At 64.7% G+C, this 57,671-nt stretch carries 49 protein-coding genes and 1 pseudogene (2 of these 50 cut by a window edge); 20 read left to right on the top strand and 30 right to left on the bottom strand.

Annotation, left to right across the window (positions count from 1 at the left end):
* Positions 1-165 carry the 5' portion of a hypothetical protein gene (locus tag DPM35_RS24900; RefSeq protein ID WP_112129867.1) on the bottom strand. The gene continues 699 nt to the left of window position 1, outside the view, so 165 of the gene's 864 nt are visible here — the first part of the coding sequence; its start codon is at positions 163-165; its stop codon lies beyond the left edge, outside the window.
* A 140-nt stretch (positions 166-305) separates the two neighbouring features.
* Here DPM35_RS24900 and DPM35_RS24895 point away from each other — a divergent pair, with 140 nt between their 5' ends.
* The 6 genes from DPM35_RS24895 to DPM35_RS24870 are packed head-to-tail and all read left to right on the top strand — an operon-like array spanning position 306 to position 6,265.
* On the top strand, positions 306-932 hold the full coding sequence (locus tag DPM35_RS24895) for a DUF4129 domain-containing protein (RefSeq protein ID WP_112129866.1): 627 nt from the start codon (positions 306-308) through the stop codon (positions 930-932).
* Positions 929-2,143, top strand: a complete 1,215-nt coding sequence (locus tag DPM35_RS24890; protein ID WP_112129865.1) for a DUF4350 domain-containing protein — start codon at positions 929-931, stop codon at positions 2,141-2,143. The genes DPM35_RS24895 and DPM35_RS24890 overlap by 4 nt, the downstream gene beginning before the upstream one ends.
* The gene (locus tag DPM35_RS24885; protein ID WP_112129864.1) at positions 2,130-3,086 is read left to right on the top strand and encodes an AAA family ATPase; all 957 of its coding nucleotides are present in this window, start codon (positions 2,130-2,132) and stop codon (positions 3,084-3,086) included. Before DPM35_RS24890 ends, DPM35_RS24885 begins: the two co-directional genes overlap by 14 nt.
* The gene (locus DPM35_RS24880) at positions 3,083-4,387 is read left to right on the top strand and encodes a DUF58 domain-containing protein (protein WP_112129863.1); all 1,305 of its coding nucleotides are present in this window, start codon (positions 3,083-3,085) and stop codon (positions 4,385-4,387) included. Before DPM35_RS24885 ends, DPM35_RS24880 begins: the two co-directional genes overlap by 4 nt.
* Complete coding sequence (locus DPM35_RS24875) at positions 4,384-5,400, top strand: stage II sporulation protein M (RefSeq protein WP_112129862.1); 1,017 nt, start codon at positions 4,384-4,386, stop codon at positions 5,398-5,400. The genes DPM35_RS24880 and DPM35_RS24875 overlap by 4 nt, the downstream gene beginning before the upstream one ends.
* Positions 5,387-6,265, top strand: coding sequence for an RDD family protein (locus tag DPM35_RS24870; RefSeq protein ID WP_112129861.1), 879 nt, complete (start codon positions 5,387-5,389; stop codon positions 6,263-6,265). The genes DPM35_RS24875 and DPM35_RS24870 overlap by 14 nt, the downstream gene beginning before the upstream one ends.
* A gap of 265 nt (positions 6,266-6,530) precedes the next feature.
* Here the strand turns inward: DPM35_RS24870 and DPM35_RS24860 are convergent, their stop codons facing one another.
* Positions 6,531-7,217 (bottom strand): D-lyxose/D-mannose family sugar isomerase, encoded by a 687-nt coding sequence (locus DPM35_RS24860; RefSeq protein ID WP_112129860.1) that lies wholly within the window; start codon positions 7,215-7,217, stop codon positions 6,531-6,533.
* Between the two features lie 209 nt (positions 7,218-7,426).
* Here DPM35_RS24860 and DPM35_RS24855 point away from each other — a divergent pair, with 209 nt between their 5' ends.
* A complete protein-coding gene (locus DPM35_RS24855; protein ID WP_112130022.1) occupies positions 7,427-8,485 on the top strand; it encodes a D-TA family PLP-dependent enzyme in 1,059 nt (352 codons plus the stop codon).
* 222 nt (positions 8,486-8,707) lie between these two features.
* Here the strand turns inward: DPM35_RS24855 and DPM35_RS24850 are convergent, their stop codons facing one another.
* The 8 genes from DPM35_RS24850 to hutI form a co-directional block, all read right to left on the bottom strand.
* Positions 8,708-9,466 carry a heme ABC transporter permease gene (locus DPM35_RS24850; RefSeq protein ID WP_112129859.1) on the bottom strand — a complete coding sequence of 253 codons (759 nt, stop codon included), beginning with the start codon at positions 9,464-9,466 and terminating at the stop codon, positions 8,708-8,710.
* A gap of 77 nt (positions 9,467-9,543) precedes the next feature.
* Complete coding sequence (locus DPM35_RS24845) at positions 9,544-11,313, bottom strand: glucan ABC transporter ATP-binding protein/ permease (RefSeq protein ID WP_112129858.1); 1,770 nt, start codon at positions 11,311-11,313, stop codon at positions 9,544-9,546.
* A 375-nt stretch (positions 11,314-11,688) separates the two neighbouring features.
* Entirely contained in the window at positions 11,689-20,268 is an 8,580-nt protein-coding gene (locus tag DPM35_RS24840; protein WP_112129857.1) for a glycoside hydrolase family 94 protein, read from the bottom strand.
* Positions 20,269-20,538: 270 nt separating this feature from the next.
* A complete protein-coding gene (locus DPM35_RS24835) occupies positions 20,539-21,126 on the bottom strand; it encodes a HutD/Ves family protein (RefSeq protein WP_112129856.1) in 588 nt (195 codons plus the stop codon).
* Positions 21,127-21,241: 115 nt separating this feature from the next.
* A complete protein-coding gene (gene hutU / locus DPM35_RS24830) occupies positions 21,242-22,915 on the bottom strand; it encodes a urocanate hydratase (protein WP_181592127.1) in 1,674 nt (557 codons plus the stop codon).
* A gap of 25 nt (positions 22,916-22,940) precedes the next feature.
* Positions 22,941-23,759, bottom strand: a complete 819-nt coding sequence (gene hutG, locus DPM35_RS24825; protein ID WP_112129854.1) for an N-formylglutamate deformylase — start codon at positions 23,757-23,759, stop codon at positions 22,941-22,943.
* Positions 23,759-25,300 carry a histidine ammonia-lyase gene (gene hutH / locus DPM35_RS24820; RefSeq protein ID WP_112129853.1) on the bottom strand — a complete coding sequence of 514 codons (1,542 nt, stop codon included), beginning with the start codon at positions 25,298-25,300 and terminating at the stop codon, positions 23,759-23,761. The genes hutG and hutH overlap by 1 nt, the downstream gene beginning before the upstream one ends.
* Positions 25,297-26,526 carry an imidazolonepropionase gene (hutI, locus tag DPM35_RS24815; protein ID WP_181592140.1) on the bottom strand — a complete coding sequence of 410 codons (1,230 nt, stop codon included), beginning with the start codon at positions 26,524-26,526 and terminating at the stop codon, positions 25,297-25,299. The genes hutH and hutI overlap by 4 nt, the downstream gene beginning before the upstream one ends.
* A 97-nt stretch (positions 26,527-26,623) precedes the next feature.
* Here hutI and DPM35_RS24810 point away from each other — a divergent pair, with 97 nt between their 5' ends.
* Together DPM35_RS24810 and hutC (DPM35_RS24805) are read left to right on the top strand one after the other, a co-directional pair.
* Positions 26,624-27,979 carry a formimidoylglutamate deiminase gene (locus tag DPM35_RS24810; protein WP_112130021.1) on the top strand — a complete coding sequence of 452 codons (1,356 nt, stop codon included), beginning with the start codon at positions 26,624-26,626 and terminating at the stop codon, positions 27,977-27,979.
* A gap of 8 nt (positions 27,980-27,987) precedes the next feature.
* Positions 27,988-28,734 carry a histidine utilization transcriptional repressor HutC gene (gene hutC / locus DPM35_RS24805; RefSeq protein WP_112129851.1) on the top strand — a complete coding sequence of 249 codons (747 nt, stop codon included), beginning with the start codon at positions 27,988-27,990 and terminating at the stop codon, positions 28,732-28,734.
* A gap of 137 nt (positions 28,735-28,871) precedes the next feature.
* Here the strand turns inward: hutC (DPM35_RS24805) and DPM35_RS24800 are convergent, their stop codons facing one another.
* Positions 28,872-29,216, bottom strand: coding sequence for a RidA family protein (locus DPM35_RS24800; protein WP_112129850.1), 345 nt, complete (start codon positions 29,214-29,216; stop codon positions 28,872-28,874).
* A gap of 223 nt (positions 29,217-29,439) precedes the next feature.
* On the opposite strand from DPM35_RS24800, the gene aztA reads away from it, so the two are divergent.
* From aztA to DPM35_RS24775, 5 genes are all read left to right on the top strand, one after another.
* Positions 29,440-30,258, top strand: coding sequence for a zinc ABC transporter ATP-binding protein AztA (aztA, locus tag DPM35_RS24795; protein WP_112129849.1), 819 nt, complete (start codon positions 29,440-29,442; stop codon positions 30,256-30,258).
* Positions 30,258-31,133, top strand: coding sequence for a zinc ABC transporter permease AztB (gene aztB / locus DPM35_RS24790; RefSeq protein WP_112129848.1), 876 nt, complete (start codon positions 30,258-30,260; stop codon positions 31,131-31,133). The genes aztA and aztB overlap by 1 nt, the downstream gene beginning before the upstream one ends.
* A gap of 29 nt (positions 31,134-31,162) precedes the next feature.
* Complete coding sequence (gene aztC / locus DPM35_RS24785; protein ID WP_112129847.1) at positions 31,163-32,101, top strand: zinc ABC transporter substrate-binding protein AztC; 939 nt, start codon at positions 31,163-31,165, stop codon at positions 32,099-32,101.
* Positions 32,102-32,202: 101 nt separating this feature from the next.
* Positions 32,203-33,402 (top strand): zinc metallochaperone GTPase ZigA, encoded by a 1,200-nt coding sequence (zigA, locus tag DPM35_RS24780; protein WP_112129846.1) that lies wholly within the window; start codon positions 32,203-32,205, stop codon positions 33,400-33,402.
* A 129-nt stretch (positions 33,403-33,531) separates the two neighbouring features.
* Positions 33,532-33,870 carry a protein tyrosine phosphatase family protein gene (locus DPM35_RS24775; protein ID WP_112130020.1) on the top strand — a complete coding sequence of 113 codons (339 nt, stop codon included), beginning with the start codon at positions 33,532-33,534 and terminating at the stop codon, positions 33,868-33,870.
* A 64-nt stretch (positions 33,871-33,934) separates the two neighbouring features.
* On the opposite strand, the gene DPM35_RS24770 is transcribed toward DPM35_RS24775, so the two are convergent.
* Positions 33,935-34,402 carry an Lrp/AsnC family transcriptional regulator gene (locus DPM35_RS24770; protein ID WP_042646286.1) on the bottom strand — a complete coding sequence of 156 codons (468 nt, stop codon included), beginning with the start codon at positions 34,400-34,402 and terminating at the stop codon, positions 33,935-33,937.
* Positions 34,403-34,539: 137 nt separating this feature from the next.
* On the opposite strand from DPM35_RS24770, the gene hppD reads away from it, so the two are divergent.
* Positions 34,540-35,655, top strand: a complete 1,116-nt coding sequence (hppD, locus tag DPM35_RS24765) for a 4-hydroxyphenylpyruvate dioxygenase (protein WP_112130019.1) — start codon at positions 34,540-34,542, stop codon at positions 35,653-35,655.
* Positions 35,656-35,676: 21 nt separating this feature from the next.
* Here hppD and DPM35_RS24760 read toward each other — a convergent pair whose 3' ends face one another.
* The 6 genes from DPM35_RS24760 to hmgA form a co-directional block, all read right to left on the bottom strand.
* Positions 35,677-35,997, bottom strand: a complete 321-nt coding sequence (locus DPM35_RS24760; RefSeq protein ID WP_112129845.1) for a BrnA antitoxin family protein — start codon at positions 35,995-35,997, stop codon at positions 35,677-35,679.
* Entirely contained in the window at positions 35,984-36,241 is a 258-nt protein-coding gene (locus DPM35_RS24755) for a BrnT family toxin (protein ID WP_112129844.1), read from the bottom strand. The genes DPM35_RS24760 and DPM35_RS24755 overlap by 14 nt, the downstream gene beginning before the upstream one ends.
* A 75-nt stretch (positions 36,242-36,316) precedes the next feature.
* Entirely contained in the window at positions 36,317-36,853 is a 537-nt protein-coding gene (locus tag DPM35_RS24750) for a DinB family protein (RefSeq protein ID WP_112129843.1), read from the bottom strand.
* 28 nt (positions 36,854-36,881) lie between these two features.
* Positions 36,882-37,895, bottom strand: coding sequence for a fumarylacetoacetate hydrolase family protein (locus tag DPM35_RS24745; protein WP_112129842.1), 1,014 nt, complete (start codon positions 37,893-37,895; stop codon positions 36,882-36,884).
* Positions 37,892-38,791: an MBL fold metallo-hydrolase gene (locus tag DPM35_RS24740; protein WP_112129841.1), complete on the bottom strand. Its 900-nt coding sequence runs from the start codon at positions 38,789-38,791 to the stop codon at positions 37,892-37,894. The genes DPM35_RS24745 and DPM35_RS24740 overlap by 4 nt, the downstream gene beginning before the upstream one ends.
* On the bottom strand, positions 38,788-40,101 hold the full coding sequence (gene hmgA, locus DPM35_RS24735; protein WP_112129840.1) for a homogentisate 1,2-dioxygenase: 1,314 nt from the start codon (positions 40,099-40,101) through the stop codon (positions 38,788-38,790). The genes DPM35_RS24740 and hmgA overlap by 4 nt, the downstream gene beginning before the upstream one ends.
* 129 nt (positions 40,102-40,230) lie before the next feature.
* Here hmgA and DPM35_RS24730 point away from each other — a divergent pair, with 129 nt between their 5' ends.
* Positions 40,231-40,677 carry a MarR family winged helix-turn-helix transcriptional regulator gene (locus tag DPM35_RS24730; RefSeq protein ID WP_112130018.1) on the top strand — a complete coding sequence of 149 codons (447 nt, stop codon included), beginning with the start codon at positions 40,231-40,233 and terminating at the stop codon, positions 40,675-40,677.
* Positions 40,678-40,881: 204 nt separating this feature from the next.
* On the opposite strand, the gene tdh is transcribed toward DPM35_RS24730, so the two are convergent.
* The gene (gene tdh, locus DPM35_RS24720; protein WP_112129838.1) at positions 40,882-41,916 is read right to left on the bottom strand and encodes an L-threonine 3-dehydrogenase; all 1,035 of its coding nucleotides are present in this window, start codon (positions 41,914-41,916) and stop codon (positions 40,882-40,884) included.
* A 52-nt stretch (positions 41,917-41,968) separates the two neighbouring features.
* Positions 41,969-43,156 (bottom strand): glycine C-acetyltransferase, encoded by a 1,188-nt coding sequence (locus DPM35_RS24715; RefSeq protein WP_112129837.1) that lies wholly within the window; start codon positions 43,154-43,156, stop codon positions 41,969-41,971.
* 301 nt (positions 43,157-43,457) lie between these two features.
* Between DPM35_RS24715 and DPM35_RS24710 the strand changes: the two genes are divergently transcribed.
* Entirely contained in the window at positions 43,458-45,527 is a 2,070-nt protein-coding gene (locus DPM35_RS24710) for a putative bifunctional diguanylate cyclase/phosphodiesterase (protein WP_112129836.1), read from the top strand.
* A gap of 71 nt (positions 45,528-45,598) precedes the next feature.
* Entirely contained in the window at positions 45,599-46,333 is a 735-nt protein-coding gene (locus DPM35_RS24705; protein ID WP_112130017.1) for a polysaccharide deacetylase family protein, read from the top strand.
* On the opposite strand, the gene DPM35_RS24700 is transcribed toward DPM35_RS24705, so the two are convergent.
* A complete protein-coding gene (locus tag DPM35_RS24700; protein WP_112129835.1) occupies positions 46,324-46,761 on the bottom strand; it encodes a MarR family winged helix-turn-helix transcriptional regulator in 438 nt (145 codons plus the stop codon). The genes DPM35_RS24705 and DPM35_RS24700 overlap by 10 nt on opposite strands.
* Positions 46,762-46,903: 142 nt before the next feature.
* Here DPM35_RS24700 and DPM35_RS24695 point away from each other — a divergent pair, with 142 nt between their 5' ends.
* Entirely contained in the window at positions 46,904-47,311 is a 408-nt protein-coding gene (locus DPM35_RS24695; protein WP_112129834.1) for a hypothetical protein, read from the top strand.
* Between the two features lie 114 nt (positions 47,312-47,425).
* On the opposite strand, the gene DPM35_RS24690 is transcribed toward DPM35_RS24695, so the two are convergent.
* From DPM35_RS24690 to DPM35_RS24655, 8 genes and pseudogenes are all read right to left on the bottom strand, one after another.
* Entirely contained in the window at positions 47,426-48,208 is a 783-nt protein-coding gene (locus DPM35_RS24690) for an ABC transporter ATP-binding protein (RefSeq protein WP_112129833.1), read from the bottom strand.
* 13 nt (positions 48,209-48,221) lie between these two features.
* Positions 48,222-49,016: an ABC transporter permease gene (locus DPM35_RS24685; protein WP_181592139.1), complete on the bottom strand. Its 795-nt coding sequence runs from the start codon at positions 49,014-49,016 to the stop codon at positions 48,222-48,224.
* 80 nt (positions 49,017-49,096) lie between these two features.
* The gene (locus tag DPM35_RS24680; RefSeq protein ID WP_112130015.1) at positions 49,097-50,098 is read right to left on the bottom strand and encodes an ABC transporter substrate-binding protein; all 1,002 of its coding nucleotides are present in this window, start codon (positions 50,096-50,098) and stop codon (positions 49,097-49,099) included.
* A 256-nt stretch (positions 50,099-50,354) separates the two neighbouring features.
* Positions 50,355-51,086: a histidine utilization transcriptional repressor HutC gene (gene hutC / locus DPM35_RS24675; RefSeq protein ID WP_112129832.1), complete on the bottom strand. Its 732-nt coding sequence runs from the start codon at positions 51,084-51,086 to the stop codon at positions 50,355-50,357.
* A 32-nt stretch (positions 51,087-51,118) separates the two neighbouring features.
* Positions 51,119-52,140, bottom strand: a pseudogene (locus DPM35_RS24670) (zinc-dependent alcohol dehydrogenase).
* 12 nt (positions 52,141-52,152) lie between these two features.
* The gene (hisD, locus tag DPM35_RS24665) at positions 52,153-53,475 is read right to left on the bottom strand and encodes a histidinol dehydrogenase (RefSeq protein WP_112129831.1); all 1,323 of its coding nucleotides are present in this window, start codon (positions 53,473-53,475) and stop codon (positions 52,153-52,155) included.
* A gap of 100 nt (positions 53,476-53,575) precedes the next feature.
* A complete protein-coding gene (locus DPM35_RS24660) occupies positions 53,576-54,349 on the bottom strand; it encodes an SDR family NAD(P)-dependent oxidoreductase (RefSeq protein WP_112129830.1) in 774 nt (257 codons plus the stop codon).
* A 196-nt stretch (positions 54,350-54,545) separates the two neighbouring features.
* Complete coding sequence (locus tag DPM35_RS24655) at positions 54,546-56,591, bottom strand: oxidoreductase (protein ID WP_112129829.1); 2,046 nt, start codon at positions 56,589-56,591, stop codon at positions 54,546-54,548.
* 119 nt (positions 56,592-56,710) lie between these two features.
* Here DPM35_RS24655 and queF point away from each other — a divergent pair, with 119 nt between their 5' ends.
* Entirely contained in the window at positions 56,711-57,172 is a 462-nt protein-coding gene (gene queF / locus DPM35_RS24650; RefSeq protein ID WP_112129828.1) for a preQ(1) synthase, read from the top strand.
* A gap of 218 nt (positions 57,173-57,390) precedes the next feature.
* Here queF and DPM35_RS24640 read toward each other — a convergent pair whose 3' ends face one another.
* Positions 57,391-57,671: the 3' end of a YqhG/Tai3 family protein gene (locus DPM35_RS24640; protein ID WP_112129826.1), read on the bottom strand. Its footprint extends 295 nt past the window's final position; only the last 281 of its 576 coding nucleotides appear in the window; the start codon falls outside the window, past its right edge; the stop codon is at positions 57,391-57,393.

The following is a 57,671-nucleotide window of genomic DNA, read 5'->3' as shown; positions in this document are numbered from 1 at the left end:
AAGCCGGCTGAAGTTCCAATAGTTGTAGATCAACGCCGGCAGCGTCGTGAAAAGGCCGACGATCACCGCGATCGAGCCGAAGCTGCGGCCGATGACCGAGAACGTATTGCTGAAGACCCGGCCGATGCTGAACTTCTCCAGCCGGCCGCTTGAGATTGACGCCATGTTACATCTCCCCCTGCTTATGGATATCCGAAATTGCAAAGTATAAATCACCAAGATTGATACTTGCGGTTGGGCCCGCTTGCAATTGTCATGGCGTATTGCCAGTGTCGGCCTGAACCGCGGGTTGCAGGGGAAACGGGGTGACAGCCGCAGGGACGGAAGATGCGGAACGGCTGGCGCAGTTGCACAAACAGCTGCTGGCGGACGATTCGATCCAGTTCGGGCTGCCGGCCTTCGTGCGACCCGAGCCGCCGCAATGGCTGAAGCCGCTGCTCGACGGCTTGGCCAAGCTCGGCCCCTACATGATCTATCTGTTCTGGGGCGCGGTGATCATCGGCGTCGCGATCATCGCTTTTCTGCTCCTCCTTGAAGCCCAAGGCATCGCCTGGCGCCTGCCCTGGCGGCGCAAGCGCCAGGAGATCGAAGAGAAGGAGGAGTGGCGTCCGGACGCGGGCGTCGCCCAGGTCCTGCTCTCCGAGGCCGATGCGCTCGCCGCGCGCGGCGAGTTTGACGAGGCGGTGCATCTTCTGTTGCGGCGCAGCGTCGCCGACATCGCGACCCGCATACCGGACTTCCTGCGGCCGTCGCTCACCGCGCGTGACATCGCGGCCGCCGGCTCGATCCCCAGCCGGCCCCGCGCGGCCTTCAGCGAGATCGCCCGCATCGTCGAAGCCGCCTTGTTTGCCCGGCGGCCCGTCGGCGCCGAAGGCTGGCAGCAGGCGCGCGGCGCCTATGAGCGTTTCGCTTTCCGGGACGCCTGGGCATGAGCGCGCCAACGACGGAAGCAGTGCAGGAACCGTTCAGCCGCAAGACGTTGTTCTGGGGCATCTTCGCCAGCCTTTTGGCCGCTGCCGGCTTCTTCCTGCTGTCCACCTATGCCCCCGATTTCCGCCAGCCTGAAGGCGGCGCAACGCCGTTTTCGAAAGGCGGCACCGGTTATGCCGGGCTTGTCGAATGGCTGAAGCTCACCAATGGACAGCCGCCGCCGATGGAGCGCGGCGAGAAGGACCTGGAGTCCCCGCTGGCATCGACCTTCCTGCTCGTCGTCACCATCGCGCCGGGCAGCGACCCGGCCGCGCTCGACCAGCTCATCAAGCTGCGAACCGGCAAGGACACGCTTTTCGTGCTGCCGAAATGGCAGACCGTACCCTTGCTGAGCCATGACGGCTGGGAGACCAAGGTCGAACGACTTCCCAATGCGGTCGTCAACGACTGGCTCGGCCGCATCGCCAAAGCGAAGCTCGGCGAAGGCAAGCCGGCGGTCGACAGGATCGATGTACAAGGTCGCGGGATCGCCGTGCCGGACGAACTGCAATGGGTGGCGGATGATCATCCGCTGATCGCGGCCGGTAACGGCAAAGCCATCCTCACCGAGCTCGACGACGAACCGTTCTACATCCTCACCGATCCCGATTTCATCAACAATGCCGGGCTGAAGGACGAGCAGACGGCGGCCGCGGCGCTCGACATGATCGCCATGCTGGAGCCCGCCAAGGGCGCGGTCATGTTCGACCTGACGTTGCACGGCATCGGCCAGAAATACGACCTCGCCAAGTTGCTGGTCGAACCACCCTTCCTGGCGCTTACGCTGTCAGTGCTGGTGGCGGCCGCGCTTGCCTTCCTGCACGGGCTCGGCCGCTTCGGGCCGCCAAGGGCGGAAGGCCGCGCCATCGCCTTCGGCAAGCGGGCGTTGGTCGACACCACTGCGATGCTGTTGAAACGCGCCGGGCGCCTGCAAGAGCTTGGCGACCGCTATGCAACGCTGGTGCGGCAGCGCGCTGCCGCCCTGCTCGGCGCGCCGCATGGGCTGCAGGGCGAGGCGCTCGACCGCTGGCTCGATTCCCGCGACAAAGGCGAGGCGCACGGCTTCACCCGGCGCTTCAAGGCCGCGAACGAATCCAACAATTTGGCAGCAATGCATGAAGCAGCCGAACAGCTGCATGACTGGACAGCAAGGAGGCTCGGTGAACGTCGATGAAGTGAAGGCCCTGGCGATTGCGATCAGGGAAGAAGTGGCGAAAGCGATCACCGGTCAGCACGACACGGTCGACCTGATGCTGACGGCCTTGTTTGCCGGCGGCCACATCCTGCTCGAGGGTCCGCCGGGCACCGCCAAGACCATGACGGCGCGCTGCTTCGCGCAGGCGCTGGGCGTCGCCTATGGCCGCATCCAGTTCACGCCCGACCTGATGCCCGGCGATATCGTCGGCGCCAACATCTACAATTTCCAGACCGGGCAGTTCACGCTGACGCGCGGCCCGATCTTCTGTGACCTTTTGCTTGCCGACGAAATCAACCGCACGCCGCCGAAGACGCAGGCCGCCCTGCTCGAGGCCATGCAGGAACACGCCGTCACCTTCGACGGCACCACGCATTCGCTCGGCAGGAATTTCATGGTGGTGGCGACGCAGAACCCGATCGAGCACCAGGGCGTCTATCCGCTGCCCGAGGCTCAGCTCGACCGCTTCCTGTTCAAGCACCGGGTGAGCTATCCGGATCTCGCGGAAGAGCGCGCCATCATCGTCAACCACGGCGGCGGCTCGGCCTCGCACGATATCGGGCAATACGGCATCAAGGCGCAGACCGACCGCAAGGCCCTGGAAGCCGCCGTCGCGACGGTGGGCGACGTCACGCTGGTTGGCGATGTCGTCGGCTATATCGCGGCGCTGGTGCGCGGCACGCGCGAAAGCCCCGACCTGGAGGTGGGCGCCAGTCCTCGCGCGGGCGCCATGCTGGCCCGGGCCGCGCGCGCCAGGGCGGCACTCGACGGCCGCAACTATGTCATCCCCGACGACGTCAAGGCTCTGGCCGTGCCGGCGCTGCGCCACCGCGTCGTGCTTTCGCCGGCCGCGCAGATCGACGGGCGGCTGGTCGAGCAGATCGTCTCCGACCTCGTCGACCGTACGGAAGCGCCGCGTTGATCTATCCGAGCGGTCGAGCGGTCTGGGCGGCGGCGGCCGGGGCGATCCCCGCCTTCCTGATCGCGCTCGCGCTGCCCTCTGTCTGGTATCTCGGCCTGTTGTGGATCTGCGTTCTGCTTGCCTTCCTGGCGGTGGACGCGGCCGCGGGTAGAGGCCGCGCCTCGCTCGATGCCACGCTGACCGCGCCGCCGCAGGTCGGTGTCGGCGGGCGCTTCACGTTGCACATCGCGGCCGGTGTCGGGGCAAAGCTGCGGCGCCTGCAGGCGCGCGTCGGGCATGACCAGCGCTTCCAGCCGATCGCGGCAACCGGCGGCGCGCTGCCAGCCAATGGCGGCACGCTCGACCTCGAATTCGAGGCCATCCGCCGTGGCATCGCCAGCTTCGACCGGCTCTGGCTGCGCTGGCAGGGCCCGTTCGGGCTGGTGTGGAACCAGGTCATATTGCCGGTCGACCGCAAGGTCGCGGTGCTGCCCAACGTCAACAGCGCGCGCGACGAGGCGATCACGCTTTTGCAGCGCTCAGCCCTTGCCGACGGCCATGCGCAGAAGCGCGCCGGCCAGGGCCGCGAGTTCGAGGCGCTGAAGGACTATCAGCCCGGCATGGGCCGGCGCATGATCGACTGGAAGCGCAGCGCCCGCCACGGCAAGTTGCTCGCGCGCGAATTCCGGATCGAGGAAAACAACAACATCGTTCTGGCGATCGATAGCGGCCGCCTGATGTGCGAGCCGGTCGACGGCGTGCCGAAAGTCGACCGCGCGGTGACTGCGGCACTTCTGTCGGCCTTCATCGCGCTCAAGGGCGGCGATCTCGTCAGCCTGTTCTCCTTCGACGCCCGGCCGCGCGTTTCCAGCGGCGCGGTGCGCGGCTCGCCGAGCTTCAGCATGATCCAAAAGCGCGCAGCCGAGATCGACTATTCCACCGAAGAGACCAACTTCACCCTGGCGCTGACCACGCTGTCGGCCAAGCTCGACCGGCGCTCGCTGGTCATCGTCTTCACCGATTTCGTCGATCCGATCAGCGCCGAATTGATGCTGCGCAGCGTCGGCCGGCTGACCGAACGGCATCTGGTGCTGTTCATGCTGATGCGGGACGTGGAGCTCGAGACGCTGGCCGACATGGCGCCGGCGACGCCCGAGGATATCGCCCGCTCCGTCACCGCCGGCGACCTTTTGCGACAGCGGCAGGTGGTGATCGGCAGGCTAAGGCTGCTCGGCGCGCATGTCATCGAGGCCGACCATCAGCGGCTCGGCCCGGCGCTGGTCGAGCGCTACATCCAGCTCAAGGAGCAGAACCTTCTATGACGCTGTCCGTCGGCACCGACGCGGTTCGCCAGTCGCTGGCGAGTTTCCGCCAGGAGCGCGAGGCCGACTGGAAGGCCTTCGAGGCGCTGCTGGCGCGCGTCGAAAAGCGCGCGCCGCGCGCGCTGTCGGAAGACGAATTGTTGTCGCTTCCCCTGCTCTATCGCTCGGCGCTGTCCTCGCTTTCGGTGGCGCGGGCGACCTCGCTCGACAGCGCGCTGATCGCCTATCTCGAGGCGCTGTGCCTGCGCGGCTATTTCTATCTGTACGGCGCGCGGCGATCCTTGCGGACGCGCATCGGCGACTTCTTCCTGCACGATTGGCCGGCGGCGATCCGCGACCTTTGGCGCGAGGTGTGGACTTCGGTCGCCCTCACGGTAATCGGCGCGATTGCCGGCTATTGGCTGGTCGCCTCCGACAAGCGCTGGTACGACGCCATCATCGCGCCGAGCCTGGCGGGCGGGCGCAATCCGGATTCGTCGGCCGAGACGCTGCGCAGCGTGCTTTACGGCGGCGGCGACCATTTCCTGTCGGGATTTGCCGCCTATCTCTTCACCCACAACACGCAAGTCTCGATCCTGGCCTTCGCGTTGGGCTTCGCCTTCGCGGTGCCGAGCGTGCTGATCATCCTGATGAATGGCTGCATGCTCGGCGCCATTTTCCACATCTATGCAGCCAAGGGCCTTGGCTTCGAGCTTGGAGGCTGGCTTTCGATACACGGCACGACGGAGCTGTTCGCCATCGCCATCGCGGGTGCGGCCGGCATGCGCATCGGCACCAGCATTGCCTTTCCCGGCGAACTGACCCGCATGGCCGCAGCCGCCCAGGCAGGACGCGTGGCGGCGACCGCCATGATCGGCGTCACGGTGATGCTGCTTTTCGCCGGACTGCTCGAAGGCATCGGCCGGCAGACGATCACCAGCGACGTCGCCCGCTATTCGATCGGCGGCGGCATGCTGGCCTTATGGATCTGTTATTTCTACCTGTTCAGAATGGTGCGGCATGGCGACCGCTAGGACAGCGAAGGTCAAGGACCCGGCAGCCCTGATCCGCCCGCTGGTCACGCCGGAGGGTGTCGACCTGCGCGTGAAACTGGCGGATGCCGGGACCCGGGCTTCAGGGTTCCTGCTCGACGTCGTGATCATCATCGTGGCGGCGGTCGTGGTCAGCCTCGTAGCGCTGTTCGGCCTTGGCGGCCTTGGCGTGCAGGATGCCGAGCCACTGTTCATCGTCTGGATCATCTTCATCTTCTTCCTGCGCAACGTCTATTTCATCGCCTTCGAAGCGGGCTGGCGGGCGGCCACACCGGGCAAGCGCATGGTCGGCGTCAGGGTCGCGTCACGCAGCGGCGCCGGCCTCACGCTGGACCAGGTCATCGCGCGCAACCTGATGCGCGAGATCGAGGTGTTCCTGCCGCTGTCGATCCTCGCCGCGCGCGCCAGCGCCGACGTCGCCGACACCCTGTCCACCATCTTCGGCCTGGTCTGGGCGTTGCTGTTCTCGTTGTTCCCGCTGTTCAACCGCGACCGGTTGAGGATCGGCGACCTGCTCGCTGGCACCTGGGTGGTCGAAGCTCCGAAAGTGGCGCTGCTCGAGGACCTTTCGCGGCGCAAGGACCCGATTGCCGCCCGCTTCCAGTTCAGCCCCGCGCAGCTAGACGCGTATGGCATTGCCGAACTGCAGAAGCTCGAGGAAGTGCTGCGACGCGACGATTATTCCGCGGTGAAAGCGGTGGCGGAGACGATCGCCCGCAAGATCGGCGCCAGGGTCGAGCCGATCGATTCAAAGGCTTTTCTCACCGCTTATTACGGCGAACTCCGCGCGCACCTGGAACGCAAGCTGCTGCTTGGGAATAGGAAGGCGGATAAGTATGCGCGGTAGCAAACATCCTTGTGGGACAGGCTCGTCAATCGCGAAACGTCGGCGCCGCCCCTCATCCGCCTGCCGGCACCTTCTCCCCGTATAGTGACGGGGAGAAGAGAGCTGTGGCCGCACCGTCGGCGCCAGTTCTGCACCGCTCACAATTGGCGAAATCGTGCACGACGGTGTCTTTCTCCCTGTCACCATACGGGGAGAAATGCCCGGCAGGGCAATGAGGGGCGGCGCCGATCGACTGCCTAGCCAGACTGCCGGTCGTGAAGCGGTCCTACCCCACCCACTTCTCGTAATCCGACACCAGAAGGTGCAGCGGCGCGACGTCCTCGTCGATGTTGGAGAAGCGGCCGATCGGGTCGCGGAAAACGTTGTCGGTGAGGTCGTCATTGACGGTCGAAACCTCGCCGATCAGCACATCCTTGCCCTCGGCCCAGAAGGCGTGCCAGACGCCGGGCAGAAGCGTGACGCTCTGGCCGGGATCGAGCTTGAGCAGCCCGCCCGCGGGCAATCTGGTGATTGTACCGTCGACCGGCACCGAGACTTCGGCCTTCGGGTCGATGCCGCCGTCGCGGTCATGCATGAAGAGTTCCAGCACCAGCCTGCCGCCGCCGCGGTTGATGATGTCCTCGGCCTTGATGTTGTGGCGGTGCATCGGCGAGAGCTGATCCTTGCGCGAGATCATGATCTTTTCGGCATAGAGCATGCCCATGCCGAGCTTCATGTCCTCGTAGCGGCCATTGCGCACGGTGAACAGGAACAGGCCGAGCTCATCGAACTTCTCCTGGCCGTAGTCGGTGATGTCCCAGCCGAGGCGCGAGGTGAAGATGGCGGAGGAGTCGGCCTTGTGCGCCTTCATCTCTTCCGGCGACCAGTAGGCGAAGGGCGGCATGATATAGCCGAAGGAGCGGATGAAGGCGTCGGCTTCGCGGATGATGTCGTTGATCCTGGAACGCTTCATGGTTGTCCTCCTCCGGCCGAGGCCTGCTGAAATCTGTTCATCCGAATAGTCCAATGCCGGTCCGCTGTCGACGCAAACCCGCCGCTCTGGCCCCGTGACATCCGGCCGGATCGGGACCATAAACCCAACCGGACTTTCCGATTTTACGCATGTCTTTATCCCGAAACCGGATCTCACTCTCGGGAGACATGCCTTGAATGGTGACTTTCATGCCAAGCATTGACGACCTCGACACGCCGGCGATCCTAATCGATGCGGCCCGCGCGGAAGCCAACATCAAAAAGGCGCAGGCGCATGCGGACGCGCACGGGTTGAAGCTGCGGCCGCACATCAAGACGCACAAGCTGCCCTACTGGGCGAAGAAGCAGGTCGCGGCCGGCGCCGTCGGTATCACGTGCCAGAAGATCGGCGAGGCCGAAGTGATGGCCGATGCCGGACTTGAGGATATTTTTCTGCCCTACAACATCCTTGGGCGTGCCAAGCTGGAGCGGCTGAAGGCGCTGCATGGGCGCGTGACGCTGTCGGTGACCGCGGACAGCCATGAGACGCTGGAAGGCCTTGCCGCCACCTTCACCGATGCCGGTCATCCGCTGCAGGTGCTGGTCGAGTGCGACACCGGCATGGGCCGCTGTGGCGTGCAGGCCCCGGCCGACGCGGTGGCGCTGGCGAAGGTCATTGACCAGGCCAAGGGCCTCGCCTTCGGCGGGCTGATGACCTATCCGGCGGCCGGCCGCGCGGCGGAGGCCGAGGCTTGGCTGAAAAGCGCGCACGACGCGCTTGCCGCGGCGGGGCTCGAATGCGCGCGCGTCTCCAGCGGCGGCACGCCGGATATGTGGCGCTCCGGCGAGAACAGCATCGTCACCGAGTACCGGCCCGGCACCTATATCTATCTCGACCGCTACCAGGTCGCCAAAGGTGTCGGCACGCTGGACGACTGCGCGCTGACGGTGCTTGCCACCGTGGTCAGCCACCCGACCCCGACCCGCGCCATCCTTGACTCAGGCAGCAAGGCGCTGTCCTCCGACACGCTCGGCCTGCCGGAGTTCGGCGAGTTGCTGGGCCTGCCTGGCGCCCGCGTCACCGGATTGAGCGAAGAGCATGGCACCGTCACGCTCTCCGACGGCGCCGCCTTGCGCATCGGCGAACGCGTGCGCGTCGTTCCCGATCATTGCTGCGTGGTGACGAATTTGTTCGATCAGGTGCATCTGATCGATGGCGACACGGTGCTGGAAACTCTGCCAGTGACGGCGAGAGGGAAGATGGGGTGAAGCGCACCTTTCTCTTCTCCCCTGTGGGAGAAGGTGGATCGGCGCGTTAGCGCCGAGACGGATGAGGGGTGTTCCAGCGGAGTGAGACGTTCGCGTTCCCTGGAACACCCCGCTTCGCGGCCTCGACCCGGCCCTTCGCAAGCTCAGGGCGCTCGAAGCTCGAAAAGCCAGGCAGTTGGCTTTTGGTCCGCTGACGCGGACCGCTTCTCACCCCAGAGCAGGTCAGATCCGCTCGGCCTGCCTTGCCGCAACTCTCCGCATAGCCGTCACCCGCCGCCGGAAGATCTCCGTGCGCATCGCCATCAGATGAAGGGCGAAGAACAGCACGGTGAAGCCCAGCGCCATGACGGCGAGCGGCCACAGCATCGAAGGATCGATGGTCGGGCCGCCAAGACGGAAGACCGAGGCGGGCTGGTGCAGCGTGTTCCACCAGTCGACCGAGAATTTGATGATCGGGACGTTGATGAAGCCGACCAGCGTGATGATGGCGGCGGCCCAGGCGGCGCGGCCGGCGTCATCCAGCGCGCGGGTCAGCGCGATGATGCCGAGATACATCAGGAAAAGCACGAAGACCGAGGTCAGCCGGGCATCCCACACCCACCATGTGCCCCACATCGGCTTGCCCCAGATGGAGCCGGTGATCAGCGCGAGCGCGGTAAAGGTGGCGCCGATCGGAGCGGCCGATTTCAGCGCGACATCGGCCAGCGGATGGCGCCAGACCAGCGTGCCCAGCGCCGAGATCGCCATGATCGTGTAGCACATCATGGCGAGCCAGGCGAACGGCACGTGGATGTACATGATGCGCACGGTGATGCCCTGCTGGAAATCCTCCGGCGCGGTGAAGCTCATATAGAGGCCGACCGATAGCAGGATCGCCGCCGCCGCCGCCAACCACGGAATGACCTTGTCGGCCAGCCCGACGAAGCGCGTCGGGTTGGCGAGATCAATCCAGCCGGAAAAGCGTGAGGTGGTGTCGCTCATGGCGACCTAAATAGACCGGCAATGTGTCGGGGGCAATTCCCTTCCCCCCTTGTGGGAGAAGGGGAAGCGCTGTGCTTTTACGCCGCTTCCGTCACCGGACGGCTGAGGCGGCGGACTTCTTCGTCATTGAGCAGGCCACCGGCGCGCAGCAGGGCGGCGAAGCGGCCATTGCGCAGCGACAGCTCGGTGAAGCCGCCCATCTCGACCACCCTGCCCTTATCCATGAAGACGACGAGGTCGGCGTCGCGAACGGTGGTCAGGCGGTGGGCGATGATGAAGGTCGTGCGGTTGCGGCGCAGTTCGTCGATCGCTTCCTTGACGCGATCCTCGGTTTCCACGTCGAGCGCGCTGGTCGCCTCGTCGAGCACCAGGATCGGCGCATCCTTCAGCACGGCGCGGGCAATGGCGATACGCTGGCGCTCGCCGCCCGAGAGCTGGCCGCCGCGCTCGCCGACGACGGTGTCGTAGCCGCTGCTCTTGGCCAGGATAAAGTCCTGGGCGGCGGCGGCATTGGCGGCGGCGTGCACCTCGTCATTGCTCGCATCGGCGCGGCCAACGCGGATATTGTCCTCGATCGAGCGGTTGAGCAGGCCGGCGTCCTGGAAGACGGTGGCGATCGAGTGACGCAGCGACTTGCGGGTCACGGTCTTGGTATCGATGCCGTCGATCAGGATACGGCCGCTGGACGGCGTGAAGACCCGCTGCAGCAGATTGATCAGCGTCGTCTTGCCGGCACCGGTCGGGCCGACGATGGCGACCGTCTGGCCAGCCTGGACCTCGAACGAGACGTCCTCGATGCCATGACCGGAATTGGCGAACTCGAAGCTGACGTCCTCGAAGCGCACATGGCCGGTGACGTTGGTGAGCTCACGCAGGCCATCCGGCTCGATGGCTTCGGCGGCCGAGTCCTCGAGGCGGTAGAAATCCTCGAGCTTGGCGCGGGCCTCGGAAATCTGGGTGGTGAAGGCCGACATCTGGTCGAGACGGGCGATCAGCATCCCGGCAAAGCCGGTGAAGGCGACGACGTCGCCGACGCGGAGCTGGCCACGGGTGACGAGATAGGCGCCGATCGACAGCACGATCATCATCGAGATGGTCGACGACAGGCGGTTCAGCGCATTGGCGATCGCCCACCAGTCAAGCACCGGGTTCTGCGCGTCGAGCAGGTCCTTGACGTAACGCTTCAGCGTCGCGGTCTCATGGCCGATGCGGTTGTAGCTTTGCAGCACGGCGACGTTGCTGACCGAGTCCGACACATGGGCAAAGACGGTGTGGTAATGGCGCTCGACGGCGGTCTGCCCCGACTTGGTGCGGCGCATGACGATACGGCCGATGCCGACGTAGAGAATGCCGAGGCCGAGCAGCACGACGGACATGCGGATGTCCATGGCGAGCGCGGTCGGCACCAGCAGCACCAGCGCGATGGCCGTCGACAAATGCACGCGCATGAATTCAAGCCACAGGCTGAACAGGGTTTCGACGGCGCGCAGCAGCGTGTGCAGCGAATTGGATGTGCCGCGCTGATGGTGCCAGGCAAGCGGCATGGTGATCACGCGCTCGAAGGACTGGCACAGCACTTCCGAGCGGCGGGCATGGGCGAAGCGGTCGGCGCCGCGCGCCACCAGCACGAAGGCGACCACGTTGAAAGCACCGAGTGCGGCCCATACGGCGAGCGTCGAAAACACAGGGCCGTTTTCGGAGATGGCACCGATCACCCTGCCGAGCAGGATCGGCTCAAGGATCGCGATCGCCGCGAGCGCGACGTTGGCGCCGCAAATCAGCGCGACGCGCTTCTTGTCGGCCGCCAGATAACCCAGCGCTCTAAAGTAGATCTGCAGAAGTGACACTTCAGCTACTCCGCCAAACTCTTGTCCGTGCTCAATGCCCGTATTGTGCACCGCACCATTTTTTGACACGTAACGGTAAACGTGTCGCGAAACAATGCGTCGTCTATCCCTTCCGTTCCCATTTAGCGAACAAAAGATGACGACGGTACGAAATCTGACGTGATCACCTAACGGTTTGAGATAAAAGGTGAAATGTCAGCCTTGCGGCAAAATAATGGCACTTTGCCCCCGCTGCCACATTTTTAATCACAACCCGCTTGCTTAGCCTGCTCTAAAGGAAGGCGCGCGATCGCGCTCAGGAGCGACGCCAAGTAAAAAACAGCGATCGGCCGCGCACCCCGAGGGATGCGCGGCCGACTAGCCAAGCCTTTGATTTTACGCAGGTATCCTGACGACGACCTCTGTCTTGTCGCCGGCTTTCGGCTCGAAAGAAGCCGATTTTTTCTTCGAACCATCGACTTCTAGCGAGATCGACTTGGTCTTTTTGTCGCGGATGACGCGAAGCTTGATTTCACCGCCGAACATCTTGAGCGTCGCGGCGTAGCCGTCCCAGTGTCCGGGCAGCTTCGGCCTAAACGTGATCTCCTTGCCGCGCCGCTCGATGCCGAGGATGCCTTCCACCGCGGCGCGGTAAAGCCAGCCGGCCGAGCCCGTGTACCAGGTCCAGCCGCCGCGACCACCCTTGCCTTCGCCGGAATAGATGTCGGCGGCCACGACATAGGGCTCGACGCGGTAGTGTTCGGCCGCCGCCTCGTCCGAGGCGTGGTTGACCGGGTTCAGCATCGAGAAGCAGCGATAGGCCTCGTCGGTGCGTCCCATTTCGGCGAGCGCGATCACGAACCAGGTGGCGGCATGGGTGTACTGGCCGCCATTCTCACGCACGCCCGGCGGATAGCTCTTGATGTAGCCGGGGTCCTTCTCGCTCTTCGAGAAGGGCGGCGTGAACAGCTTGACGATCTTGAGCTCGTCATCGACCAGCATTTCGGTGGCCTGCTCCATGGCCGTCGTCGAGCGCGCCGGATCGCCCTCGCCCGACAGCACGCTCCAGGACTGGGCGATGGAGTCGATCTTGCACTCATCCGAACTGTGCGAGCCGAGCGGCGTGCCGTCGTCGAAGCTGCCGCGCCGGTACCACTGGCCGTCCCAAGCGGTGCTTTCCAGCGCCCGCTTCAGCGCGTCCGCATGCTTTGTCCATGCCTGCGCCCGCTTGGCGTCGCCCTGCCCCTTGGCGACGGGCGCGAAGTCGGTGAGGGTCTTCAGGAGGAACCAGCCCAACCACACGCTCTCGCCCTTGCCGCCCTCGCCGACACGGTTCATGCCGTCGTTCCAGTCGCCGCCGAGGATGAGCGGCAGGCCGGCAGGGCTGCTGCGCTTGATCGCGAGATCGAGCGCCCGCGCGCAATGGTCGTAAAGCGAAGCGGTGTTTTTGGTGATCTCGGGCGTGAAGAAGGCGTCATGCTCGCCTTCGCCGAGTTGCTGCCCGTCGATGAAGGGCAACTGTTCCTTGAGGATCGCGGCGTCGCCGGTCACCTCGATGTAGCGGGCCGTCGCATGTGCCAGCCAGACGACGTCGTCCGAGATCATGGTGCGCACCCCGGCGTCGGTGCGCGGCAGCCACCAATGCTGCACGTCACCCTCCGGGAACTGCCGGCGCGCCGCATTGAGGATCTGGTCGCGCGCCAGCTTCGGATCGTGCGCCAGAAGCGCCAACGTGTCCTGCAACTGGTCACGGAAGCCGAAGGCGCCGCTGGCCTGGTAGAAGGCCGAGCGCGCGCGGATGCGGCAGGCCAGGCTCTGGTAGGGCAGCCAGTGGTTGACCATGGCGTTCATCGCCTCGTCCGGCGTCTCGACCTGGATGGTGTCGAGGAAGCCGCGCCAGGCCTTTTCATTGTCGGCGAGGCGCTGGTCGAAATCCTTGCCGCGATGGATCTGCACCAGCGCGCTTGCCTCGGCGGGCGTGGCCGCGTCGCCAAGCAGCCAGGACAGCGTGACGTCGCCGCCGGCGGGGATGTCGATGTCGCTGGCAAGAACAGCGCAAGGGTCGTCGCCAGCCTCGATGCGACCGGAGAGCGCCAGCCCGCCGAGCACGGCCTGCGGATACTCCGTCGTGCCGTGCCTGCCGATGAATTCGGAGCGGTCGGCAGTCACCGAATGGATCGGGTGGCTTGCCCCCAGGAAGGCGACACGCTCGCCGAAGTCGAGGCCATAGGGGTTTTGGGCCAGAAGCGCGCCCGTCGCCGCATCGCGCGAAGGCACGATGGTCGCCGCGGTGCGCGAGCGATGGCCGCCCAGCACCCATTCGGCATAAGCATAGACGCGCAGCCGCGCCGGCACGGATCCGGAATTCTGGATGCGCAGCCGGCTGATCTTCACCGGATCGACGGGATCCACCACCTGCGTCAGGTCCATCGACAAGGGGCCGCGCTTGGAGCGGAAGGTCGAGAAGCCCTGGCCGTGCCAGGTCTCGTAGGTCATCGACGGATCGCGAACCGTGGCTGCCATCGGCGAGAACGCCTTACCGCTGGCGTGGTCGAAGACATAGAAGCCCTCGCCCGGCCGGTTCGACACCGGGTCGTTCGACCATGGCGTCAGCTGATAGTCGCGGCTGTTGCGGCTCCAGGTGAAGCCTGCGCCTTCGGCCGAGACGTGGAAGCCGAAGGACGCGTTGGAGATGACGTTGATCCAGGGCTGCGGCGTCACACGGCGTCCGGTCAGCCGCGTGACATAGTGGCGGCCGTCGCCGTCGAAGCCGCCAAAGCCGTTCCAGAGGCTGAGGCCTCGGCCGTCGGCGGCGATGTCGGTTCCAGCCTGGCTTGCCGGAACAGGCAAGGGCAGCGGCGGGCTGGGCTCGCGCGGCGAGCCGCCCTCCGCCTGCAGCAAGGCATCGCGGGCCTGCAGCGCCGCCGTCTCGGCGCGTTCGAGCTGGTCGAAGATCGTGCCGTTGCGGGTGTGAAGAACCACCCGAGCGACCGACAGCAGCGTCTTGTAGGTCGGCTCGTCCATCAGGTCGCGGCGCACGGCGAAGATGTGCTGGCGCGGCCCGAGCTCGCGGCCGCGCAGGCGGCTGTTCTCGCACAGCGTTTCCACCGCGCGCTGCAGGTCCTGCACATAGGACGAGGCCTGTTCGTTGACGACGACGAAGTCGATCATCATGCCGCGCGCCCGCATATATTCCTGGAAGCGCAGCGCCTGGGCGACAATCTCGAGATCGGCGACGTCGCCGATGCGCACGAGGAAGATCGGGAAATCGCCGGAGATGCTGGTCGGCCACAGGCTCGACTGGCGGCCGAGACCCGAGGCGATGGATTCCGCCGGCAGGCGCAGGAACGGATCGGGATAGATCAGGTAGCGCGCCAGCTTCTGCACGTTGGCGGCGTCGGTGAGGCTCAAGCCCAGGTGACGCGTCTGCACCTGGCTGCGCGTCCAGGCCAGCATAGCCTGGCGGGCGAAGCTCTCCTGGTGGTCGAGCCGGGCGATCGCCTCGTCGAGCTCGCCGCGATTGGCACCGACGGCGGTCCAGAAGGTCAGCGATATCTTCTTGTTGGCCGGCACGCGCACCTGGCGGCGCAGCGCCGCCACGGGGTCGAGCGTGAAGCCCTGGCTGCCGGAAAGCCTGACACCGGGGTCGAAGGCGACGGCATCGGCTATGGTGCGGCCGCGGCCAATGAAGGCGCGCCGGTCGGTTTCGGCCTCGGCATCGCGCGAGGGGCCCGACGGGTCGGTGACGAAATGCACCATGGTGAGGTCGGGGTCGTTCTTGTCGCGCCTGCGCCGCGTGGCGAAGATCGCGCTGTTGTTCGGCGCGATCTCGGTCTCGACGAACATCTTGGAGAAGGCCGGATGCGCGTTGTCCGAGGCCTCGTTGCCCAGCACCAGCTCGGTGAAGGAGGTCACCTCGATATGACGGTCGGTGGCGCCGTCATTATAGAGGGTGATGCGGCGGCCTTCGCCGTTGCCTTCGGAAATGACAATGCACTCGACCTCGGAACGCAGCGAGCCGACCGATTTGGTGAAGCTCGCCTTGTCGTCGGCAAACAGCGTCTGGACGCGCTCGCCCTCGGCGCGCTTCGGCTCGGCGGTGGCGGACCACCAGTCGCCCGTAGCGGTGTCGCGCAGGAAGATATAAGAGCCGAGGCGATCCTCGCTCGGATCCGGCTGCCAGCGGGTGACGGCAAGCTCGCCGAAGCGGCTGTAGCCGGAGCCGGTCGCGGTGACCATGACCGAATAGCGGCCGTTGGACATGACGTTGGTCGCCCGCAGCGCCTTGATGGGATCGAGGATGACCCGGCTGTCCGGGCTCTCCGTCTCGGTCTCGTCCTTGGAACGTTCGTCGGCTTCCGTCCTGACGGTCGCGGTCGGAATGTCGCGCGGCGCCTTCTCCTGCAACAGAAGCTCGGCCGACTCGATCACCGGGTCGCTATGGAAACGCTCGCGCAGCCGGCCCTCGAAGATGGCGTCGGCGACAGCTGCAATCGACATGCCGGAATGGTGCGCCATGTAGTTCTGCACCACGGCATGGTCGGTGCCTTCGGGCACGCGCTGCGGCGTGAAATCGACCGCGTCGTAGAAGCCATGGCGGCCAAGCGCGCCGATCGAGCGCAACCGCCGCAGGTTCTGCACGGCCTCGCGCGGGCTGAACTGCGCCGCCAGGATCGTCGCATAAGGCGCGATCACGGTGTTCTGGCCAAGGCCGCGCTTGAGGCCGAGGCCGGGCACGCCGAAATTGGTGTACTGGTAGGTGAGCTCGCGGTCGCGGGCGTTGTAGGCCGCTTCCGATATGCCCCAGGGCACGTTCTTGGAACGCGCATACTGGATCTGGCGCTTGATGATGAGCTTGCTGGTCTGGTTGAGGATCGAGCCCTGCGGCTCCTTCATCACCAGCGGCGGCATCAGATACTCGAACATCGAGCCCGACCAGGACATCAGCGCGCCCTGGAAACCGATCTCGACGATCGGGCGTCCCAAGCGGAACCAATGCTCGGTCGGCAGGTCGCCCTTGGCGATGGCGAACAGGCTGGTGAGCCGCGCCTCGGAGGCGAGAAGGTCGTAGCAGCTCTCGTCGAGCTGGCGGTCCTCGACCCGGTAGCCGATCGACAGCAGCTTGCGCTCCTGCCGCATCAGGAAGGAGAAATCCATCTCGAAGGCATAGCGGCGGCAGCGCTCGCGCAGAGCGAGCAGCTTGGCGCGCAGAGCGGCGACGGCGCTCTCGTCATTGTGCGAATCGTGCACATGCGCCTCGCAGGTCGCCTCCAGCCGTTCCGCCCAGTCGGCGATGACATCGCTCTTCGGCGAGGCCGCCTCGGTGTGAATGGCGGTGGCGAGCTTGCGGATCTCGCCGGCGAGCACGGCAAGGTTGATGGTGCGGATCGAGGCCATCTCCGGCTGCGCCTTGATGGTCGCAACCGCGCGGCGCATGCCGTCGAGACGGTCGGCCAGGCGCTGACGCAGCGGCCGCAGCTGCCGCCGGTCGTCCGGCAGCTCGTCCAGGCTTTCGTCGAGGATGGTGACGGTGTCGATGATGCCTTCGAAATCGCCCTGCAGATGCACGGACGGCGCCTCGGCCCATTCGGCGCAGGAGGCCGCAACCGCGACCAGATGTCCAGCGAGATTGCCGCTGTCGACCGCGGAGATGTAGAGCGGATAGAGCGGCTTCAGCGTCGTCGTGTCGTACCAGTTGTAGAGATGGCCGCGGTCGCGCGGCATGTTCTCGATCGTCGTCATCGTGGCGTCGATGCGGGTAATGGCGTCCGACAGGCTGATCCAGCCGAAATCGCGCGCCGAAACCACCGAGAGCAGATAGACGCCGATATTGGTCGGCGAGGTGCGCGGCGCCACCACCGGCGCCGGGCTTTCCTGGAAATTATCCGGCGGCAAATGATGCTGCTCGGGCGTGACGAAGGTTTCGAAATAGTGCCAGGTGCGGCGCGCGTAAGTACGCAGCGCATGGACATCGGCGCTCGAGATGCGCAGCCTGTCCTCGGTCTCGGCCGAGCGGCTGATCCAGCAGGCGACGGCGGGCGAGGCGATCCAGAAGATGGCGAAGAAGAAGGCGACGAAGGCGCCGGTGGAATCGGCCAGCACCGGAATGGCGAGGCCCACCACGCCGATGATCACCGCGCCATACATCATGCCGTAATATGCGCCGAGATCGTTGCCGCCCTTGGCCGCCTGCGAGGCGGTGCGCCACTCAAGCAGGTTCTGCCGGCTGACGAACAGGCGGTAGATGGTGCGGATGATGGCATCGCCCATCATCCAGGCGAGATGCGCCATCAAGAGCACCTTGAGCGCCACCAGCGCCGTGCCGAACACGGTGTCGCGCGCAAGCGCGGAGAAATGGCCGCGCGGCGTCTGGTCGCCGCTCTTGGGCAGGATGCCGTTCACAATGTCGAAGGTCGGCGCCATGAACAGGCTGAGGATCAGCAGCGCCTGCCACTGCGCGGCCTGGGTGAAGGGCAGCAGCGTCCAGCCGGCGACGCAGGCCATGACCCAGAAGATCGGGGTGAGCGAGCGGCGCAGATTGTCGACCATCTTCCAGCGCGACAGCGCCGGCACGCCGGAACGCGGATCGAAGATATAGCCGAGCAGCTGCCAGTCGCCGCGCGCCCAGCGGTGATGGCGTGAGGCGTCGACCGAGTAGCGGGTCGGATAATCCTCGACCAGCTCGACGTCGGTGACCAAAGCGGCGCGCGCGAGCGCGCCTTCGAGCAGGTCGTGGCTGAGGATGGTGTTCTCGTCGATGCGGTTCTTCAGCGCCGCCTCGAAGGCGTCGACATGGTAGAGGCCCTTGCCGGTGAACGACCCGTCGCCGAAGACGTCCTGGTAGACGTCGGAGACGGCAAACACATAGGGGTCGAGACCGCGATTGGCCGAGAAGACGCGCTGGAAGAAGGAGGCGTCGTCGCCACTGGTGAGCGAGGCCGTGATGCGCGGCTGCAGGATGGTGTAGCCGGCGCTGACGACGCGCTTGACCGGATCGAAATGCGGACGGTTGAGCGGATGCGCGAGCTTGCCGACAAGGCTCGAAACCGCGTCGCGCGTGGTGCGCGTGTCGGCGTCGAGCGTCATCACATAGACGACCTTTTCCGGCAGCGGCACGTCGAGCGGCAGGAAGGTGGTGTCGCTGTCGCCGCGCAGGAGAAGGTTCAGCTCGTGCAGCTTGCCGCGCTTGCGCTCCCAGCCCATCCAGCAGCCCTGCGCCTGATTGTAGAGCCGGCGCCGGTGCAGGAGATAGAAGCGCGGCGAGCCTTCCGACGGATAGCGGGCATTGAGCCTGGCGATCTCGTCGCGGGCATATTGCAGGATCTCGATATCGGCGGCGTCGATCTCGGTCTTGGAATCCGGCCAGTCGGACAGCAGGGCGAAATGGATCTCTTCGGCCGTGTTGGCGAGGTGGTGCACCTCGATGTTGCGGATGTTTTCCTCGACATCGTCGCGCGAGCCGATCAGCGAAGGCACCACGACCAGCGTGCGCGCCTCGGCCGGGATGCCGTGCTTGTTGTAATCGTAACCGACGAGGCGGGTGGGTTTGAGGAACAGCGCCACGACGGTGTTGAAGAAGGCCAGCGCGCCTTCGCTGGCCGGCACGGCGAACAGCGCCAGCATCAGCGTGATCGATTCCACCGACAGGCCGAGATTGGCCAGCGCCCTCCCCGACAGCACCAGCAGCAGCGCCGTCAGCAGGAAGACCGGCACCACGATGCCCAACCAGCCGGCGCTGGCAAAGGCCCGCTTGAAGGTCACATAGAAAGGCGGCCGGTAGCCGATCGCCCTTTCCAGTTCCTGCCGGCGCGGGCCGACCAGGAAGAAGCCGACATCGGTGTGCACGTCCGGGTCCGCCGTCTCCGGCACGCCGGACGCATCGGTGACGCCGGGCGTGTGACCGGCAAGCTCGATCGCCTTTTCGGCGACGCGGTATTCGGAGAGCTCCGAGCGGCGCGACAGCTGCTCGATCGCGGTGCGGTACTGGTCGCGCGAGAAGAAATCGAGGTTGGCGAAATCGGTCTTTTCACGCAGCAGCGTGTCGATTCGGCTGACGCCTTCGAACCAGACCGTCCAGTCGACGTCGTTGATGAGGCGCAGGCCGCGGATGATGTTGCCGGTGGTGACGTTGCCGCTGGACAGCGTCTGATGCTCGGAGATGATAATCTCCTCGGCATCGGAGCCGGTCTTTTCCAGCTCTCCCTCCAGCCATTCCAGCGCGCGGCCGGCATTCTGCGACCCGTCGCGCAGGCGGTAGAGCAACTGGGTGGCGAAAGTGGTGTCCTGCGCATGCGCGCTGTAGTGCGACAGGATCCTGGTGCGGTCGGCATTGTCGTCGGTCGCGAGAACCCGGTCGGCAACCTCGTTGGCGATGTGTCGCATCTGCCTGGTGCGATCGACGCGCACCGCAATGCGGCGCAGGTTCTCGATCAGCACGAAGCGCAGCAGGGAGGGGAGCGCCCAGAGCTCGCCGATCTTCATCGGCTCGACCGACTGGAAGCCCTCGACAATGGCCTTGAACATGTTGGCCGAGACCGAGCTGTCGGAATGCTCGACATAGCTCCAGGCGACGACGAAGGCGCGCGGCAGCACCGTGCCGTCGCCGAGCGTGAGCGTCGGCAGCTGCCGGTAGAAGCGGCGCGGCAGGTCGCGCTTGACCTGGAAGATCGTCTCCTCGACCAGGTAGTTGTTGTCGAGCAGCCATTGCGCGGCCGGCGTGATGGTCTCGCCCTTGGCCTGGGCGGCATTGGTCGAGCGGTAGACTTCGAGAATCTTCTTGGCGCTGTCGCGGATGCGGGCCTGGAACTCGAACGGGGCGAGGCCGAACAGTTCCTTGACCTCGCCCTTGGCTAAAGCGACGCCCAAGGCGCGCAGCCGGTCCTCAGGCAGGAAATTGGAGCGTATCGGCGCTTCCGTCACCGTCGGGAAGCCGGCGCTTGTCTGTTCGATCTTGTTGGGATTGGTCTGAATGTTCATTGAAAATTCCGTAAGCGGGGGCGCAATGCGGCGTCACCGCCACGGCAATGGCCCTAAAACCGGTTCAATTGCAATTGGTTGCATGACTGATCGGCCGAAAGTTTGTTCTGCGCACCACAACAGGGGCGTGCCCTTTCGACAGCTTGCGGGCGAACGCCCCTCGCTCTTCGCCCCCGGTTGGATCAGGGCAAGGAATCAGGCTTTTTCGTGATACTTGCAAGGGGCCGGGCGATAATTCGCCCGCGCCGCGATCATGTTTGGCAACAGCCGTTAATGGTTGGCGGCAAGGCGATCGAGCGCGATCACGAAAAGCAGCCCCTGCCCCAGGGACTGGAGCCGCAATTCCGGGCTGCCGCGATCGAGGATCAGAGTATCGAGCGGTCCGAGGCTAGGCCTGTCGTCCGTGAGAAGCGTGAAACCTGCGTTGACTGCCAGAACCAGCGTCGTCTCGGCACGCGGCATAATGCGAATCTCGCCGGAGAGCGGCCGGCGCTCCACGCCATGGGTCATCCGGCCGCGCCGGATCATGACGTTGAGATCGGTGATCGGACCGCCGATCAGCGCCGCGCTGGTCGGCACGTCGCCTGCAAAGGTGAGCGGCACTGACGCTGTGGTCAGCCGCGCCGGCGGCTGACCGGCAATGTCGAGGACAATCCCCTCGCCTTCCAGCACCGACAGCGTCCGGTCGATGCCGGCAAAGCTGGAGAACGGTCCGCTGGTTTCGACGCGCGCCATGGAGATGCGCCAGTCGAAATCGTCGAGCCCGGCGCCATCGGGCGAAACGGCGATCTCGGTGGTCGTGCCGCCGCCATTCTTCCACGGCATGACGCGGTAGCCGGCGGCACGAAGGATGCGCATCGGCTCAGAGCCGGACGATTTCAAGTCGATTCGACCTGAAATCATCCGGCTCTGTCTTCTTGGTACGGAGCATGATGTTGTCCGAAAACCGTTTCACACTTTTCGGCATCATGCTCTAGCCCAGGATGCCCGGCAGGTTGAGCTGATGCTCCTTGGCGCACTGGATGGCGATGTCGTAGCCGGCATCGGCATGGCGCATGACGCCGGTCGCCGGGTCGTTCCACAGCACACGCTCCAAGCGCTTGGCCGCCTCGGCCGTGCCGTCGGCGACGATCACCATGCCCGAATGCTGCGAGAAGCCCATGCCGACGCCGCCGCCATGATGCAGCGACACCCAGGTGGCGCCGGACGCGGTGTTGAGCAGCGCGTTGAGGAGCGGCCAGTCGGAAACGGCGTCGGAGCCGTCCTTCATCGCTTCGGTCTCGCGATTCGGCGAGGCGACCGAGCCGGAATCGAGGTGGTCGCGACCGATGACCACCGGCGCCTTGAGCTCGCCCTTGGCCACCATTTCGTTGAAGGCGAGGCCGAGGCGGTGGCGGTCGCCGAGGCCAACCCAGCAGATGCGCGCCGGCAGGCCCTGGAACGAGATGCGCTCGCGCGCCATGTCCAGCCAGTTGTGCAGATGCGTGTTGCCGGGGGTGAGCTCACGGACCTTGGCGTCGGTCTTGTAAATGTCCTCCGGATCGCCCGACAGCGCTGCCCAGCGGAACGGACCGATACCGCGGCAGAACAGCGGCCGGATGTAGGCCGGCACGAAGCCCGGGAAAGCGAAGGCGTTCTCGAAACCTTCGTCCTTGGCGACCTGGCGGATGTTGTTGCCGTAGTCGAGCGTCGGCACGCCGGCGTTCCAGAACGCCACCATCGCTTCGACATGCTCACGCATCGACGCGCGCGCCGCCTTCTCGACAGCCTTCGGGTCGCTAACGCGCTTCTCACGCCACTCGGCCATGGTCCAGCCCTTGGGCAAGTAGCCGTTGATCGGGTCATGCGCCGAGGTCTGGTCGGTGAGGATATCGGGGCGGATGCCGCGCCTGAACATTTCCGGCACGATCTCGGCCGCGTTGCCGAGCAGGCCTACAGACTTCGCCTCGCCGGCCTTGGTCCAGCGATCGATCATTTCCATCGCTTCGTCGAGCGTCTCGGCCTTCTCGTCGAGATAGCGGGTGCGCAGGCGGAAATCGATCGAATCCGGATTGCATTCGATGGCAAGGCAGGAAGCGCCGGCCATGACGGCGGCCAGAGGCTGAGCGCCGCCCATGCCGCCGAGACCGCCGGTCAGGATCCACTTGCCCTTGAGGTCGCCGTTGTAATGCTGGCGGCCGGCCTCGACGAAGGTCTCGTAGGTGCCCTGCACGATGCCCTGCGTGCCGATATAGATCCAGGAGCCGGCCGTCATCTGGCCGTACATCATCAGGCCCTTCCTATCGAGCTCGTTGAACTTCTCCCAGGTCGCCCAGTGCGGCACGATGTTGGAATTGGCGATGAGCACGCGCGGGGCATTGGCGTGGGTCTTGAAAACGCCGACCGGCTTGCCGGACTGCACCAGCAGCGTCTCGTCCTCGCCCAGCGTCTTCAGCGAAGCGACGATACGGTCGAAGTCGTTCCAGGTGCGCGCCGCCCTGCCGATGCCGCCATAGACGACCAGTTCGTTGGGGTTCTCGGCGACCTCGGGGTCGAGATTGTTCATCAGCATGCGCAGCGGCGCCTCGGTCGTCCAATAGCGGGCGTTGAGCTTGTCGCCGCGGGGTGCACGCACTTCGCGGATGTTGTGGCGCGGATCGTTCATCATTGTCCCTTTCGAGTAAGGCGGCGCGTCAGCGCCCGGCCCATTCAATGGCGGTTTCGAGGATGGTTTTCAGCGTGGCGCGGATCGGCGCGGCGTAGGTCGCGTCGTAAGGCACCGGCCAGTTCTCAGGCGAGCCCTTCGCGGCCGGCTCGCGCATGTAGCCGCGGTTGGAGAGCTCCATCTGCAGCGCATGCACGCCGTTTTGCGGCTGGCCGAAGCTTCTGGTGATCCAGCCGCCCTTGAAGCGGCCGTTGACCACCCAGCTCTCGCCGGTCGCGGCGAGAATCTCGGCAATCTTTTGCTGCAGCGACGGATCAGTGCTCCTGCCGTCATTGGTACCGAGGTTGAAGACCGGCAGCGTGCCTTCGAAAAGGCGCGGCAGGACCGAGCGGATCGAATGGCAGTCGTAGAGCACGATGTTCTCATGCATGCCGCGCAGCCGGTCGATCTCGGCCCGCAAGGCGGCATGATACGGCACGAAATAGGTCTCGCGGCGCTGGTCGATCTCGGACGGGGTTGGTTCGTCGCCCATATTATAGAGCGGATCGCCGTCGAACGTGTCCGTCGGGCAGAGCGTCGTCGTCGCCTGGCCCGGATAGAGTGAAACGCCGGACGGATCGCGGTTGACGTCGATGACCGTGCGCGAGATGGCGGTGTGCACGACGGTCGCGCCGAGATCCGCGGCGAAATCATAGAGCTTGTCGATCCACCAGTCGCAGTCGCGCCGGCCAAGCCACACCGAGACCAGGCGGCTGTCGAGACCCGCAAGGTCGACGCCCGTGTGCGGGATCGAGACCAGCAGCGGCGCGGTGCCCTGGGTGACGGTGAGCCAGGATGGCATTGCCATCACGCCGCTCCCGCGATCGAAGGCAGCGTCACGGCGCTCGCGGCATTCACCGCGGCGCCGCTGCGCACAAGGGCGATCGCCTTTTCCATGTCGGGATGGAAATGGCGGTCATTGTCGAGATACGGCACCTCGGCGCGGACCAGCTTGCGCACCGCTTCCAGCGCCTCGCTCGAAGCCAGCGGCGCGTGGAAATCGCAGCCCTGCGCGGCCGCCAAGAGTTCGATGCCGATGACGGCGGTCGCATTCTCGATCATGCCGAGCAGCCGGCGCGCGCCGTGCGCGGCCATCGAGACATGGTCTTCCTGGTTGGCCGAGGTCGGAATGGAATCGACGCTTGCCGGATAGGCCTTCTGCTTGTTCTCCGAAACCAGCGCAGCCGCCGTCACCTGCGGGATCATGAAGCCGGAATTCAGGCCGGGCTTCGGCGTCAGGAAGGCCGGCATGCCGGAGAGCGCCGGATCGACCAGCATGGCGATGCGACGCTCCGAGAGCGAGCCAATCTCGCAGACGGCGAGCGCGATCATGTCGGCGGCGAAGGCCACCGGCTCGGCGTGGAAATTGCCGCCGGAGAGCGCAGTGTCGTCCTCGGCGAAGATCAGCGGATTGTCGGTAACGCCATTGGCTTCGGTCTCGAGCGTGTCGGCGGCCTTGCGCAGCACGTCGAGCGCGGCGCCCATCACCTGCGGCTGGCAGCGCAGGCAATACGGATCCTGCACGCGCTCGTCGCCGACGCGGTGCGATTCACGGATGGCGCTACCGGCCATCAAATTGCGCAGTGCATCGGCCGTCTCGATCTGACCGCGATGCTTCCGCAAAAGATGGATGCGCGGGTCGAAAGGCGCGTCGGAGCCTTTGGCGGCGTCGGTCGACAGCGCACCGGCGACCAGTGCCGACTGGTAGAGCGTCTCGGCCTCGAACAGGCCGGCCAGCGCGAAAGCCGTCGAGAACTGCGTGCCGTTGAGCAGCGCCAGGCCTTCCTTGGCGCCGAGCGTCACCGGCTCCAGCCCATGCGAGACAAAGGCTACCTTGGCCGGGAAGCGGCCATGCGGGGTAAAACATTCGCCGACGCCGATCATGACGGCCGTCATATGCGAGAGTGGCGCGAGGTCGCCGGAGGCGCCGACCGAGCCTTGCGCCGGCACAACCGGAATGACGTCGTTGGCGAGCATTCCTTGAAGCAGGTCGATGGTCTCGGCGCGCACGCCGGAAGCGCCCTGGGCAAGGCTGGCGAGCTTCAACGCCATCATCAGCCGCACCACCGCGACCGGCATCGGCTCGCCGACGCCGGCGGCATGCGACAGCACGATGTTGCGCTGCAGCGTTTCGAGGTCGCTTTCTGGAATGCGGACACTCGCGAGCTTACCGAAGCCGGTGTTGATGCCATAAACCGGCTCGCCTTTGGCGAGGATGCGGGCAACCGCTTCGGCGCTGGCCTTGATCTTCGGCCGGCAGGCCGCGTCGAGCTTCGGCACGGCGCCGCGATAGATGGCGCGCCAGTCGGCGAGCGTCGCGCTGCCGGGCGTCAGGGTCAGTTCGGTCATTGTCCTCTCCAGATGCGGGCATGGAGCGGGTTGAAGCCCATGCGGTAGACGAGTTCGGCCGGGCGCGCGATGTCCCAGATCGCAAGGTCGGCCGATTTACCGGCTTCCAAAGTACCGGTCTTGTCGAGGAGCCCCAGCGCACGCGCGGCTTCGCGGGTGACGCCGGCGAGGCATTCGTCGACGGTCATGCCGAAGAGCGTCGCGGCCATGTTCATGGTGAGCAGCAGCGAGGTGAGCGGCGAGGTGCCGGGATTGCTGTCGGTGGCGACCGCCATTTTCACGCCGTGCCGGCGGAACAGATCGACCGGCGGCTTCTTCGTCTCGCGGATGAAGTAGTAAGCGCCGGGCAGGATTGTCGCCACGGTGCCGGCCTTGGCCATCGCCGCTGCGCCCTCCTCGTCCGTATATTCAAGATGGTCGGCCGACAGCGCGCCATAGCGGGCGGCAAGGGCTGCGCCATGCAGATTGGAAAGCTGGTCGGCGTGGAGTTTCACCGGCAGGCCGAGCGCCTTGGCCTTGTCGAAGACGCGCGCCATCTGCTCCGGCGAAAAGGCAATGCCCTCGCAAAAACCGTCGACGGCGTCGGCGAGCTTTTCGGCGGCGACCTGCGGCAGGATGGTATCGGCGACGAGATCGATAAAGGCGTCCTTGTCGCCCTTGGCTTCCGGCGGCAGCGCATGCGCCGCAAGGCAAGTCGTACGAACCGTGACGGGGCGCTCGTCAGTCAGGCGGCGGGCGGCGCGAAGCGATTTTTTCTCGTTGTCGGCATCGAGGCCGTAGCCGGACTTCACCTCGACGGTGGTGACACCTTCGGCGAGCAGCGCGTCGAGGCGCGGCAGCGTCTCAGCTACAAGCTCGTCCTCGCTGGCGGCGCGCAGCGACTTGACCGAGGAGACGATGCCACCGCCAGCGCGCGCCACTTCTTCATAAGTGGCGCCCGCCAGACGCATCTCGAACTCGTTGGCGCGGTTTCCCGCATAGACGAGATGGGTGTGGCAATCGATCAGGCCGGGCGTGATCCAGCGGCCCTGGCAATCGACGATTTCGGCGCCCTGCCCAGCCGCGGTCGGCATATCTGCCTCGGGACCGGCATAAACAATGAGCCCGTCGCGCGCGACGACCGCGCCCTTCTCGACGGCGCCGAGACCGGCCGCGCCATCGGCCATGGTCGCCAGGCGCGCATTGCGCCAGACCCGATGGCCGCTCTTCCCGTTTGCTCCACCCATCATCTTTTCCGTTTGCTTGGATGGCGATTATGTATATACATATTGAAACGCGACGCAAGTGGTAATGTCGCTGGGACATTCAGATTCGGAGAGGAACGTGACGGCGATCTTTGCGGAACAGGCGCTGCTGCCCGGCGGTTGGCAAGGCAATGTGAGGATCGCTTTCGATGGCGGCCGCATCTCCGAGGTTGAGGCCGGCGCTTCCGCGCGGGCGGGCGACGAGCGCCATGCCATCGTCGTGCCCGGCATGCCCAACCTGCACAGCCACGCCTTCCAGCGCGGCATGGCGGGCCTTGCCGAATTGCGCGGCCCTTCTGCCGACAGTTTCTGGAGCTGGCGCGAGGTGATGTACCGCTTCGCTTTGTCGATGACCCCGGACCAGGTAGAGGCGGTGGCGGCGCAGCTTTATGTCGAGATGCTGGAGGCCGGTTTTTCGCGGGTTGGCGAGTTTCACTACCTCCACCATGATCGCGACGGAAAGCCTTACGCCAACATCGCGGAGATGGCGGAACGGATTGCCGCCGCGGCCGCCGACACCGGCATCGGCCTAACGCTGCTGCCTGTCTTTTACGCCCATTCCGCCTTCGGCGGCGCGGCGCCCAACGAAGGTCAGCGGCGATTCATCAATGATGTCGAACGCTTCGGACGTCTGCTTGAGAAAGCCCGCGAGGCTGTTCGTCCGCTTGAGCAGGCCGTTGTCGGTGTCGCGCCGCACAGTCTGCGCGCCGCAACGCCGGACGAGATCAACGCCGTTGCCGCTATGGCGCCGAACGGCCCGATCCACATCCATGTCGCCGAGCAGGTGAAGGAGGTCGAGGACTGCATCGCCTGGTCGGGTAAGCGTCCGGTCGAGTTCCTGCTCGCCAACGCCAAGGTGGACGATCGCTGGTGCCTGATCCACGCCACGCATATGACCGAAGCCGAGACAATTGCCATGGCCAAGGCCGGCGCCATCGCTGGGCTCTGCCCGATCACCGAGGCCAATCTCGGTGACGGCACTTTCGCCGCCCCGCTGTTTATCGAGCATGGCGGCCGTTTCGGCGTCGGCTCCGATTCCAACGTGCTGATAGGCCTGCCGGACGAGCTCAGGCAGCTCGAATATTCGCAGCGCCTCGCCCACCGCGCCCGCAACGTGCTGGCCCGTCCCGGCGGTTCCAACGGGCGTGCCCTGTTCGATGCTTCGCTCGGCGGCGGCAGCCAGGCGCTCGGCGGTGGCCCGTCGCGGATTGCCGCCGGCGGCCCTGCCGATCTCGTCTCCCTCGACCAGAACCAACCATCGCTGGCCGGCAAGACGGGCGATGCGATCCTCGACGCCTGGATCTTTGCCAATGGCAGCAAGGTTGATTGCGTCTGGGTCCATGGCAAAAAACAGGTCAGCGGCGGCAGGCATGCGAAGCGCGAGGCGGTCGCCGCGCGGTTCCGCAAAGTCATGACCGCCCTGTCGCAGGGCTGAACCGTTCAATGAGCTTGGTCGAGACAGATGATATCGAGGGCGGCGAGAGCCTCTCGCTGCACCAGCGCATCCTGTCCGACATCCGCGAGAAGATCCTGTCAGGCGCCTGGGCGCCCGGACATCGCATTCCCTTCGAGCACGAGTTGACGGCTCAATACAATTGCTCGCGCATGACGGTGAACAAGGCGCTGTCGCAGCTTGCCAAGGCCGGGCTGATCGAACGGCGCCGCCGTTCCGGCAGTTTCGTGCGCCAGCCGCAGTCGCAGGCGGCGGTGCTCGAACTGCACGACATCAGGATCGAAGTCGAAGCGCTCGGCCTGCCCTATCGCTATGAGCGGCTAGGGCGCGTCAAGCGGCGCAGCAGCGCCGAGGACCGCGCGCTGCTCGGGCTTTCCGCGCCGGGTCAGGTGCTTGCGCTGGAGAGCCTGCATTTTGCCGGCGAACGGCCGTTCGCGCTGGAGAAACGGCTGATCAATCTTTCAGCGGTGGCCGAGGCCGGTGAGGAGGAATTTCTCGACATCGCGCCCGGCCCCTGGCTTATCGGCCGCGTGCCGTGGAGCGAAGCCGAGCACCGCATTCGCGCCATGGCCGCTGACGACGCGATCGCCGATGCGCTCGACATCGAGGCGAGCGCGCCCTGCCTGGTGGTCGAGCGCCGCACCTGGAGCGCCGAGCACCCGGTGACGCATGTGCGGTTTATCTATCCGGCCGAGAGCCACACGCTGGTGGCAAGGTTTACCCCGTCGCAGGGGTGACTCCCCCTCACCAGCCTCCGCTTCGCTCGGCTGACCTCTCCCCAAGGGGAGAGGAGTCGGTCAGCGCCGGCGCAAATCTCTTCTCCCCACCGGGGAGAAGGTGGCCGCGAAGCGGCAGGATGAGGGGGAGTGACGGCTCAGATGGCCGCCGTCACGATGATCTCGACCAGATAGTCCGGCGTGGCCAGCTTGGCTTCGCCGGTGGCGCGGGCCGGGGTGTGGCCCTGCGGCACCCATTTGTCCCATTCCGAGTTCATCTCGGCGAAGGTGCCCATGTCGGCCAACCAGATGATCGCCTGCACGATCTTGGTCTTGTCGGTGCCGGCCTTGGCCAGCAATTCGTCGATGGTCTTCAGGATGTCGCGCGTCTGGGACGCGACGTTACCGCCGGGCTGGCCAACCTGGCCGGCCAGATAGACGGTGTTGCCGTGAATGACGATCTGGCTCATGCGCGGGCCGACATCGATGCGACGAATGCTCATTTGCAAGGTTCCTTCCTTTTCAGAGTCGCGCCTGTTTAGAGTCCATGCCGGCTTCGGGCAAGGCCGGCGGAGGCGAAACCAATTGAGCCAATTGTCCGGTGCCTGCCCTTCCGCCTACACGGCGAGTTGACCGGTCACGACACAATTCCGCCCGGGCGGCGTGTTGACTAATGTAATAACATCACATATCGACAACACACTCGATTTCGCGGACCGACGCCTGATGACCAATGCCTGCCTGACCTTCCGCGACCTGACGCTCGGCTATGGCAGCCATCCGGCGATCCATCATCTCAACGGCATTGTCCGCAAAGGCTCACTGACCGCGGTGGTCGGCGCCAACGGTTCGGGCAAGTCGACGCTGATGAAGGGCATCGTCGGCGTGCTTAAGCCGATGGAAGGCGCGGTGGTCCGTATGCCGGGCGTCCGCACAGCCTATCTGCCGCAGCAGTCGGAACTCGACCGCTCCTTTCCCGCGCGCGTTGTCGACCTGGTATCGCTCGGGCTGTGGCCGAAGCGCGGCATGCTCGGGCGCTACACTAAAGAAGACCGCGAATCCGTCAGCAAGGCGCTGATGGCGGTTGGTCTCGGCGGCTTCGAGAAGCGTCCGATCGATACGCTGTCCGGCGGCCAGTTGCAGCGCACGCTGTTTGCGCGCGTGCTGCTGCAGGATGCCGACCTCATCCTGCTCGACGAGCCCTTCAATGCGGTCGACGCCAAGACCGTCGGCGACCTCATCCAGTTGATAAAGCGGTGGCATGGCGAAGAGCGCACGATCATGGTCGTCGTGCACGACCTCGATCTGGTGCGGCAGAATTTCCCCGAGACGCTGCTGCTCGCTCGCCAGCCGGTCGCTTGGGGCGAGACCCGGGAGACGCTGCGGCCCGAAAATCTGCTCAAGGCAAGGCGCTTCCATGAGGCGTGGGAGGAGAACGCGCCGTGGTGCGAGCCGAGTGAGCATGATCATACTCATGACCATGATCACGACCATCACGATCATGGGCATGACCACCGGCACGGCTCCGGACCGAGGGCGGCGTGATGGAATTCCTCTACGGCCTGCTCGTCGCGCCCTTTGCCGATTTCGCCTTCATGCAGCGGGCTTTGTTCGGCTCGCTGATGCTGTCGCTCGGCGCCTGCCCGATCGGCGTCTTCCTGATGCTCAGGCGCATGAGCCTGTCGGGCGACGCCATGGCGCATGCCATCCTGCCGGGGGCCGCCGCCGGCTTCCTGCTCTATGGGCTCGAGATCCTGCCGATGACGGTCGGCGGGCTGATCGCCGGCATCATCGTCGCGCTTGGTGCGGGCGCCGTCTCGCGCTTCACCATCCAGCGCGAAGACGCCTCGATGGCGGCCTTCTATCTGATCTCGCTGGCCGTCGGCGTGCTGATGGTGTCGATCCGCGGCTCCAGCGTCGACCTCATGCATGTGCTGTTCGGTACGGTGCTCGCGCTCAACAATGAGGCGCTGATCCTGATCGGCGGCATCGTGGCGGTGACGCTTGCCTGCCTCGCCATCTTCTGGCGCGCGCTGGTCGCCGAATGCCTCGATCCGCTGTTCCTGCGCTCGGTGAGCCGCATGGGCAGCCCGGTACATTTCATCTTCCTGGGCCTCGTCGTGCTCAACCTCGTCGGCGGCTTCCAGGCCCTGGGCACGCTGCTCTCGGTCGGGCTGATGATGCTGCCTGCCGCCGCCGCTCGCTTCTGGACTGTGCGCGTGGAACCGATGTGCGTGCTCGCCGTGCTGATCGGCTTTGCCTCGTGCATTGCAGGACTGCTTTTGTCCTACCACGCCTCGCTGCCATCCGGCCCGGCGATCATCCTTTCGGCCGGCGTCGTCTATTTCTGCTCGATCCTGTTCGGCACGCGCGGCGTGCTGCGCGCGCGCATCGTTCATCACCGGCACCGCACCGCCTGACCCCATCCCAAGCAAGGAGACTGTCCCAGATGCTGAAATCCTTCCGCGCCGCCCTGGCAATGAGCGTTATAACATTAACTTTCGCAACCTCTTCCGCCTTCGCGGCGCCGCTCAAGGTCGTGGCGAGCTTCACCATCATTGCCGATTTCGCCAAGAATGTCGGCGGCGACCGGGTCAACATCACCACCATCGTCGGGCCGGACGGCGACACGCATGTCTATGAGCCGAGCCCAGCCGACGCGGTGGCGATGGCCAAAGCCGATGTGGTGCTGGTCAACGGCCTGCATTTCGAAGGCTTCCTGCAGCGCCTGGTCGACGCCAGCGCCACCAAGGCCGCGATCGTGACGCTGACCAAGGGCGTCACGCCGATCGACTTCAAGCCGGAATTCGCCGAGGCCGACGCGGCCGAAGGCGCCGATACCGGCGGCGGCAAGACGGCCACCGACCCGCACGCCTTCCAGTCGATCGCCAACGCCAAGATCTATGTGAAGAACATCGCCGATGCCTTCTGCGCGGCCGACAGCCAAGGCTGCGACAACTACAAGGCCAACGCCGCCGCCTACACCACCAAGCTCGATGCACTCGAAGGCGAAGTGAAGGCGGCGATCCAGTCGATCCCGCAAGAGAAACGCGTCGTCATCACCTCGCATGACGCCTTCGGCTATTTCGAGCACGAATACGGCCTGACTTTCCTGGCCCCGGAAGGTGTGTCGACGGAATCGGAGCCTTCAGCCTCCGATGTCGCCAAGCTGGTCAGCCAAGTGAAGCAGGACAAGGCTGCGGCCATCTTCATCGAGAACATCACCAACCCGCGCCTCATCGAGCAAATCTCGAGCGAGACCGGCATCAAGGTGGGTGGCACGCTTTATTCGGACGCGCTCTCGCAGCCCGGCGGCCCGGCCTCGACCTATATCGACTTGATGCAAAACAACATCACCAAGATCAAAGGCGCGATCCTCGGCAGTTGAGGAGAGCAGTTCTGAAAGGCGGAGCCCTATCTCCGCCTTTTTCTTGCCGTGGTTTGTTATTTTATAACATAACCAAGCTTACTGAAAGGACCCTGTCGCAAATGCTTAATTTCGACCGCTTGCCCGTCACCGTGCTCTCCGGTTTCCTCGGAGCCGGCAAAACCACGTTGCTCAATCACATATTGACGAACCGCGAAGGCCGGCGCGTCGCCGTCATCGTCAATGACATGAGCGAGATCAATGTCGATGCGGAACTGGTGCGCGATGGCGCAAACCTTTCGCGGACGGACGAAAAGCTGGTTGAGATGTCCAACGGCTGCATCTGCTGCACGCTGCGCGACGACCTGCTGACGGAGGTGCGCGCGCTTGCTGCCCAGGGACGCTTCGACTACCTCCTGATCGAATCCACGGGCATTTCGGAACCGCTGCCGGTCGCGGCGACCTTCGACTTCCGTGACGAGAATGGCCTCAGCCTTTCCGACGTCGCCCGCCTCGACACGATGGTGACGGTGGTGGATGCGCTCAACCTGCTCAAGGATTATTCTTCCACCGATTTCCTACGCCAGCGCGGCCAGTCGCTCGGCGAGGGCGACAACCGCGCCCTGGTCGATCTGCTGGTCGAACAGATCGAGTTCGCCGACGTCGTCGTGCTGAACAAGATCAGCGCGGCAAGCACGCATCAGCGGGACACGGCGCGCCTCATCGTGCGGGCGCTCAATCCCGATGCCGAGATCGTGGAGGCCGATTTCGGCAAGGTGCCTCTCGACAAAGTGCTGGCTACCGGTCGCTTCGATTTCGAGAAAGCACAGCAGAACCCGCTCTGGTTCAAGGAGCTTAACGGATTTCGCGATCACATCCCCGAGACAGAAGAATACGGCATCCGCTCCTTTGTCTACCGGGCGCGGAAACCGTTCGAGCCGGCCAGCTTCCAGGAATTCGTCAACCGTGCCTGGCCGGGTGTCGTGCGCGCCAAGGGCTTCTTCTGGCTGGCCACCCGCCCGGACCATGCGGGCGAACTGAGCCAGGCCGGCGCGCTGGTGCGCACGGAAAAAAGGGGACGCTGGTGGGCTTCCGTGCCCCCTGCCCGGTGGCCCGACCATGCCGAATGGCGCGAAAGCATGCGCTCTTATCTCGATCCCGTCTGGGGCGACCGGCGGCAAGAGCTGGTCTTCATCGGTTGCGAGCCGATGAACGAAGCGCGCATCCGAGCCGAGCTCGATGATTGCCTGGTGGAGACCACGACCTTCCAGCCCGCATTGTGGCGCGGGCTGCCTGACCCATTCCCCCGATGGTCAGCGTAGTTGGATTTCGCGGCGAAAATGTCCTATCTGCGAGGGAGGAATCCTGTCCGCGCGGATTGTCGGCCATCGAAGGGAATGGCAAGACTCCGCGAGAGCCAATCGGCATCCAGCGTTTACGAGGTCATCACCATGGAATACCGCCAGATCAGCGACGACTATTCGGTTTCCGGCCAGATCCAGCCGGAGGACATCGCGGCCATCAAGGATGCCGGCTTCAAGAGCGTGATCTGCAACCGGCCGGATGACGAGCAGCCGGGCCAGCCCTCGGCCGAGAGCGTTCAGGCCGCGGCCGAGACGGCAGGCCTCGCCTTCCGTTACATTCCGGTCATCAGCGGCCAGATCACCATGGACAATGTCGAGGACCAGGCCGCCGCGCTCGACGAGCTCGAAGGTCCGGTGTTCGCTTATTGCCGCTCCGGCGCGCGCTGCACCAACCTTTACGGGCTGATCCAACAGCAGCGCGGCTGACGATTTGCCAAGAAAGTGCGCTGAGATTCTGGTCAGGCCGGCCGCACCTGAATCTCAGCACACTTTAAATCGGCAGCGCGCCGGTTTCCTTCAGCGTCTCCAGCACGATCGCCGTCTTCACGTGCTGCACGGATTCGTGCGGTAGCAGAACGCCGTTGACGAACTCCGACAGGGATTTGAGGTCGGGCGTCACCACCTTCAGGATATAATCCATCTCACCGGTCAGCGCGTGCGCCTCCTGCACCTCGGGCAGCCGTGCCACCAGCTCGCCGAAGCGGCGGGCATTGTCGCGGTTGTGGGTGGCCAAGGTCACCGAGATGACGTTGACCAGCGAAAAGCCGAGACGATCGCGGTCGAGCACGGCGCGATAGCCCTTGATGTAGCCATCGTCCTCCAACCGCTGGCGGCGGCGCGAGCATTGCGAGGGCGAGAGGTTCACGCGCTCCGAAAGGTCGTTGTTGGTGTATCGCGCATCGTCCTGCAGAAGCGCCATTATCTTGCGGTCAAATTGGTCCAGGCGCGCATCATCCATCCTTAATCCTCCAATCATGCACAATTTGCGCACATTATGCCCATTTCAAGCGGTTGAATGCAAGCACCGTGCGGCGGCTCCGCGCTATCATGATGAAGATGGCCAAGCCCGGCCAAAACACCTTCCGGAGGACTGCCATGGGCCCCTTCCCGCACGACGCCCCGCCCGCGAAAATCAGCAGGCAAAATCCCGCCGGCACCGACGGTTTCGAATTCGTCGAGTTCGCGCATCCGGAACCCGCCAAGCTTGCCGAGTTGTTCACCCGCATGGGCTATACGGCGGTGGCCAAACATCGCAGCAAGGACATCACCGTCTGGCGCCAGGGCGACATCAACTATGTCGTCAATGCCGAACCGGGTTCGCATGCGATGAAGTTCGTCGAAAAGCATGGCCCTTGCGCCGCCTCGATGGCCTGGCGCGTGGTCGATGCCAAGCACGCTTTCGACCATGCCGTGTCGAAAGGCGCCACGCCCTATGAAGGCACCGACAAGGCGCTCGACGTGCCGGCCATCGTCGGCATCGGCGGCTCGCTCCTCTATTTCATCGAGGCCTATGGCGACAAGGGCTCGGCCTATGACGCCGAGTTCGAGTGGCTGGGCGAACGCGACCCCAAGCCCGAAGGCGTCGGCTTCTACTATCTCGACCACCTCACCCACAATGTCTATCGCGGCAACATGGACAAGTGGTGGGATTTCTATCGCGACCTGTTCGGCTTCAAGCAGATCCATTTCTTCGACATCGACGGCAAGATCACCGGCCTGGTGAGCCGCGCCATCACCTCGCCCTGCGGCAAGATCCGCATTCCGCTGAACGAGTCCAAGGACGAGACCAGCCAGATCGCCGAGTATCTCAAGAAGTATAATGGCGAGGGCATCCAGCACATCGCGGTCGGCACGGACGCGATTTACGAGGCGACCGACAAGCTCGCCGCCAACGGGCTGAAGTTTATGCCAGGCCCGCCGGACACCTATTACGAGATGTCGCATGAGCGCGTGCACGGCCATGACGAGCCGATCGAGCGCATGAAGAAGCACGGCATCCTGATCGACGGCGAAGGCGTTGTCGACGGCGGAATGACCAAGATCCTGCTGCAGATCTTCTCGAAGACGGTCATCGGCCCGATCTTCTTCGAGTTCATCCAGCGCAAGGGCGACGAAGGTTTTGGCGAAGGCAATTTCCGCGCCCTGTTCGAGTCGATCGAGCAGGACCAGATCAAGCGCGGCGTGATCAAGCTGGACGGCAAGGCGGCTTAGAGCCGAAAACCAAACCGCCGGCTAAAGGCCGGCGGCTTTCCGCAGAATGTCGTTTATCCGGCTCTGCCAGCCGGGTCCGCCGGCGCGGAAGCGGGCAACCACATCGCTATCGAGGCGCAGCGTCACCTGTTTCTTCGGATTGTCGAGCGCCGGCCGGCCGCGCGAACGGCGAATGCTTTCGGCAAGATCCGGAAACACCGCGGTGAAGGGACGAGCGTTTCGAAAATCCTCCTCGGTCCATTCGGGATTGTCCGAAACGGCGTCCCAATCTTCCTGGGTAAAGCCTTTGCCTGGCTTGAATTCCTTGTCAGGCTTCGTGATGTGCAGCTTAGTTTTCGCCATCGAACAATCTCCTTTCCGTCTGGTTGGCCGGCCGAATCGAAACAATCGAGATGCCTTCGGAGCCAAGCCGGGCAAAGACCACTGCAACAACGCCGCCGACTATCCGGCCAATCGCCATGAAACGACCGGCTTTGGCTGCCCGGATCGTCGACGCAAGGAAAAACTCCTCGTTCAACGCAGCGAAATCCAAGCCGTGTTTGTCGATGTTGGCCAACCGTTTCGGTTCATCCCAAACGATCCTCATCTGAATTTATGTACCTACAATAATTAAGTCAACAATTTTTGTAACTACGATAATTCTCGAAGCGCTCTCGCTCGTTCACAACCCCAGCCGCTCGACCTCGTCCTTCCTCAGCTTGATGTCGTAGTCGAGCAGAAACTCATCCAATTGCGGCGGCGCGACAGAGGTGCCGGAGAGCATCGCATGTACCTGGCCGCGATGGTGGATGTCGTGCAGGAAGACATGTGCAAGAATGTCGCCGATGCGTTCGGGGATCTTGCCCTCCTCGCGGCGGTCGGTGATGACGCGCCGGTCGAGATCGGCTTCCGACAGGCCGTCGCAGAAGACGACAAGCCTGCGGTCGAAATCGGCCTGCGCCTCGGCAAGGCTTGCCGCATCGTCGAACGGCACGAAGTCGTCATAGGCGGTGGCGCCGAGACCACTATCGGTCAGGAAATCGAAATAGAGAAGGTCGACCGCGAGGATGTGGTTGAGCGTCTCTCTGATCGAGGGAAAGAAGCTCACGCGTTCGGCCTCGAACTCGCCGGGCTGCAGCGCGAGCACGGCACGGTAGAGCCGGTCGTTCGACCACAGATTGTTGCGGGCCATGCGGCGCAGATGCTCGAGCAGGGTCACCGTTTCGGCCTCCTCCCCCAGTCCGCGCCTATTTGACGTATTTCTCGACCTTCTGCTCGATGGCGCCGAAGATCGAATGGCCGGCCTTGTCCTTCATCTCGATGCGCACCGTGTCGCCGAAACGCAGGAATGGCGTCTTCGGCTCGCCGCTTTCGATGGTCTCGATCATGCGCAATTCGGCGATGCAGGAATAGCCGGCCCCACCCGAAGAGACCGGCTTGCCCGGCCCGCCATTCAGCTTGTTGGAAACGGTACCGGAGCCGATGATGGTGCCGGCGGCGAGCGGCCGGGTCTTCGCGGCATGCGCGATCAGCGCCGGGAAGTCGAAGGTCATGTCGACGCCGGCATTGGCGCGGCCGAATGGCTTGCCGTTGAGATCGGCGAGCAGCGGCAGGCTGACCTTGCCGCCATCCCAGGCATCGCCCAGTTCGTCGGGCGTGACAGCGACCGGCGAGAATGCGGAAGACGGTTTCGACTGGAAGAAGCCGAAGCCTTTGGCCAACTCAGGCCCGGTGATGGCGCGCAGCGTCACGTCGTTGACCAGCATGACGAGGCGGATCGCCTCCCTCGCCTCTTCCAGGCTCGCGCCCATCGGCACATCATCGACGATCACGGCGACCTCGGCCTCCATGTCGATGCCGAAGGCTTCGTCAGCCATGCGGATCGGATCGCGCGGAGGAACAAAACTATCCGAGCCGCCCTGGTAGATCAGCGGATCGGTCCAGAAGCTTGCCGGCATCTCGACGCCGCGCGCCTTCCGCACCAGCTCGACATGGTTCACATAGGCTGAGCCGTCCGCCCATTGATAGGCGCGCGGCAGCGGCGAATGCGCGTTGTGCTCATGGAAGCGCTCCGACGGTACCGCGTTGGTCTCGAGCGATTCCGCCAACGTCGCGAGATGCGGGGCAATGCGGCGCCAGTCGTCGAGCGCGGCCTGCAGCGTCGGCACAAGGAAGGAGGCATCAGTGAACCGCGTCAGGTCGCGCGAGACCACGACCAGTTTTCCGTCGCGCGTCCCGTTTTTCAATGTGGCAAGCTTCATGCGGTTTCCTCTCCTCGCGCGGCTTTGGCGCCGCTTAGCTGTACAACAAGGCCGTCGCGGGCAATCGTCAAGTCGCCAGACCAAGTTTTCCTGACGGCGTAGATCCAGTCGACTTCGCCGATCGCCGGGTCGTCGGCGGGAATGAGGTGGTTGAGCACCAGCCGCCGCACGCCGGCATCGCTGGCGATGCGGCCGGCTTCCTCGGCGAGGCTGTGGCTGGCGAAGAGGTGCTCGCGCAGCCGCGCGCCGTTGCCGGTCCGGGCGACCAGCCTTTCCACACCGTCTTCCAGCATGGCCTCATGGACAAGAATGTCGGCCTTTTTGGCAAAGCCGGCCAGCGGCGGAAAGAAGGCCGTGTCGGCGGAGAACACCACGCTTCTGCCGCCATGCTCGAACCGCAGCGCGAAGCATTCGGTGACTGGCGGATGGTCGACGCGCAGCGCCGTCACCGTCAGCCCTCGCTCGTCCAGAACCGATCCTTCGCCGAACTCCGCGACCGAAACCAGCTTGCGAATATCCGGACGACCCTCGTCGACGATGCGGATATCGATGTCGAACTCCACCGCCTCGCAGAACCGCTGCCAATAACGTCCGGTGCCCCGCGGGCCGAAAACGGTCACCGGTGTCGCTAAGCCTGCAGCCCAGGCGGTGTGGATCAGCGGCCCGAGTTCCAGCACATGGTCCGAATGGAGATGCGTGATGAAGATCAGGTCGAGCGCCTTGAGGCTGATGCCGGCATCGACCAGGCCGCGCGTGACGCCTAGCCCGCAATCGACAACAATGGTTCGTCCGCCGAGTTCCAGCAGCGACGAACTCGGCCATGGGCCGCCCGGCCGCAGCGCCGGACCGCCCTTGGAGCCGAGCAGCACGAGTCGGTCCGCTGCTTCGGCGCTCAAGACCAGTCGCCCTCCGGCGTGCCGTTGAAGCGCTTCTTCAGGTCGGCCCAGCAGTCGATGTAGTTCTCCTGCAAGGTGCCGATTTCGGCGGCATAGCGCGTCAGCATCTGCGGGAAGCGCGTCTCGAACATGAAGGCCATGGTGTTGTCGAGCTTGACCGGCTTCAAGTCGGCGCGTGTCGCCTTCTCGAATCCGGAAGCGTCGGGCCCGTGTGCCAGCATCTGGTTGTGCAGGCTGATGCCACCGGGAACAAAGCCTTCTTCCTTGGCGTCGTACTGGCCGTGGATCAGGCCCATGAACTCGCTCATGATGTTGCGGTGGTACCAGGGCGGCCGGAACGTGTTTTCCGCCACCAGCCAGCGCGGCGGGAAGATGACGAAGTCGACATTGGCCGTGCCCTCCTCGCCGCTCGGCGCCGTCAGCACGGTGAAGATCGACGGGTCGGGGTGGTCGAACAGGATGGCGCCGACCGGCGAAAACGTCGCCAGATCATATTTGTAGGGCGCGTAGTTACCGTGCCACGCGACGACGTCGAGCGGCGAATGGCCAAGCTCGGTGACGTGGAAAGAGCCGCACCATTTGACGATCAGCCGGCACGGCGTCTCCTTCTCCTCGAACCAGGCGCAGGGCGTCTTGAAGTCGCGCGGATTGGCCAGGCAATTGGCGCCGATCGGGCCGCGGTCGGGCATGGTGAACTTGGCGCCGTAGTTCTCGCAGACATAGCCGCGCGCCTCCTTGTCGGCGAGCTCGACCTTGAAGACCAGGCCGCGCGGCAGCACGGCGATCTCGCCGGGCCTAAGCTCGATCACCCCCATTTCGGTGACGAAGCGCAGCGCGCCGACCTGCGGCACGACCAGCAACTCACCGTCGGCGTTGAAGAAATGGTCGTCGGTCATCGAGCGATTGGCGACATAGACATGGGCGGCCATGCCGGACTGGCCGACCGCGTCGCCGGCCGTGGTGAAGGTTCGCATGCCGGAGATGAAGTCCGTCGGCTCGATGGGCATGGGCGTCGGGTTCCAGCGGTATTGGCCGAGCGCCAGCTCATGATCGCCAATGTTGGGGCCTGTCTTCCACAGAGGGTAGCTCGCGCCCTTGAAGCGGCCGGTGTGTTTGACGCTCGGGCGGATGCGGTAAAGCCAGGAACGCTCATTGGTGCCCCGCGGCGCGGTGAAGGGCGAGCCGGACAACTGCTCGGCATAGAGGCCGTAGGCCGGCCTCTGCGGCGAGTTGCGGCCCTGCGGCAGCGAGCCAGGCAGCGTCTCGGTCTCGAAATCATTGCCGAAGCCCGGCATATAGGAAAAGCCCATCCGATCCTCCCTGATCCCGACGTCCAGCCTCATAGTGCTGGCCTGTCGGCGATGTTGACCAAACTGGTTTCATTTGTAACCATCGAAAATGTAACTATCAACGGCGCGCTGCATCCCGGAGAGCGCTTCATGGAACCTGAAATCCTCGAACTGGAGAGCTTTCTGCCGTATCGTCTCTACCGACTTGCGGACACCGTCAGCCGCGAGTTCTCCCGCATCTACAAGGAGCGCCACGGCCTGACTCGGCCGGAATGGCGTACGCTGTCGGGCCTCGGCCAGCGCGGCACGATGACGGCGACGGAGCTCGGAGAGCAATCAGCCATGCACAAGACCAAGGTTTCGCGCGCCGTGGCCGAACTGGAGCGTCGGCGCTGGCTGACGCGCACGCCGGACGAGAAAGATCGCCGGGTGGAGCACTTGGCGCTGACCAAGGCGGGGCTCGCCGCCTATCGCGAGATGGTGCCGCTGGCGAAGGCGTTTGAAAGGGAGCTGCTGGCGAGGTTGAGCGTGGAGGAACGCGTGGCGATTGCGAGAGGAGTGGCGGCGCTGGAGAAAGCTTTGGAAGAAAAGAGCTGATAGGCTGGTGCGTGGCCTCCCTCTCTGTCCTGCCGGACATCTCCCCCTCTTGGGGGGAGATTGGCAGCTTTGGCGACGGCGCTCATCTTGCAACGTCTGCGATTGGCGAAGGCCGGGGTGACGGCCAATCCCCCCTTAAGGGGGAAATGTCCGGCAGGACAGTGAGGGGGGCGAAGGAACTCGACGTCTCCGTCGAAGCGCCCCTCACCAATCCATCACCACCTTGCCGGAACTGCCGCTGCGCATCGCATCGAACCCCGCCTGGAAATCATCGATCCCAATCCGGTGGGTGATCAGCCCCGACACATCGAGCGGCCCCTGCACGAGCGCGATCATCTTGTACCAGGTCTCGAACATCTCGCGGCCGTAAATGCCCTTCAGATGCAGCATCTTGAAGATGACCTTGTTCCAGTCGATCTCGAAGCCGGTGGGCGCGATGCCGAGGATGGCGATCTTGCCGCCATTGTTCATGGTGTCGATCATGTCGCGGAAGGCGGGTGCCGCGCCCGACATCTCCAGGCCGACATCGAACCCTTCGCTCATGCCGATCGATGGCATGACATCGCGCAGCTTTTCCTTCGAGGCGTCGACGACGTGCTGGACGCCAAGCTTGCGCGCCAGGTCCAGCCGGACCGGGTTGATGTCGGTGATGACGACCTTCCGCGCGCCGACGCATTGCGCCACCAGCGCGCCCATGATGCCGATCGGTCCGGCGCCGGTGACCAGCACGTCCTCGCCGACCAGATCGAAGGACAAGGCGGTGTGAACGGCGTTGCCCAGCGGATCGAAGATAGCGGCGATCTCGTCCGGCACGTCGTCGGGGATCGGCACGACATTGTGCTGCGGGATCGCCATGTACTCGCCGAAGGCGCCGGGACGGTTGACGCCGACGCCCAGCGTGTTGCGGCAGAGATGCCCTCGCCCGGCGCGGCAGTTGCGGCAATGGCCGCAGACGATATGGCCTTCGCCGGAGACGCGCTGGCCGACCTTGTATTCGGTGACAGCGGCGCCGAAATCGGCGACGGTGCCGACGAATTCGTGGCCCGTCACCATCGGCACCGGCACGGTCTTCTGCGCCCACTGGTCCCAGTTGTAGATGTGGACGTCAGTGCCGCAGATCGCGGTCTTCTTGACCTTGATCAGCACGTCGTTGGGGCCGATCTCCGGTACCGGCACCTCTTCCATCCAGATGCCCGGCTCGGCCTTGGCCTTCACCAGCGCCTTCATCATGTTGGACATTCTTTTCTTCCTTGAATCGCTTGATCCGGGACCGTTTTTCGGCGCCAGCCGTTCACGAAATCACGCCCAGTTCCTTGCCGACCTCGCCAAACGCCTCGACCGCACGGTCGATGTCGGCGCTGGAATGGGCGGCCGACATCTGGGTGCGGATACGCGCCTGGCCCTTCGGCACCACCGGGAAGGAAAAGCCGATGACGTAGATGCCGCGTTTCAGCATGCGCTGCGCCATCTCCTGCGCCAGTGCGGCGTCGCCCAGCATCACCGGAATGATCGGGTGATCGGCGCCGGCAAGCGTAAAGCCGAGCTTACCCATCTTGGACCGGAACCGGTCCGCATTGGCATATAGGCGCTCGCGCAAAGCGTCGCCATGACGGATCAGGTCGAACACCTTGATCGAGGCACCCGCAATTGCCGGCATCAGGGTGTTGGAAAAGAGATAGGGCCGGGAGCGCTGGCGCAGCCAGTCGACGACCTCTCTCTTGCCCGACGTGTAGCCGCCAGAGGCACCGCCCAGCGCCTTGCCGAGCGTGCCGGTGATGATGTCCACCCTGCCCTCGACACCGCAATGCTCGGCCGAGCCGCGGCCATGCCTGCCAACGAAGCCGACCGCGTGGCTGTCGTCGACCATGACCATGGCATCGTATTTCTCGGCCAGGTCGCAGACGCCGCGCAGATTGGCGATGATGCCGTCCATCGAGAACACGCCGTCGGTGGCGATCAGCCGGAAGCGGCAGTCCTTCGCCTCCTTCAACCGTGCCTCGAGATCGGCCATGTCGTTGTTGGCGTAGCGGAAGCGCCTGGCCTTGGAGAGCCTGACGCCATCGATGATCGAGGCGTGGTTCAAGGCGTCGGAGATGATGGCGTCCTCCTCGCCAAGCAGCGTCTCGAACAGCCCGCCATTGGCGTCGAAGCAGGAGGAATAGAGGATGGTGTCGTCCATGCCGAGGAAGGACGAGATCGTCGCCTCGAGTTCCTTGTGCTCTTCCTGGGTGCCGCAGATGAAGCGCACCGAAGCCATGCCGTAGCCGTAGCGGTCGAGCGCCTGCTTTGCCGCGTCGCGGAGGTCCAGGCTGTCGGCGAGACCGAGATAGTTGTTGGCGCAGAAGTTCAGCACCTTTTCGCCGCCGACCTCGATCTCGGCGGACTGCATGGAGGAAATCACCCGCTCGGATTTGTAGAGCCCGGCCGATTTCAGGCCCTGGAGCTCGCTGTCGATGTGGGAAAGGAATGCTTTGCTCATGGGTCCGGCCCTGTTCGGTTCGAGCCGGACTGTCGCGCCACGGCCGCAAAAAATCCATCGCAAAAGCGACCGCTTCGGTGGCGTCGTGAAAGCCGGAAGGCAATCCTTCGCAACGGCGCGGCGGTGATGCACGCAAAATGAGGGTACGCGGGAAAGGACGTGATAACCATTTTGCGAGCTTTGTCGCGTCGCCAAGGTCGCCGCCGGCCGCCCTTGCCGACCTGTTAACCCTTTCAAGGCAAGCGTCTTCCCGTCACGAATCCAAGGCGGGAATCCGTCGACCGGAGGGGTCACTTAAATTATGTCGCAGCAGCCAGTGCAGAGCGTTTCGCGCAAGCTGATCCTGCTCATCAAGACCGGCTACTGGCTGGCGCTGACGATCATTGCCGCCATGGTGGTGGCATCCTTCATTCTTCTGCAGCAGCTCATGGCGCAGCAGCAGCATAACCACGCGCTGCTGGACATTGTCTCGACGCAGAAGGCGCTGTCGCAGCGCATCGTCTTCCTGGCAAGCGCCACGGGAGCGGCCTCGCGCGACAAGCAGCCGGCGCTGGTCACCGCGCTCAAGCAGGCGACGGGCGAATTCGAAACCAGCTACGACCGACTGCTCAAGGAGACCGGCGCCGATCCGCTGTCGCCGGCACGCAACGATCCGAAGTCGATCGAGTATGTGCTGTTCAACAAGCCGTTCCACCTCGATTATTTCTCGGTTGGGCTCGTTGCCAATGGCGACAGGCTTGTGTCGTCCGTCGAGTCGCAGCTCGGCATGCAGAGTGACGGCTACAAGGGTGGCGGTGAACGCGCCGGCCTCGACGCTTCCGTCGCCAATGCGACACTGTCGGGCTACGCCGCGCTCGGCCAGCGCATCAGCGCCTTCGCCGACGAAAAATCCAGCAGCATCCTCGACCTGCACCGCACGCTGTTCTTCGCCACCCTCGGCGTCATCGTGCTGGTGGCGCTGTTCATCTTCCGGCCGATGTCCAACGCTATCCTGCGCAAGACGCGCGAGTTGGTCGACGCGCGCAACTCCATGGCCTTCATCGCCGTGCATGACGGCTTGACCGGTCTGCATAACCGCACCTTCCTGACCGACCATTTCGACACCTTGATCAAGGGGGCGCACCGACGCCGCGAGCGCCTGGCGGTGGTCCAGTTCGATCTCGACCGCTTCAAGCAGATCAATGATACGCTCGGACACGCCGCCGGCGACTATGTGCTGGTGGTGACGGCGCAGCGCATGCGCGATTCCTGCCGGGCGTCGGACCTCTGCGCGCGGCTCGGCGGCGACGAGTTCGTCATGATCCTCAACGGGGCCGGCACCACCGAGGACATCCATGCGCTGGCCAAGCGCATCCTTGGCGAAATCAACGAGCCGATCACGTTCCAGGGCACGACCATCATGCCTGGCGCCAGCGCCGGCATCGCGGTCTATCCGGTCGACGCCGACAACGCGCAGGACCTGCTCGTCCATGCCGACCTCGCCCTCTATTCCGCCAAGAAGCTCGGCGGCGGCAATTTCTCCTTCTTCTCAGAGGAGCTGCGGCGCGAGCTGGACTACCGCAAACAGCTCGAACAGGACATCCGCACGGCAATCGCCGACAAGAGCTTCGATGTCTATTTCCAGCCGCAGGTGTCGCTAACCAGCGGCAAGATCAGCGGCATCGAGGCGCTGGTGCGATGGAAGCACGCCACGCGCGGCATGATCTCGCCCGGCGAGTTCATTCCCGTCGCCGAGAAATGCGGCTTCATGCCGGAGATCGGCCGGATCGTCATCAGCAAGGCGATCAACGAGGCCGCCGAATGGGACCGCGCCGGGATCGATTTCGGGCGCATCGCCGTCAATGTCTCGGGCACCGAACTTCGCGAGCCCGATTTCGACACGTTCCTGTTCGGCACGCTGGAGCGCGCCGGGCTGGCGCCACAGAAGCTTTCGCTGGAGATCGTCGAATCCGTCATCCTCGACGACGAGAAGACCGGGATCGCCTCGAAGCTTCGCCACATCCGCGCCGCCGGCGTGCATCTGGAGCTTGACGATTTCGGCACCGGCTACGCTTCACTGAGCCACGTCAATCCCAACGAGATCGACCGGCTGAAGATCGACCGCCGCTTCGTCCAGAACATCAACGAGAACGGCGACAACACCAAGATCGTGCGCGCCATCACCGAGCTTGCCCGGGGGCTGGGCATCTCGATCGTCGCCGAGGGCGCCGAGACCGAGGCCGAGCTCGACTCGCTGATGGCGATCGGCTGCGACCAGGTGCAAGGCTATTCTATCGCCTTCCCGATGCCGCAGGACAAGGCGCGCGAATGGCTGGCGACGCGCAGCCCGAAGAAGGCGAAGCTGAAGGTGCTGCAGGGCAGCCTGGGCTAACGCTTTCGCCGACAAGCTTGACACAACCGGGCGTTATGGCGGCCTATCGGGATCGCAACCAGGTTTTGCGAATGCCACTTCGTTATATCCTTCCGTTCCTCCTGCTTGTCGCATCGCCCGCCCTGGCCGCCGATCGCACCATTTACCTCACATTCGACGACGGTCCGCTGAACGGCACCAGCAACATCCTCGACGTGCTGCAGGCCGAGCAGGTGCCGGCGACTTTGTTCATGGTCGGCATGCATGCCGAGGCCAACGCCGCCAGCCGGGCGCTGCTGCAGCGGGCGAAATCGATGCCGCTGGTGACGATCGGCAACCACAGCTACAGCCATGCCTATAATCACTACCGGCATTTCTATGGCGACACGGAGGGCGTGGTCGCCGACATGCTGCGGGCCAATGTCGTGCTCGGGCTGACGCCGGCCGTGCATGCACGCCTGCCCGGACGCGACGTGTTCCGGCTGCCCAATTACTCGAAGGACGACAATTCGCTCGGGCTAGCCGAGGCCGGACGCGAGGATCCGGATTACGAATTCGTCGCGGCGTCGGGCTTCTGGCTTTACGGCTGGGACCACGAATGGGTGCATGAGGACAGCGGCAAGCCGGTTCAGAGCGTCGACCATCTGGTAAGCGAGATCGACCATCTGTTCGGCTACGGCCATTTCGCCAGGCCGAACAAGCTGATCCTGCTCATGCATGACGAGATGTTCCAGGACGCCTTCGACGGCAAGGCGAACCTAACCGCTTTGATCGCGGCGCTCAGGCTGCGCCATTACGCCTTCGGCGCGATTGCGGGTTACGACTGAGACGCCTCAGCGTTCCGCCTGAGCATCGCAAGCACCTCGGCGAATTCGGCCAGCCTGTCATCGGGAATACCGGCCCGAAGCCGCTTGTCGAAGGCGACCGCCGCGAGACGCAACTTTTCGAACAGCGCTTCGCCGGCTTCCGTCAGCGCCACCTGATGGACCCTACGGTTTTCCGGATCGCGGCGGCGCGTCAGCAACCCTTGCGTCTCCATGGCGTTGAGGTGATGCGTCAGCGTCGCGCCCTGGATGCCGATCATGCCGGCAAGCTCGCGCTGGTTGGCAAGTTCCTTCGACTTGACCGACAGCAAGGTCAGCCAGACGGGCAGCGTGCCGCCGGCCTCTACCAGCGCGGCATCGAAGGCCTGCGCCACCACTTTCGAGGTGCGGGCGAGATTCATGCCGACGGGCGGGCGGTCAAATGGTGTCATGACGTGACAGTAGAGCAAGCGATGAAAACGTGAAACTCGGCTTCATGAATTGACATCTAATCGTTAGATATCTAATTTTGTCTTATTGATGGTGTCGCAACATGGCAGCGACGCGCGGCGGGCGGCAGAGAGGAATGCGGTTATGCAGTATGTCTATATCGTCGTCATCGGCCTGCACGTCATGGCCGGCGTGTTCTGGGCCGGCACGACCATTGCGGTCGCCCGCGATCCGGAGATCAAGGCGGAGCGCTTCATCCGGCCCCAGCTTGGCGCCTCCGGCGTGGTGTTCCTGACCGGCATACTGCTCTGGTATTTCTTCCATGAGGGCGCATTCGGGCCAATGGAGAAGGCGCTGGCGCTGGGCATCTTGACCGCGCTGATCGCCGCCGGCGTGCAGGGCGCGCTCGTCGCCTCCTCCAGCCGACAACTGGCTGGGGCCGATCAAGCGACGCAGACCCAGCTGCGGGCAAGAATGACCCGAGGCGAACGCATTGCGGGCGGGCTGCTGGTCATCACCGTGTTTTGCATGGCGACCGCCAAGCTTTTTTGAAATCGCACGGCCGGCGAAACCGACCGGGCGCGGCGCGCAACGGACCAGAGCGGCAGGTGGCTCTCCTTGCAAAGGTCCGTTGCGCGTCACAAGCGGGCGGACTAGGCGACACGCCTAAGCCATTTCGGGGCGCCTGGAGGCCTCGCGAATGGCCTTGTGGACATTGCGCTGCAGGTCCATGAAAGCGGCGCTCTCCATGACCTCTTCGCGGCGCGGCCGCTCGATATCGACGTCAAAGGTCCGCATGATGCGCCCCGGGCCGATGCCCATCACGACAATGCGGTCCGACAGATAGACGGCCTCTTCGACGTCGTGGGTGACGAAGAGCACGGTCAGCCTGTGCTCCTCCCAGATCTGGGTGAGCAGCTCCTGCATCTGATGCCTGGTCAGGGCATCGAGCGCGCCGAAGGGCTCGTCCATCAGGAGCATCTTGGGGCGGTAGGAAAGAGCGCGCGCAATGGCGACGCGCTGCTTCATGCCGCCCGACAATTCGGATGGATAGAGATTGGCCGAGTGCGGAAGCTTGACCAGGTCGAGATGCTCAAGCGCGATCCTGCGGCAGGTGGCGCGGTCATGGCCGGCGGCCTTGAGAGCGAACTCGATGTTCTGCTGCGCCGTCAGCCAGGGCAGCAGCGTATAGGACTGGAAGACGACGCCGCGATCGAGACCCGGCTTCATGATCGGCGACCCGTCGATGTCGAGTTCGCCCGAGTCGAAATCCTGCAGTCCGGCGACGATCGACAGCAGCGTGCTCTTGCCGCAGCCCGACGTGCCGACCAGCGACACGAACTCGTTGTCGGCGAGGTCGAGGTTGATGTCGCGCAGCACTTCGGTGCGCCGCGCTCCGGCGCCGAAACTCTTGTGGAGGCTCTTGATCCGCAGTTTTGGGGAATTCATCGGCCGGAGCTCGTCATGAACGGCTGTCCTGGCGGAACAGCACCTTGCCCAGCGCCTTCATGACCTGATCGGTGATCAGGCCAAGAATGCCGAGCAGAAGGATGTAGCCGATGATGGTGTTGGTCTGGAAATAGCGCTGCGAGACGGTGATGCGATAGCCCAAGCCGGACGTCGCGGCGACCAGTTCGGCCAGCACGAGCCAGGTCCAGGCCCAGCCCAGGCTGATGCGCAGCGTATCCCAGATGCCCGGCATGGCGCTGGGCACCACGATGCGCGTCAGGATCTTGCGATCCGGCAGGCCGAGCGTCCTGCCGAGACCGACGAAGTCGGCCGGCACGCGCTTGACGTTGTCCATGATCATCAGCACCTGTTGGAAGAAAGTGCCGATAAAGATGATGAGGAATTTCTGGACGTCGCTCGTCCCCGCCCACAGGATGGAGAGCGGCACGAAGGCGACCACCGGCATGTAGCGGATGAAATCGACAAGCGGCTCGATGGCCGCTTCCCAGGTCCGGAAGCTGCCGATCAGCACGCCGATCGGAATGGCGAGCACCGAGGCGATGAGAAAGCCGACCGAAATACGATAGATCGAGGCCTCCAGATCGGTGAGCAGCGTGCCGTCGGCCCAGAGCTTGCCGAGCTGTGTCGCCACGCTGGCGGGCGACGGCAGGAAGATCGGCTTGACCAGGTCGAGCCCCGTTGCCGCCCACCAAGCGAGGCCGAGACCGGCGAAGACGGCCACGGCGATGATCAGGAAACGGGAGCGCGCGATGGGAGCGCCGATCCCGGAGGATCGGCGGCGGCGCATTGCCTGCCCGGTTGCCGTGTCGGACGGGCTCGCTTTGCCGGCAGGCTCGTCGGGCATCTCGGCGACCGCCACGACCCGGCCTACTGCGCGGCCTTGACGAAGGCTGGATCGATCATCTGCTCGGGCGTCACGTCGGACTGGAGAAGCCCGGCATTTTTGGCGGCGGCCTCGACGTCGGCGAATGTCTTGGTGGAAAAATCGCCCGTCAGCGCGCTCTTGTTCTCGGCCAGCGAATAGTAGCGCACGCCGTCAAAGGCGGTGTTGAGGTCCTCGACGCTCGAGCCGACCGCCTTGGAAATGATGGCGCGGCCGCCGGGCGTGTCGGCATTGTAGTCCTTGAGCGCCGCGTCCCAGGCCTTGATCATGGCAAGCACCTGGCCAGGCCGCGACTTGATTACCTCGTCGCGCACGACCAGCACGTCACTGATCAGGCCGGGATCCTCGCCGGCGGTGAACAGGAGCTTGATGTCCTTGTTCTGCGCCCTGGCCGTGGTGAGATAGGGCTCATACGTGACCGCGACCGGGACGCGGCCGGCAATCAGCGCGCTGCCGGCATCCGCCGCCGGCATCGGCACCGGCTGGACGTCGGCGATCGACATGCCGTTCTTGGCGAGCGCGTATTTCAGCAGGATGTCGCTGGTCGTGCCTTCCTCGAAGGCGACCTGCTTGCCCTTGAGATCGGCGATCGAGTTGACGTCCTTGCCGGCGATCATGGCGTCGGCCGTCATCGAGACGTCGAGCAGCAGCACGATCTTGACCGGCAGGCCGGCTGCAACCATGCCCATGGCGGTGTGGGTGGCGATGTTCGCCGCGTCGAGCTGGCCGCTCGCCAGGGCGGCGTTGATATCCTTGTCTTCGGTGAAATTGACGATCTGGACGTCCGACAGACCGCTCGCCTTGAACAGGCCCTTGGCTTCGGCGACATGCCACTGGCCGTAGCCCAGCCACGGCTCGATGCCGATCTTGAACGATCCAGCTTCGGGCGTCGCGGGAATGGCCGTATCGGCGGCGTGGGCCAGCGGGGCGAAGCCGACGACGGCCGCCACCACGAGCGCACGGAATTGTCCTGTGAGGTTACGCATCATCTTTGTTCCCCTTGATGATTCAGAGCGCTTTTTTGAACCAAACTTCCTGTCTGGTGAGAATGCGGCTTCTGCTTCTTGCGGCACTGTGCCTCGGCGTCTTACCTGCCACGATATTCAACGGTGGCGGCGATGGATGTCAAGGCTAAAATACATACATGCATATACAAGCTGGAGAGGCTGATTTCCGCGCTCTTGGCAGCATTTGGGCGGGCTCCACTCGCAACTGGCGCCAAGGGGAATAGTTCCCGCCGCTTCAGGTCTTGCGCGACGGAGAATAGCGGCTGCCGAGCGAGTAGCGGCTGCCGACATAGGTCAGCTTGCTGATGGTGGCGACGACAGCGCCGGTCCATGTCCGGCGATGCAGGAGAAGGCAGCAACTGCCGACGTCGATGGCGAGGTGCCGCGCCGTCTCGGCATCGGCCGGGACAGCGGAAATGATATGTTCGACCTCGGTCACCGGCGTCTTCTGCATCAGGTAATCGTAGGTCGCCGTCTTCGAGAAATCCTGCTTGTCATAGTCCGGTATCAGGCTCGGATTGACGAAGCGCTCTTCCAGTTGCACAGGCAGGTCGTTCTCGAAGTTGACGACCACCGAATGATAAAGCGCCGCGCGCCTGGCGAATTCGAAGGACAGCGAGAGCTCCTTGGTCGGCGTGATCCTTTCGAGGACGAGAACCTCGGAGCGATGCCTGTTGCCGCGCGCGACGATTTCGGCGGCGATGTTGTTGATCTCGATCAGCGTCGACTGCGGCCGAGGCGGCGCGATGAATGTCCCCACGCCCTGCAGCCGGATCAGGAAGCCGGCCGAGGTCAATTCCCGCAAGGCGCGGTGGACGGTCATGCGCGACACGCCGAGCGCGGCCACGAATTCATTCTCGGACGGCAGCTTGCGGTCCTTGCTCCACTTGCCGGTTCCGATGTTGGTCAGGATATAGTCCTTGACCTTCTCGTAGAGCGGGCTGGCCGTATCGGGCAAAGCACTCATTTTCAAAAGTCCTTTCCGGCAAGCATCGGAAATCAGGTGCCGGCGGGCTGCCGCAGCCGGACAATGGTTTTCAAGCCGTCGCCCTGCCCCGCCAAAAGACGCTCATAGGCGGCGGGAATATCGTCGAGGCCGATCTCGCGATCGATCAGGCTGATCAGCGGTCCGGACAGATCGTGGAGCATCCCGATGGCGTCGGCAACTCGTCGGCAAAGGCATGGCTGCCCAGCAGACCGATCTCGCGCTCGACCAGCATGTTGGGGTCGATGTCCAGGCGGCCATGGAAAATGCCAACCAGCGCGACGGTGGCGCCGGAGCCCAGAACACCCAGCAACTGGTTGAGCGCGGCGACGCTGCCGGTCGCCTCGACGGCCGCAAGCAGAGGCGCGTCGGCCGTCGCTACGGCAATGGCCTCGCGATCGAGATCGACGATGGTGGCGCCCGTCACCTGGGCGACGCGCTCGCAGCGCGCCTTGTTGCGGTCGGCGATCAGCACGCTGCCCGAGAACGTCCGCGACAAGAGCAGCGCCGCCAGGCCGCCGATAGTGCCGCAGCCGACGACAAGCACCGAACCCGCGGTCTTCGGCAGGCGCCGCACGGCATGAAGCGCGACCGCGAGCGGCTCGGCCATCGCCGCCACCCTTTCATCGAGCGCGGCGTCGATGACATGCAGCAGCCGCGCCGGCAGCACCGTCTCCTCGGCAAAGCCGCCGTCGCATACTTCGCCGACGAAGCCCAGCGAGGCGCACAGATGCCGCCTGGCGGCGCGGCATTGCGCGCATTCTCCACACCAGAAACGGGAATCGGCAACCACCCGGTCACCAACGGCGACGGTGCCGACGCCCTCGCCGACCGCAACCACCGTGCCGGTCAGTTCATGGCCGGCCGTCGACGGCGCGCGGCTTATCCATTGTCCGGTGCGAAAATTGTGGAGGTCGGAACCGCAGATGCCGGCGGCGTCGACATTGAGCTTCACCCAGCCCGCCTCGGGAGCCCCAGGCGCGGCGATGTCCTCGACGCGCAGGTCGCCGGGGCCATGGAGTCTGGCGGCCTTCATCGCGCCTGCCCGTCAGGCGCCGAGATAGCGGTCGCGGATTTCCGAGACCGCATTCTCATGCGAGCTGAAGCCTTCATAGCGGGCGAGCCTGCGGGCATGGCCGGCAAGCTCCGGATAGGCGGCTGAGGTCACATAACCGACCGACGAGCGCTTGAGGAAATCCGTCACCGAAAGCGGCCCGTAGGTGCGTGCCCAGCGGCTGGTCGGCAGCACCGCATTCGGCCCGAGGACGAAGTTGGCGAGCGTCACCGGCGTGTGCGGACCCATGAGGATCTCGGCCGCCTCGGTGATGTGGCCGAGATGCGCGAACGGCTCCCTGGAGAGGATCTCGAGGTGTTCGGGCGCATAGTCGTTGATGAAGCGGTAGCTGTCCTCCAGGGATGCGGTCAGCACGATGCCGCCGCGCTTGCCGGTCAGCACCGCGCGCGAAAACTCGACGCGCTGCTCGCTCATACGGGACCAGTGCTCGGGCAGCGCTGCCAGGGCGGCGTCGGCGACCTTGCGGCTGTGCGTCACGAGATAGGCGGAGGAATCCGGTCCGTGCTCCGCCTCGATCAGAAGGTCGAGCGCGGCGAGGCCGCCGTCGACGCTGTCGTCGGCGAAGATGATCGCTTCCGACGGGCCGGCCGGAAGGCCGGTGTCGATGATCGAGGAGAGCAGGCTCTTGGCCGCCACCACCCAGGGGCTGCCCGGGCCGACGATCTTGAGCGCGGGCTTCACCGTCTCGGTGCCGTAGGCGACGGCAGCAACGGCATGCGCGCCGCCGCATTTGTAGACGGTCTCGACCCCGGCCAGCCGGGCGGCGACCAGGGTCGCGGCATCAACGGAGCCGTCCGCGGTCGGCGGCGTCACGATGGCGATCCGCGGCACGCCGGCGATGACGGCCGGAACCGAGGTCATCATGGTCACCGATGGGAAGGCGCCCTTGCCGCGCGGAACGTAGAGTGCAACGGAGGCGATCGGCGTGTAACGGTCGCCGGCATAGGCGCCCGGGCGGACCTCCTTGAGCCACATCGTCTCCGGGCGCTGCTCCTCATGGAAATGCCTGATGTTTGCAATGCCGAACCGGATGCTGTCGATGACATCCTTGTCGACCTTGCCGAAGGCAGCGTCGAACTCCGCTTCCGAAACTTTCAGATTGCCCGCGGCCACATCGGCCTTGTCCAGATCCCTGACGAAGCGGAGCAGGGCCGCATCGCCTTCCGTCCTGACCGCATCGAGGATCGGGCGGACCTTCTCGACGAAGACCGAGAGGTCGGCTTCGGCGCGCTTCAGCAGGCTCGCCCGCTGTTCGGCGCTGGCGGATGAGAGGTCGTGGAAGCTGATGTCGGACATGGCTGCTCCTCAGAAACGCGGGAAAAGTATATACATGTATGTATAATGGTCGCCAGTATTTTTCTGTGCCCTTCCGCCAGGCCGACCACCGCACGCCGCTTCAGATCGAGGCAAGGAAGCCCCCATCCACCGGAAAGGACTGACCGGTGATGTAGGCCGAGGCGTCCGAGGCCAGGAACACCGCGATGCCGTGCAGATCCGAAAGATCACCGAAACGATGCTGCGGTATCTTGGCGAGCATCGACTGCTGCCACGCCTCGTCGGCGTAGAACACTTCCGTCATCGCTGTCCTGAAATAGCCAGGCGCAATGGCGTTCACCCTGATCCCGAGACCCGCCCATTCCGCCGCCAGCGCCCGCGTCATGCCGAGCAGGCCCGACTTCGACGAGCCATAGGGCACGGCTGTGGGGATGCCGACTTCGGAGGTCAGCGAGCACAAATTGATGATGGCGCCGGGCCGTCCGGCATCGCGCATGTGGCGGGCGGCGGCCTGGGCGCAGAAGAAGGCGCCCTTGAGATTGGTGTCGACGATCCGGTCCCAGAGCGCTTCATCGACATCGAGCGAAGGCCTGACCTCTTCCATGCCGGCATTGTTGACCAGGATATCGAGACCGCCAAGCAGGTTGGCGGCCTCGGCGGTCGCGGCGCGGCAGCCGGCGACGTCGGTGACGTCCAGGGCGATGGCATGCGCAACCCCGCCGGCGGCCCGGATCGCTGCCGTCGTCTCCTGCAGCGAAGCAAGGCTGCGCGCCGTGACGGCGACGGCGGCGCCTGCCGCGCTCAGCGCCTCGGCGATGCCGCGCCCGATGCCGCGGCTGGCGCCGGTGACGAGCGCCTTCCTGCCCGACAGGTCGAAGAGGGAAGCATTGCGCATATCGATCCTCCTTGGCCTTGCCGGCCTGCCCTCGCCCACGAGACTAACCGATCATTGGTTATACATACAAGCATATACAAATGATTTTGGAAGCCGCAGTGAACAGCCGACCGCAGAGGGCGCGGTACCCGCACCGATACCGCAAGCCTGTACGGCGCTTTTCCTGCCGCCGCGATTTCGCGCCGCGGCCTGTCAGTCAGATCCTGATGCCGAACCGGATGCCGTCATAGATGGCCGCGTGGATGTTGCGCGAGGCGACCGCGTCGCCGATGCGAAACAACACAAAGCCACCTTCGGCATTGCGCGCGGGGAAGATGTCGCCGCCGTTCACCAGCCGCTCATAATCGACCGCGCCGCCATTCTTCGACAGCGGTTTGAGAGCGAGGTAGAGGTCGTCGAGGGGTGCTGTGCCATGCTCGACCACCACCTGGTCGACCCGCCTTTCGCTGCGCCAGCCGTCGGCAAAATCCGAAGCGAGCTCGGCGACGAGTTGGTTGCCCTCGCGCCGCACTGAACGCAGGCGGGTGTTGATGGTGACGGTGACGCCCTTCTCGTGGAAGGCGCGCATATAGGGCACGTGGTTCATACCGCCCATTTCCGGGGCGAAAAAGCGCTCTGGCGAGACCAGCTCCAGCTTCGAGCCACTGTTGGCGATGAGTTCGGCCGCGCCCATGCCCTGATGGCCGCCATTGTCGTCATAGAGCAGGACGTTCTCGGCCGGCTTGACGCTGCCGGCCATGATGTCCCAACTCGAGGTCACAAGATTGTCGCCGGCCGTCAGTGGCGGGTTCTGCGGCATGCCGCCCGTCGCCACGATCACCACGTCCGGCGCCAGCGCCAGCACATCGTCCTTCTCGGCCCAGGTGTCGTAGCGGATCTCGACGCCAAGACGATCCAGTTCGGCAAGCCGCCAGTCGATGATGCCGATCAGTTCCTTGCGGCGCGGGTTCTGGGTGGCGAGCCTCACCTGCCCGCCTGCCTGGCTGGAAGCTTCCAGCACCGTCACCCGGTGGCCGCGTTCGGACGCGACGCGCGCGGCCTCCAGGCCACCGGCGCCGGCCCCAACCACCACGACTTTCTTCTTCGGTCCTTCGCTCCTGGCGATAATGTGCGGAATGCTCGCCTCGCGACCGGTCGCGGCGTTATGGACGCAAAGCGCCTCGCCGCCTTCGTAAATGCGGTCGAGGCAATAGGTTGCGCCGACGCAAGGCCGGATCTCGTGCTCGCGACCCTCCATCACCTTCTTGACGATATGCGGATCGGCGATGTGGGCGCGCGTCATACCGACCATGTCGAGCTTGCCGGTGGCGATGGCGTGACGGGCGGTGGCAACATCGGAGATGCGCGCGGCGTGGAAGGTCGGGAATTTCGTCGCCGCCCTCACCTCGCCGGCGAAATCCAGATGCGGGGACGAGCGCATGCCGGTCACCGGGATGACCTTGGTCAGCGACGCATCGGTTTCGATCGTGCCGCGGATGATGTTGAGGAAATCGACCTTGCCGGAGTTGGCCAGACGCCTGGCGATCTCGATGCCTTCCTCCTTCGACAGCCCGTTTTCGAAATCCTCGTCGGCAACCATGCGGATGCCGACGACGAATTTTTCCCCAACCGCGGCGCGCACAGCATCCAGCACCATGTTGGTGAAGCGCAGCCGGTTGTCGAGCGAGCCACCGAACTCGTCGTCGCGGTGGTTGGTGAGCGGCGACCAGAAGCCGTCCATCAGGTGGCCGTAGGATTCAAACTCGATGCCGTCGAGGCCGGCCGCCTGGCAGCGCTGCGCGGCCGAGGCATAATCGGCGACGATGCGCTCGATGTCCCACTCCTCAATGGTCTTCGGGAAGGCGCGATGCGCCGGCTCGCGCACCGGCGAAGCCGATAGCACCGGCAGCCAATCGGCCTTGTTCCAACCGGTGCGGCGGCCAAGATGGGTGATCTGGATCATCACCTTGCAGCCATGCTCGTGGCAGGCATCCGCCAGTTCGGCGAGCCACGGCACGATGCGGTCGTCATAGACATGCAGATTGCCGAAGGCGGCCGGGCTGTCGCGCGAGACGATCGCGGAACCCGCCGTCATGGTGAGAGCCATGCCGCCCTTGGCCTTCTCGGCATGGTAGAGCCGGTAGCGCTCCTTCGGCATGCCGTCCTCGGAATAGGCCGGTTCATGGCTGGTCGACATCACCCGGTTCTTCAGCGTCAGGTGCTTGAGCTGGTAGGGTTGGAGAAGCGGGTCGTTGCTGGTCATCGTCTTCCTGCCGTTTCAAATTGTGCTAATGAGCGGCCCAAGCCCGCCGCGTCCGAAAGGTTGCGGCGCAATTTCCGCTTTGTTTTGCCTGCCGCTTTGGCGGCAGCAAGGAGCCGCCCATGACCGATGCCAAGAACCTCACCCAGCTCGGCAAGCACGTCGAGACGCCACAGAGCCCCGAACAGGCGGTCCTGGAGACCGTGCCGTTCCAGCGCGGCGATGGTCCGCCGGCGATCGTGCGCTTCACCTGCCCCGAATTCACCTCGCTCTGCCCGGTCACCGGCCAGCCCGACTTCGCCCACATCGTCATCGACTACGCGCCCGACCAGACGCTGGTGGAATCGAAGTCGCTGAAGCTGTTCATGACCTCGTTCCGGAACCATGGCGCCTTCCACGAAGAGTGCACGGTGATGATCGGCCGCCGCATCGTGGAAGCGACCAAGCCGCTCTGGCTGCGCGTCGGCGGCTACTGGTTCCCGCGCGGCGGCATCCCGATCGACGTCTTCTGGCAGACCGGCGCGCCGCCTAAGGACGCTTGGCTGCCCGACACCGGCGTTGCGCCCTATCGCGGACGAGGATGAAATTTGTTGCGAAAGGTTGGCGGGACAGCGCCCCCCTCTTTCCTGCCGGACATCTCCCCCACAAGGGGGGAGATTGGCAGCTTCGGCGCCCCGCTTATCCTGCGACGTCGAAGATTGGCGAAAGCCGGCGTGAAACCTGATCTCCCCCCAAGTGGGGGAGATGGCCGGCAGGCCAGAGGGGGGCGCGAAGGATCGCCGACACTGATCGCTAGTCACCATCATTCGCACTGATACTGGCTCAGCGCCCATTCGCCGGTCACCGACAGGAGGTCGGAGACCTTCCAGGCGCCACCGACCTTCTTCAGCTTCCATTCCAGCCGGTGCTGGTGGCCTTCGACGACGAAGGCGACGACCACCTTGGCCTCGTCGCCATTGACGGCCTCGATGGTGCGCAAACTCCGGTCTATGGCCAGCTTGTCGTAGTCGGCATTGTCGAGCGCCATGTTGGGATCCAGGCACTCGCCCTGCCCCGAAGCGCGTAGCGCGTCGCTCTTGTCGA

This window comes from Mesorhizobium atlanticum (genome assembly GCF_003289965.1).
Lineage (GTDB): Bacteria > Pseudomonadota > Alphaproteobacteria > Rhizobiales > Rhizobiaceae > Mesorhizobium > Mesorhizobium atlanticum.
The sequence above is the reverse complement of the archived record's forward strand: the minus strand, read 5'-3'. Positions and strand labels throughout refer to the sequence as shown.

Coding starts and splice junctions, on each gene's coding strand:
- DPM35_RS24890 (WP_112129865.1), top strand. CDS start 929: ATGAGCGCGCCAACGACGGAAGCAGTGCAGGAACCGTTCAGCCGCAAG.
- DPM35_RS24875 (WP_112129862.1), top strand. CDS start 4,384: ATGACGCTGTCCGTCGGCACCGACGCGGTTCGCCAGTCGCTGGCGAGT.
- DPM35_RS24870 (WP_112129861.1), top strand. CDS start 5,387: ATGGCGACCGCTAGGACAGCGAAGGTCAAGGACCCGGCAGCCCTGATC.
- DPM35_RS24860 (WP_112129860.1), bottom strand. CDS start 7,217: ATGAAGCGTTCCAGGATCAACGACATCATCCGCGAAGCCGACGCCTTC.
- DPM35_RS24855 (WP_112130022.1), top strand. CDS start 7,427: ATGCCAAGCATTGACGACCTCGACACGCCGGCGATCCTAATCGATGCG.
- DPM35_RS24850 (WP_112129859.1), bottom strand. CDS start 9,466: ATGAGCGACACCACCTCACGCTTTTCCGGCTGGATTGATCTCGCCAAC.
- DPM35_RS24840 (WP_112129857.1), bottom strand. CDS start 20,268: ATGAACATTCAGACCAATCCCAACAAGATCGAACAGACAAGCGCCGGC.
- DPM35_RS24835 (WP_112129856.1), bottom strand. CDS start 21,126: ATGCGCATCCTTCGTGCCGCCGGCTACCGCGTCATGCCGTGGAAGAAT.
- hutU (WP_181592127.1), bottom strand. CDS start 22,915: ATGATGAACGATCCGCGCCACAACATCCGCGAAGTGCGTGCACCCCGC.
- hutG (WP_112129854.1), bottom strand. CDS start 23,759: ATGGCAATGCCATCCTGGCTCACCGTCACCCAGGGCACCGCGCCGCTG.
- hutH (WP_112129853.1), bottom strand. CDS start 25,300: ATGACCGAACTGACCCTGACGCCCGGCAGCGCGACGCTCGCCGACTGG.
- hutI (WP_181592140.1), bottom strand. CDS start 26,526: ATGGGTGGAGCAAACGGGAAGAGCGGCCATCGGGTCTGGCGCAATGCG.
- hutC (WP_112129851.1), top strand. CDS start 27,988: ATGAGCTTGGTCGAGACAGATGATATCGAGGGCGGCGAGAGCCTCTCG.
- DPM35_RS24800 (WP_112129850.1), bottom strand. CDS start 29,216: ATGAGCATTCGTCGCATCGATGTCGGCCCGCGCATGAGCCAGATCGTC.
- aztA (WP_112129849.1), top strand. CDS start 29,440: ATGACCAATGCCTGCCTGACCTTCCGCGACCTGACGCTCGGCTATGGC.
- aztB (WP_112129848.1), top strand. CDS start 30,258: ATGGAATTCCTCTACGGCCTGCTCGTCGCGCCCTTTGCCGATTTCGCC.
- aztC (WP_112129847.1), top strand. CDS start 31,163: ATGCTGAAATCCTTCCGCGCCGCCCTGGCAATGAGCGTTATAACATTA.
- zigA (WP_112129846.1), top strand. CDS start 32,203: ATGCTTAATTTCGACCGCTTGCCCGTCACCGTGCTCTCCGGTTTCCTC.
- DPM35_RS24775 (WP_112130020.1), top strand. CDS start 33,532: ATGGAATACCGCCAGATCAGCGACGACTATTCGGTTTCCGGCCAGATC.
- DPM35_RS24770 (WP_042646286.1), bottom strand. CDS start 34,402: ATGGATGATGCGCGCCTGGACCAATTTGACCGCAAGATAATGGCGCTT.
- hppD (WP_112130019.1), top strand. CDS start 34,540: ATGGGCCCCTTCCCGCACGACGCCCCGCCCGCGAAAATCAGCAGGCAA.
- DPM35_RS24760 (WP_112129845.1), bottom strand. CDS start 35,997: ATGGCGAAAACTAAGCTGCACATCACGAAGCCTGACAAGGAATTCAAG.
- DPM35_RS24755 (WP_112129844.1), bottom strand. CDS start 36,241: ATGAGGATCGTTTGGGATGAACCGAAACGGTTGGCCAACATCGACAAA.
- DPM35_RS24745 (WP_112129842.1), bottom strand. CDS start 37,895: ATGAAGCTTGCCACATTGAAAAACGGGACGCGCGACGGAAAACTGGTC.
- hmgA (WP_112129840.1), bottom strand. CDS start 40,101: ATGGGCTTTTCCTATATGCCGGGCTTCGGCAATGATTTCGAGACCGAG.
- DPM35_RS24730 (WP_112130018.1), top strand. CDS start 40,231: ATGGAACCTGAAATCCTCGAACTGGAGAGCTTTCTGCCGTATCGTCTC.
- tdh (WP_112129838.1), bottom strand. CDS start 41,916: ATGTCCAACATGATGAAGGCGCTGGTGAAGGCCAAGGCCGAGCCGGGC.
- DPM35_RS24715 (WP_112129837.1), bottom strand. CDS start 43,156: ATGAGCAAAGCATTCCTTTCCCACATCGACAGCGAGCTCCAGGGCCTG.
- DPM35_RS24710 (WP_112129836.1), top strand. CDS start 43,458: ATGTCGCAGCAGCCAGTGCAGAGCGTTTCGCGCAAGCTGATCCTGCTC.
- DPM35_RS24705 (WP_112130017.1), top strand. CDS start 45,599: ATGCCACTTCGTTATATCCTTCCGTTCCTCCTGCTTGTCGCATCGCCC.
- DPM35_RS24700 (WP_112129835.1), bottom strand. CDS start 46,761: ATGACACCATTTGACCGCCCGCCCGTCGGCATGAATCTCGCCCGCACC.
- DPM35_RS24695 (WP_112129834.1), top strand. CDS start 46,904: ATGCAGTATGTCTATATCGTCGTCATCGGCCTGCACGTCATGGCCGGC.
- DPM35_RS24690 (WP_112129833.1), bottom strand. CDS start 48,208: ATGAATTCCCCAAAACTGCGGATCAAGAGCCTCCACAAGAGTTTCGGC.
- DPM35_RS24685 (WP_181592139.1), bottom strand. CDS start 49,016: ATGCGCCGCCGCCGATCCTCCGGGATCGGCGCTCCCATCGCGCGCTCC.
- DPM35_RS24680 (WP_112130015.1), bottom strand. CDS start 50,098: ATGCGTAACCTCACAGGACAATTCCGTGCGCTCGTGGTGGCGGCCGTC.
- hutC (WP_112129832.1), bottom strand. CDS start 51,086: ATGAGTGCTTTGCCCGATACGGCCAGCCCGCTCTACGAGAAGGTCAAG.
- hisD (WP_112129831.1), bottom strand. CDS start 53,475: ATGTCCGACATCAGCTTCCACGACCTCTCATCCGCCAGCGCCGAACAG.
- DPM35_RS24660 (WP_112129830.1), bottom strand. CDS start 54,349: ATGCGCAATGCTTCCCTCTTCGACCTGTCGGGCAGGAAGGCGCTCGTC.
- DPM35_RS24655 (WP_112129829.1), bottom strand. CDS start 56,591: ATGACCAGCAACGACCCGCTTCTCCAACCCTACCAGCTCAAGCACCTG.
- queF (WP_112129828.1), top strand. CDS start 56,711: ATGACCGATGCCAAGAACCTCACCCAGCTCGGCAAGCACGTCGAGACG.